47 protein-coding genes (1 of these 47 cut by a window edge) are annotated in these 56,901 nt (G+C 73.5%); 26 read left to right on the top strand and 21 right to left on the bottom strand.

The features are described from left to right. Positions 1–955: the 5' portion of an alpha/beta hydrolase gene (locus OHS33_RS01800; RefSeq protein ID WP_330328594.1), read on the bottom strand. It extends 665 nt beyond the left edge of the window; the window shows 955 of its 1,620 coding nt (coding positions 1–955); the start codon lies at positions 953–955; its stop codon lies off the left edge, out of view. 193 nt (positions 956–1,148) lie between these two features. Here OHS33_RS01800 and OHS33_RS01795 point away from each other — a divergent pair, with 193 nt between their 5' ends. The 5 genes from OHS33_RS01795 (at position 1,149) to OHS33_RS01775 (ending at position 5,774) form a co-directional block, all read left to right on the top strand. Further along, entirely contained in the window at positions 1,149–1,865 is a 717-nt protein-coding gene (locus tag OHS33_RS01795) for a ribonuclease H family protein (RefSeq protein ID WP_330328593.1), read from the top strand. Positions 1,866–2,028: 163 nt separating this feature from the next. Continuing rightward, positions 2,029–2,958: an ABC transporter ATP-binding protein gene (locus OHS33_RS01790; protein WP_330328592.1), complete on the top strand. Its 930-nt coding sequence runs from the start codon at positions 2,029–2,031 to the stop codon at positions 2,956–2,958. Next, on the top strand, positions 2,955–3,788 hold the full coding sequence (locus OHS33_RS01785) for an ABC transporter permease (RefSeq protein WP_330328591.1): 834 nt from the start codon (positions 2,955–2,957) through the stop codon (positions 3,786–3,788). Before OHS33_RS01790 ends, OHS33_RS01785 begins: the two co-directional genes overlap by 4 nt. 47 nt (positions 3,789–3,835) lie before the next feature. Beyond that, entirely contained in the window at positions 3,836–5,104 is a 1,269-nt protein-coding gene (locus OHS33_RS01780; protein WP_330328590.1) for a sensor histidine kinase, read from the top strand. Then, positions 5,094–5,774: a response regulator transcription factor gene (locus OHS33_RS01775; protein WP_330328589.1), complete on the top strand. Its 681-nt coding sequence runs from the start codon at positions 5,094–5,096 to the stop codon at positions 5,772–5,774. Before OHS33_RS01780 ends, OHS33_RS01775 begins: the two co-directional genes overlap by 11 nt. A gap of 115 nt (positions 5,775–5,889) precedes the next feature. On the opposite strand, the gene OHS33_RS01770 is transcribed toward OHS33_RS01775, so the two are convergent. The 5 genes from OHS33_RS01770 to OHS33_RS01750 all read right to left on the bottom strand — a co-directional run bounded on the left by OHS33_RS01770 (position 5,890) and on the right by OHS33_RS01750 (position 9,801). Continuing rightward, the gene (locus OHS33_RS01770; RefSeq protein WP_330328588.1) at positions 5,890–6,486 is read right to left on the bottom strand and encodes a DinB family protein; all 597 of its coding nucleotides are present in this window, start codon (positions 6,484–6,486) and stop codon (positions 5,890–5,892) included. A 74-nt stretch (positions 6,487–6,560) separates the two neighbouring features. Next, complete coding sequence (locus OHS33_RS01765) at positions 6,561–7,679, bottom strand: M20 family metallopeptidase (RefSeq protein WP_443065182.1); 1,119 nt, start codon at positions 7,677–7,679, stop codon at positions 6,561–6,563. A 77-nt stretch (positions 7,680–7,756) separates the two neighbouring features. Beyond that, positions 7,757–8,902 (bottom strand): PP2C family protein-serine/threonine phosphatase, encoded by a 1,146-nt coding sequence (locus OHS33_RS01760; protein WP_330328587.1) that lies wholly within the window; start codon positions 8,900–8,902, stop codon positions 7,757–7,759. Positions 8,903–8,948: 46 nt separating this feature from the next. Continuing rightward, a complete protein-coding gene (locus tag OHS33_RS01755; protein WP_330328586.1) occupies positions 8,949–9,311 on the bottom strand; it encodes a DUF4180 domain-containing protein in 363 nt (120 codons plus the stop codon). Beyond that, the gene (locus OHS33_RS01750; RefSeq protein WP_330328585.1) at positions 9,304–9,801 is read right to left on the bottom strand and encodes a helix-turn-helix domain-containing protein; all 498 of its coding nucleotides are present in this window, start codon (positions 9,799–9,801) and stop codon (positions 9,304–9,306) included. Before OHS33_RS01750 ends, OHS33_RS01755 begins: the two co-directional genes overlap by 8 nt. A gap of 198 nt (positions 9,802–9,999) precedes the next feature. Between OHS33_RS01750 and OHS33_RS01745 the strand changes: the two genes are divergently transcribed. The 4 genes from OHS33_RS01745 to OHS33_RS01730 all read left to right on the top strand — a co-directional run bounded on the left by OHS33_RS01745 (position 10,000) and on the right by OHS33_RS01730 (position 13,754). Continuing rightward, positions 10,000–10,584 carry a helix-turn-helix domain-containing protein gene (locus OHS33_RS01745; RefSeq protein ID WP_330328584.1) on the top strand — a complete coding sequence of 195 codons (585 nt, stop codon included), beginning with the start codon at positions 10,000–10,002 and terminating at the stop codon, positions 10,582–10,584. Positions 10,585–10,726: 142 nt separating this feature from the next. Continuing rightward, positions 10,727–11,299, top strand: a complete 573-nt coding sequence (locus tag OHS33_RS01740) for a toxin-antitoxin system, toxin component (RefSeq protein ID WP_330328583.1) — start codon at positions 10,727–10,729, stop codon at positions 11,297–11,299. Then, entirely contained in the window at positions 11,299–12,534 is a 1,236-nt protein-coding gene (locus OHS33_RS01735) for an MAB_1171c family putative transporter (RefSeq protein ID WP_330328582.1), read from the top strand. The genes OHS33_RS01740 and OHS33_RS01735 overlap by 1 nt, the downstream gene beginning before the upstream one ends. Then, complete coding sequence (locus tag OHS33_RS01730) at positions 12,531–13,754, top strand: MAB_1171c family putative transporter (protein WP_330328581.1); 1,224 nt, start codon at positions 12,531–12,533, stop codon at positions 13,752–13,754. Before OHS33_RS01735 ends, OHS33_RS01730 begins: the two co-directional genes overlap by 4 nt. 289 nt (positions 13,755–14,043) lie before the next feature. On the opposite strand, the gene OHS33_RS01725 is transcribed toward OHS33_RS01730, so the two are convergent. After that, positions 14,044–16,374 (bottom strand): family 20 glycosylhydrolase, encoded by a 2,331-nt coding sequence (locus OHS33_RS01725; RefSeq protein ID WP_330328580.1) that lies wholly within the window; start codon positions 16,372–16,374, stop codon positions 14,044–14,046. Positions 16,375–16,548: 174 nt separating this feature from the next. Between OHS33_RS01725 and OHS33_RS01720 the strand changes: the two genes are divergently transcribed. After that, positions 16,549–17,310: a class I SAM-dependent methyltransferase gene (locus tag OHS33_RS01720; RefSeq protein WP_330328579.1), complete on the top strand. Its 762-nt coding sequence runs from the start codon at positions 16,549–16,551 to the stop codon at positions 17,308–17,310. Between the two features lie 165 nt (positions 17,311–17,475). Next, positions 17,476–18,282, top strand: a complete 807-nt coding sequence (locus OHS33_RS01715; RefSeq protein ID WP_330328578.1) for a DUF6585 family protein — start codon at positions 17,476–17,478, stop codon at positions 18,280–18,282. Between the two features lie 21 nt (positions 18,283–18,303). On the opposite strand, the gene OHS33_RS01710 is transcribed toward OHS33_RS01715, so the two are convergent. Beyond that, on the bottom strand, positions 18,304–18,534 hold the full coding sequence (locus OHS33_RS01710) for a cold shock domain-containing protein (RefSeq protein ID WP_330328577.1): 231 nt from the start codon (positions 18,532–18,534) through the stop codon (positions 18,304–18,306). A gap of 154 nt (positions 18,535–18,688) precedes the next feature. Between OHS33_RS01710 and OHS33_RS01705 the strand changes: the two genes are divergently transcribed. Continuing rightward, positions 18,689–19,492: a HEAT repeat domain-containing protein gene (locus OHS33_RS01705; protein ID WP_330328576.1), complete on the top strand. Its 804-nt coding sequence runs from the start codon at positions 18,689–18,691 to the stop codon at positions 19,490–19,492. A gap of 24 nt (positions 19,493–19,516) precedes the next feature. On the opposite strand, the gene OHS33_RS01700 is transcribed toward OHS33_RS01705, so the two are convergent. After that, positions 19,517–22,273: an AfsR/SARP family transcriptional regulator gene (locus tag OHS33_RS01700; protein WP_330328575.1), complete on the bottom strand. Its 2,757-nt coding sequence runs from the start codon at positions 22,271–22,273 to the stop codon at positions 19,517–19,519. 295 nt (positions 22,274–22,568) lie between these two features. Further along, complete coding sequence (locus tag OHS33_RS01695) at positions 22,569–23,390, bottom strand: helix-turn-helix transcriptional regulator (protein WP_330334860.1); 822 nt, start codon at positions 23,388–23,390, stop codon at positions 22,569–22,571. 140 nt (positions 23,391–23,530) lie between these two features. Here OHS33_RS01695 and OHS33_RS01690 point away from each other — a divergent pair, with 140 nt between their 5' ends. Together OHS33_RS01690 and OHS33_RS01685 are read left to right on the top strand one after the other, a co-directional pair. Next, positions 23,531–24,997, top strand: coding sequence for an MFS transporter (locus OHS33_RS01690; RefSeq protein ID WP_330328574.1), 1,467 nt, complete (start codon positions 23,531–23,533; stop codon positions 24,995–24,997). Positions 24,998–25,138: 141 nt separating this feature from the next. Then, positions 25,139–25,525, top strand: a complete 387-nt coding sequence (locus OHS33_RS01685) for a hypothetical protein (RefSeq protein ID WP_330328573.1) — start codon at positions 25,139–25,141, stop codon at positions 25,523–25,525. 59 nt (positions 25,526–25,584) lie between these two features. On the opposite strand, the gene OHS33_RS01680 is transcribed toward OHS33_RS01685, so the two are convergent. The 3 genes from OHS33_RS01680 to OHS33_RS01670 are packed head-to-tail and all read right to left on the bottom strand — an operon-like array spanning position 25,585 to position 32,734. Then, positions 25,585–26,598, bottom strand: coding sequence for an ABC transporter ATP-binding protein (locus tag OHS33_RS01680; RefSeq protein WP_443065181.1), 1,014 nt, complete (start codon positions 26,596–26,598; stop codon positions 25,585–25,587). Then, positions 26,595–29,348 (bottom strand): hypothetical protein, encoded by a 2,754-nt coding sequence (locus OHS33_RS01675; protein WP_330328572.1) that lies wholly within the window; start codon positions 29,346–29,348, stop codon positions 26,595–26,597. The genes OHS33_RS01680 and OHS33_RS01675 overlap by 4 nt, the downstream gene beginning before the upstream one ends. Beyond that, complete coding sequence (locus tag OHS33_RS01670) at positions 29,345–32,734, bottom strand: FtsX-like permease family protein (protein WP_330328571.1); 3,390 nt, start codon at positions 32,732–32,734, stop codon at positions 29,345–29,347. Before OHS33_RS01670 ends, OHS33_RS01675 begins: the two co-directional genes overlap by 4 nt. Before the next feature lie 146 nt (positions 32,735–32,880). Between OHS33_RS01670 and OHS33_RS01665 the strand changes: the two genes are divergently transcribed. After that, a complete protein-coding gene (locus OHS33_RS01665; protein ID WP_330328570.1) occupies positions 32,881–33,654 on the top strand; it encodes an ABC transporter ATP-binding protein in 774 nt (257 codons plus the stop codon). Positions 33,655–33,766: 112 nt separating this feature from the next. Here OHS33_RS01665 and OHS33_RS01660 read toward each other — a convergent pair whose 3' ends face one another. Next, complete coding sequence (locus OHS33_RS01660) at positions 33,767–35,131, bottom strand: FAD-dependent oxidoreductase (protein WP_330328569.1); 1,365 nt, start codon at positions 35,129–35,131, stop codon at positions 33,767–33,769. A gap of 319 nt (positions 35,132–35,450) precedes the next feature. On the opposite strand from OHS33_RS01660, the gene OHS33_RS01655 reads away from it, so the two are divergent. After that, positions 35,451–36,875, top strand: a complete 1,425-nt coding sequence (locus tag OHS33_RS01655; RefSeq protein ID WP_330328568.1) for an FAD-dependent monooxygenase — start codon at positions 35,451–35,453, stop codon at positions 36,873–36,875. A gap of 230 nt (positions 36,876–37,105) precedes the next feature. Further along, positions 37,106–37,486 carry a peptidase inhibitor family I36 protein gene (locus tag OHS33_RS01650; protein WP_330328567.1) on the top strand — a complete coding sequence of 127 codons (381 nt, stop codon included), beginning with the start codon at positions 37,106–37,108 and terminating at the stop codon, positions 37,484–37,486. A gap of 74 nt (positions 37,487–37,560) precedes the next feature. On the opposite strand, the gene OHS33_RS01645 is transcribed toward OHS33_RS01650, so the two are convergent. Further along, positions 37,561–40,218, bottom strand: coding sequence for a SpoIIE family protein phosphatase (locus OHS33_RS01645; RefSeq protein ID WP_330328566.1), 2,658 nt, complete (start codon positions 40,216–40,218; stop codon positions 37,561–37,563). 474 nt (positions 40,219–40,692) lie between these two features. Between OHS33_RS01645 and fusA the strand changes: the two genes are divergently transcribed. From fusA to OHS33_RS01600, 9 genes are all read left to right on the top strand, one after another. Next, complete coding sequence (gene fusA, locus OHS33_RS01640; RefSeq protein ID WP_330328565.1) at positions 40,693–42,831, top strand: elongation factor G; 2,139 nt, start codon at positions 40,693–40,695, stop codon at positions 42,829–42,831. 137 nt (positions 42,832–42,968) lie between these two features. Beyond that, entirely contained in the window at positions 42,969–44,297 is a 1,329-nt protein-coding gene (locus OHS33_RS01635) for a pyroglutamyl peptidase (RefSeq protein WP_330328564.1), read from the top strand. A gap of 281 nt (positions 44,298–44,578) precedes the next feature. Beyond that, on the top strand, positions 44,579–44,782 hold the full coding sequence (locus tag OHS33_RS01630; RefSeq protein ID WP_053678014.1) for a cold-shock protein: 204 nt from the start codon (positions 44,579–44,581) through the stop codon (positions 44,780–44,782). A gap of 340 nt (positions 44,783–45,122) precedes the next feature. Then, positions 45,123–46,715 carry a DEAD/DEAH box helicase gene (locus tag OHS33_RS01625; protein ID WP_330328563.1) on the top strand — a complete coding sequence of 531 codons (1,593 nt, stop codon included), beginning with the start codon at positions 45,123–45,125 and terminating at the stop codon, positions 46,713–46,715. A gap of 98 nt (positions 46,716–46,813) precedes the next feature. Continuing rightward, the gene (locus tag OHS33_RS01620; RefSeq protein WP_443065403.1) at positions 46,814–47,152 is read left to right on the top strand and encodes a CBS domain-containing protein; all 339 of its coding nucleotides are present in this window, start codon (positions 46,814–46,816) and stop codon (positions 47,150–47,152) included. A 100-nt stretch (positions 47,153–47,252) separates the two neighbouring features. Then, on the top strand, positions 47,253–47,567 hold the full coding sequence (locus OHS33_RS01615; protein ID WP_330328561.1) for an SCO5918 family protein: 315 nt from the start codon (positions 47,253–47,255) through the stop codon (positions 47,565–47,567). A 261-nt stretch (positions 47,568–47,828) separates the two neighbouring features. Next, positions 47,829–48,161 (top strand): helix-turn-helix domain-containing protein, encoded by a 333-nt coding sequence (locus OHS33_RS01610; RefSeq protein WP_443065402.1) that lies wholly within the window; start codon positions 47,829–47,831, stop codon positions 48,159–48,161. Positions 48,162–48,201: 40 nt separating this feature from the next. Beyond that, the gene (locus tag OHS33_RS01605; protein ID WP_330328560.1) at positions 48,202–48,954 is read left to right on the top strand and encodes an SOS response-associated peptidase; all 753 of its coding nucleotides are present in this window, start codon (positions 48,202–48,204) and stop codon (positions 48,952–48,954) included. Positions 48,955–49,015: 61 nt separating this feature from the next. Beyond that, entirely contained in the window at positions 49,016–49,804 is a 789-nt protein-coding gene (locus OHS33_RS01600; protein ID WP_330328559.1) for a TIGR04222 domain-containing membrane protein, read from the top strand. 119 nt (positions 49,805–49,923) lie between these two features. Here OHS33_RS01600 and OHS33_RS01595 read toward each other — a convergent pair whose 3' ends face one another. The 6 genes from OHS33_RS01595 to OHS33_RS01570 form a co-directional block, all read right to left on the bottom strand. Beyond that, entirely contained in the window at positions 49,924–51,492 is a 1,569-nt protein-coding gene (locus tag OHS33_RS01595) for an amidase family protein (RefSeq protein ID WP_330328558.1), read from the bottom strand. Then, on the bottom strand, positions 51,489–52,712 hold the full coding sequence (locus OHS33_RS01590; RefSeq protein WP_330328557.1) for an MAB_1171c family putative transporter: 1,224 nt from the start codon (positions 52,710–52,712) through the stop codon (positions 51,489–51,491). Before OHS33_RS01590 ends, OHS33_RS01595 begins: the two co-directional genes overlap by 4 nt. Before the next feature lie 15 nt (positions 52,713–52,727). Next, the gene (locus OHS33_RS01585; protein ID WP_330328556.1) at positions 52,728–53,270 is read right to left on the bottom strand and encodes a hypothetical protein; all 543 of its coding nucleotides are present in this window, start codon (positions 53,268–53,270) and stop codon (positions 52,728–52,730) included. A 76-nt stretch (positions 53,271–53,346) separates the two neighbouring features. After that, entirely contained in the window at positions 53,347–53,832 is a 486-nt protein-coding gene (locus tag OHS33_RS01580) for a hypothetical protein (RefSeq protein WP_330328555.1), read from the bottom strand. Positions 53,833–54,147: 315 nt separating this feature from the next. After that, positions 54,148–54,696, bottom strand: coding sequence for a hypothetical protein (locus OHS33_RS01575; protein ID WP_443065401.1), 549 nt, complete (start codon positions 54,694–54,696; stop codon positions 54,148–54,150). Positions 54,697–54,866: 170 nt separating this feature from the next. Continuing rightward, positions 54,867–56,726: a M1 family metallopeptidase gene (locus OHS33_RS01570; protein ID WP_330328553.1), complete on the bottom strand. Its 1,860-nt coding sequence runs from the start codon at positions 56,724–56,726 to the stop codon at positions 54,867–54,869. Positions 56,727–56,901: the final 175 nt, after the last annotated feature.

The following is a 56,901-nucleotide window of genomic DNA, read 5'->3' as shown; positions in this document are numbered from 1 at the left end:
GCGCGGCCCGCAGCCGCTCGTAGGAGGCCTGCGCCGCGGCGGGCGTGTTCCCCTGGTGGTAGGTGGCGTCGTTCGCCGCCAGCCACGGCAGGAAGTCCTGCTCGTAGCGGCGCTGGAAGCTCATCGGCTGGCCCAGCTGGAACGACTGCCAGGTGGCGGTGAAGTCGACGTTGCTGTCGAGGACGACCCGCTCCACCCGGCCGGGGAACTCGGTGGCGTAGTACGCCCCGAGCACGGTCGCGTACGAGGCCCCGAAGTAGGAGATCCGGTCCGCGCCCAGCAGCCCCCGGTACAGGTCCATGTCGTGCGCGGCCTGATCGGTGGTGATGTACGGCAGCAGCCCGCCGGAATTGCGCTCGCAGTCCCGTACGAAGTCACGGGCGCGCTCGACGGTACGGGCGAGGGCCCGCGGGGACCGGTCGCGCAGGTCGCCGCTGGAGAAGAGCGCGTCCACCTTGTCCTGGTCGGAACAGACCACCTGGGTACTGGCGCCCACGCCCCGCTGGTCGAAGCTGACGATGTCGTAGGCCGCCGCCAGCTTCGGCCCGTACCCGGCGAGGGTCGCCGCGCGCCCGAGCCCCGAAGCGCCCGGTCCGCCCGCCGCCGTCATCAGGACCCCGCGCCGCGCCGCGGGGTCCGTCGCGAGGTGCCGGGACACCTCGACGCGCAGGTCCGGCCCGGCGTCCGGGTGGTACCAGTCCCGGGGCACGGCCATCGAGGCGCACTCCAGCGGGCCCGAGGCACAGGGGTGCCAGTCGAGCCGCTGGGTGCGGTAGCGCTCCGGTACGGGCGGCGCCGTGACGCGGGATCCGGACGCGGCGGTGGCCGCGCCGGCCGGGCTCGCCGAGGCGGCGGTGGCGGGCAGCGCGGCCGCGGCGAGCAGCCCGCACACGACGGCCGCCGCGGCCCGGCGCGCGGGCTTCCTCGTCCTCGTCCTGTTCCTGAACACGTGCATCTGGTCTCTCCCCGTCGGGCGTTTGTGGGTCGCTCCGATCCTCGCCCGCGGGCCGCCCCCGCTTCGATACCGCTGTCACCAGGATCCGTGGTGGCAGTAGTGCCACCCCCGGTGACGCTTCGGGGCCCCCGCCGCACGCGGTCCGCCGTTCGCCGATGCCCGGATCCCGGGGCGGGTGGGGCATGATCGGGGGATGTCTGATCGCATCATTGCCGCCTGCGACGGGGCGGCGAAGGGGAATCCCGGGCCTGCCGGGTGGGCCTGGGTCATCGCGGATTCCGCGGGCCGCCCGGAGCGCTGGGAGTCCGGCGCGCTCGGCCGCGCCACCAACAACGTGGGTGAACTCACCGCCCTTCAGCGGCTCCTGGAGGCCGTGCTGCCGGGGACGTCCATCGAGGTACGGATGGACTCCCAGTACGCCATGAAGGCCGTGACGCAGTGGCTGCCGGCCTGGAAGCGCAACGGCTGGAAGACGGCGGCCGGAAAGCCGGTGGCCAACCGTGAACTGGTCGAGAGCATCGACGAGCTGCTGACGGACCGGGACGTGGAGTTCCGCTACGTCCCGGCCCACCGCGAGGACGGTGACCACCTCAACGCGATCGCCGACCAGGCCGCGAGCGACGCCGCCGTGACGCAGCAGGCCGCGGGGACGGCCCTCGGGAGCGAGACCATCCCGGTCCCGGCCCCGGCCCGCAGCGCCCCGGCGCGGTCGAAGTCCGCCGCCCCGGCGAAGCGGACGGCGGCCGCCACGGCGGCGCCGGGCCGGGCCTCGCGCGCCATCAAGGCGAAGTTCCCCGGCAGCTGCCCGTGCGGCAAGCCCTATGCGGCCGGTGACATGATCGCCAAGCTCGGCGCGCGCTGGGGCCACGCGGACTGCGCCGCCGCGGCCCCGGCCGACGCCCCGGCATAGAGGCGTCATGAAGGCGCCGTGAAGGCGCCGTCCTGCCCGCCGACCGGCGGGCAGGACACCGCAGCGCGGCGCGGGTCGTACCGCCCGGTCAACCGATCGGTTGATGCGGCGTCGAGCGCGATGGGCGATGTGACGGAGCCCCGCCCGCCGCGATCCTCGACGCATGGCAATCATCGAAGTCAACGAGGTGCGCAAGACCTACGGCCAGGGAGCCGGGCCCGGCCGCGAGCCCGCCGTCGACGGCGTCAGCTTCACGGTCGAGGAAGGGGAGATCTTCGGCATCCTCGGCCCCAACGGCGCCGGCAAGACGACCACCGTCGAGTGCGTCGAAGGGCTCCGGATCCCCGACTCCGGGACGGTCAGGGTCGCCGGATTCGACCCGGTGGCCGACCACGACGAGGTGACCCGCATCCTCGGCGCGCAGCTCCAGGAGAGCGAACTCCCCGCCAAACTCACGGTGCGCGAGGCGCTCGCCCTGTACGCCGCCTGCTACCCGGCCCCCGCCGACTGGCGGCCGCTCGCGGAGCGCCTCGGCCTCACCGGCAGGCTCACCACTCGCTTCGGCGCCCTCTCCGGCGGCCAGAAGCAGCGGCTGTTCATCGCGCTCGCGCTCATCGGCAACCCGCGGGTCGTCGTCCTCGACGAACTCACCACCGGCCTCGACCCGCGGGCCCGCCGCGACACCTGGGAGCTGATCGAGGACATTCGCCGTGGCGGGGTCACGGTCCTCCTCGTCACCCACTTCATGGAGGAGGCGCAGCGCCTCTGCGACCGGATCGCGGTCATCGACAAGGGGCGGATCGCCGCGCTCGACACCCCGTCAGGGCTGATCCGCCGGGCGGCCGGTTCGACCGTCATCTCCTTCACGCCCTCGGTTCCGCTCGCCGACCCGGTGCGCGCCGCCCTCGCCGCGCTGCCCGAGGCCGCCGCCGTGACCGAGCGGCACGGCCGGTTCACCCTCCACGGCACCGACGACACCGTCAACGCGGTGATCACCCTCCTCGCCCGGAACCACATCACCGCCCACCAGCTCCGCGTGTCCGAGGCCACCCTCGACGACGCGTTCCTCGACCTCACGGAGGCCTCGGCATGACCGGCACCAGCGCACTGACCCCGCCCCGCGCCCCTCGTACCCCTGGTACCTCTCGTGCCGCCCGCACACCTCGTGCCGCCCGTACGTCCCGCGGGGCCGCCCTCGCCGTGCTGCGGACCGAGACGATCCTCTTCCGGCGGGAGCCCGCCGCACTCTTCTGGATCATCGGTTTCCCGAGCGTCCTCCTCGGGATCCTCGGCTCGATCCCCGCCTTTCGCGCACCCGACCCGAACCTCGGCGGCATCCGCTTCATCGACGCGTACGTCCCCGTGTCCGTCCTGCTCGCCATGATCCTGGCGGGGCTGCAGGCGATGCCGCCGGTCATCACCGGCTACCGCGAACGCGGGATCCTGCGCCGGATGTCGACCACCCCCGTCCGCCCGTCCGCCCTGCTCGGGGCGCAGATGGGGCTGCACGGCGCGGCCGCCCTGCTCTCCGCGCTGCTCTCCCTCACGGTCGGCCGGGTCGCCTTCGGCGTCGCCCTGCCCGGGCAACTCGTGGGCTACGCCCTCGCGTTGGTGCTCGCGATCCTGGCCGCCCTCGCGCTCGGCGCCCTGGTCGCGGCCGTCTCCCGGACCCAGAAGATCGCCCAGGCGGTCGGCTCCGCCGTCTTCTTCCCGATGATGTTCAGCGCCGGGGTGTGGCTGCCGGTCCAGGCCATGCCGACGGCCCTGGCCCGCATCGTCGAGGTGACCCCCTTCGGCGCCGCCGCCCAGGCCCTGGGCGAAGCCGCGGCGGGCCACTGGCCCGGCTGGACGCACCTCGGCGTCCTCGCGGTGTGGACCGTACTGCTCTCGGCGGGCGCCACCCGCTGGTTCCGCTGGCAGTGAGGCGTGCGGGTTCCGGGGGGCGGCGCGGCGTGTACGAGACTGGGGCCATGAACGACGGGGCGGACACGACGCGGCGCACACCACTGGACGCGCGGTGGGACCTGTTCCACCGCTGGGGACCCGGCGCCCTGCTGGTCATCGGGTCGCTCGTCTCGGCGGCCACCGCGGACCTCCTGATGAGCGCCACCGGCCGCCGGGCCGCCGTCGTCCTCGTCGCCGTCGGCGTCATGCTCCAGCTCGGCTGGGACCGGATCCGCGAGCGCCACCGCGGACCGTCCGCCGCGGGAGCCGTCTACTACTTCCTGCGCTGGGCCGTCGCCTTCGCGCTCACCTGGCTCAACCCGTTCTTCGCCTTCTACGCCGCCATCGGATACTTCGGCGCCGAACGGCTGCTGCCCCGCCGCTGGTTGAAGGCGGGCCTCTTCGCCAGCGCGGTCATCATGTCCGGCTCCCAGTCGGGCGGCCTGCCCCCCAAGGGGCCGGTGGGATGGGTCGTCCTCGGCGCGGTGCTCGTCGTCAACCTCCTGCTGCTCAGCGTGTTCGGCCACTTCGCCGCGCAGGAGGAGGAACAGGCCCGCGTCCAGGCCGAGACCATCGGCGAACTGGAGTCCGCCAATGCCCGCCTGCGCCAGGCCCTCGACGAGAACGCCGCCCTGCACGCCCAACTCCTGCTCCAGGCCCGGGAGGCCGGCGTCGCCGACGAGCGCCGCCGGCTCGCCGCCGAGATCCACGACACCATCGCCCAGGGGCTGGCCGGAATCATCGCCCAGCTCCAGGTGGTCGCCGTCAGCGAGGACCCCGGCCTCGTACGCGAACACCTGCTCCGCGCACAGGACCTGGCCCGCCACAGCCTCGGCGAGGCCCGCCGCTCCGTGCAGAACCTGAGCCCGCTCGACCTCGAACACGACCTGCTCCCCGACGCGTTGAAGCGGACCGTCGAGGAGTGGGGTGCCCGGCACGGAGTCCGCGCCGACTTCACCGTCACCGGCACGCTCCGTCAGCTCCACACCGAGATAGAGGCCACTTTGCTCCGCGTCGCCCAGGAGGCCCTCTCCAACGCGGGCCGTCACGCCGGCGCTTCACGGGTCGGCGTCACCCTCTCCTTCATGGGGGACGAGGTGTCCCTGGACGTCCGCGACGACGGCCGGGGCTTCGACCCCGTCGGCCTCCCGCCCCGCACCGCCACCGCGGGCTTCGGCCTCGACGGGATGCGCGCCCGTACGGAGCGCATCGCGGGCAGTGTGACCGTCGAATCGGAACCCGGTCACGGCACGGCCGTGTCCGCCCGCGTACCGTTGGTCCCCCATGACCGATGACACCACCACCACGACCACCACCACTCCGTCCGCCGCCCGCGCCATCACGCTGCTGATCTGCGACGACCACCCCGTGGTCCGGGACGGCCTGCGCGGGATGTTCGCCGCCGCCGACGGTTTCGAAGTCCTCGCCGAGGCCGCCGACGGCGTCGAGGGAGTCGCCCTGGCCGAGCGGCTCGACCCCGACGTCGTCCTGATGGACCTGCGCATGCCCGGCGGCGGGGGAGTGGCCGCCATCGCGGAACTCACCCGCCGCGGACTGCGCTCCAAGGTGCTCGTCCTGACGACCTACGACACCGATACGGACACCCTCCCCGCGATCGAGGCCGGGGCCACCGGCTACCTCCTCAAGGACGCCCCGCGCGAGGAGCTGTTCACCGCGGTACGGGCCGCCGCCGAGGGCCGCACCGTCCTGTCCCCGGCGGTCGCCTCCCGCCTGGTCACGGCGGTGCGCAGACCGGCCGCCCCGGCCGGTGAACCGCTCTCCGCCCGCGAGCGGGAGGTCATCGAACTCGTGGCCAAGGGCACCTCCAACCGGGAGATCGCCCGGGCCCTGTTCATCAGCGAGGCCACGGTGAAGACCCATCTGACGCACATCTACGGCAAGTTGAGTGCCAAGGACCGCGCGGAGGCGGTCGCGGTGGCCTACGAGCGCAAGATCCTCGGCTAGGGGGTGTCCCCTAGCCCGATGGTCGCGGGGACAGCACGAAGTCCCGGACCCTGGGGGCCGGGACTTCGTACACTTCGCTTGACCTGCCGGGTTCAACGACGCGGCGGCCGTGGGGTTACGGGCTGACCGGAAGGTTCCCGGCCGCGCGGGCGACGCGTTCCAGGCGGTCCCGGTGGTCCGCCCACCAGGCGGCGTCGCCCGGGGCCATGGCCTCGCTCCCGGGCCGCAACCCGGCGGTCCCGTCGATGAGTTCCCGGATGACATCGGCGTGTCCGGCGTGCCGGTCGGTCTCCGCGATCATGTGAACGAGGCTCGAATGGAGCGTCACCTCGCTCCGGTCGCCCCAGGGGATCCGGCCGACCGCGTCGAGGTCCAGTGACTCGATCGTCTTGTCCGAATGTGCCCAGACCTGCCGGTACAGCCCCACGATGTGCTCGCGCGTCTCGTCGGCGGTCGCCCACAGGTCCGCGTTCGCCTCGGCGCTGCCCGTGATCCACAGCGGCGGTCCGTCGAAGGGCCGCCCGAAGGTCTCGCCGAAGTACAGGGCTTCGGCGCCCGCCGTGTGTTTGACCAGACCCAGCAGGTTCGTACCGGACGGTGTCATGGGGCGGCGCACGTCGTATTCCGACAGCCCTTCGAGCTTCCACAACAGGACTTCGCGGGCGTCCTGGAGGTAGACAAGGAGGTCTGCCTTGGGGTCTGTTCGGGTCATGATCCCCATTCTGTCCGGCAGGGGAGCGCTGTCCACCGCATTCCGGCAGGTGGACGCCCCGTCACTCCGCCCTGTCACTCGCCCCGGATCGCCCGCACCAGTCCGGTGACGAGGTCCGCCCGCTCCGTCATGGCGTCGACCACCAGGTACTCGTGGTCGGCGTGCGCGCCGCCGCCGACGGCGCCCAGGCCGTCGAGCGTGGGCACCCCGAGCGCGGCCGTGAAGTTGCCGTCGCTGCCGCCGCCCACCGCCTTGCCCTCCAAGTGGGGCAGCAGCCGCCGCGCCACCGCGAAGAGCGACGCCGACGCCGACTCGGGCATCGGCGGGCGGCCGACGGATCCCTGCACCACGATCCGCGCCTCGTCCAGGTGCGGGGTCAGCGCCGCGAACGCCGACTCGACGCGCTCCTTCTCGTCGGCCGATTCGACGCGGACGTCGACGATCAGAGTGGCCTCCGCCGGAACGACGTTGTCCAGGGTTCCGGCGGACGCGACGGTCGGGGTGACGGTGGTGCCGATGCCGGGCCGGCCGAGCGCCGCGATGTCCAGCACCTGGTGCGAGGCTTCGATGAGGGCGTTCACCCCGGCCTCGGGCTCCAGGCCCGCGTGCGAGGCCCGGCCCGCGATCGACACCTGGAAGGTGCCGCAGCCCTTGCGGCCGGTCTTGAGCGCCCCGCCGTCGGCGGCGCCCTCGAAGACGAGGACGGCGCCGCAGGCGAGGGCGCGTTCCTCGATGAGGGCCCGGGAGGAGTGGGAGCCGACCTCTTCGTCGGCGGTCACCAGGATCTCGACGCCCGACCGGTCGTCGAGGGCCGCGAGGCCGTGCACGGCCTGGACCAGTCCGCCGAGCATGTCGAAGACCCCGGGGCCGGTCGCGTGCCCGTCGGCGACCGTGAACGGGCGGCGCTCCAGGGTGCCGAGCGGGAACACCGTGTCGTGGTGACCGAGGATCAGGACCTTGGGATCGCCGCCGCCGGACCAGTGGACGTGCGGTCCGGCCTCGGTCTCGATCAGGACGGCCTGCCCGCCGAGGCGGCTCTCGATGACGGCGGCGACGACTTTGGCCGATGCGCTCAAGGCGTCGAGATCCCGCGACGGGGATTCGGTCTCGACGAGTGTCCGCAGGTCTTCGAGCATCGCGTCGACACTCACGGGGACGGTCTTGGGGATCGGCATGGGCATCGGCGTCGGCATGCGGCAAGGGTAGCTGGCACGTGTACGCGCTCAGACCGGCAGGCCGGGGCCGCAGTTCCACCGCGGCCCCGGGAAGCTCAGCCGATCCGCTCGATGGCCACCATCGCCGCGTCGTCCCCCAAGTGCCCGCCGGGGGAGTGGGCGAGCAGGTCCGCGCACAGGTGGCGCAACAGGGCTTCCGGGCCGTCGCCGGGCCAGTCGGCGGCCCGCTCCGCCAGCGGGTAGAAGTCCCCCGCCGCGTTCCGCGCCTCGATGACCCCGTCGGTGTACAGGAGGACGACGTCCCCGCGCTCGAAGGGGAACGACTGCGCGGCGAAGCCGCCGTCCGCGAACTCGGTGAGGCCGAGCGGCGGCGCCGGGTGGTCCACCTCCAGCGGGAGGACCCGGCCGCCGCGCAGCAGCAGGGGTGGCGGGTGCCCGCAGCTGACGAGGCGCAGGGTCATGTCCCGGTCCGGTACGTCGAGCACGGCCGCGGTGGTGAACTGCTCGCGGTGCCAGTCGGAGGCGTCGCCCCCGTCGTACGGGGCCACCTCGCCGTTCGCCTCGTACGGGTCGTCCGGGTCCGCCACGACGGCGGCCTCCAGGTGGGCGACCAGCCCCGGCAGATCGGCCTCCTGGTGCGCGGCGGCCCGGAAGGCGCCGAGGACCAGGGCCGCTTCCCCCACGGCCTCCAGCCCCTTGCCCCGGACGTCACCGATGATCAGCCGGGTGCTGTCCGGGGTGCGCGTGGCGGCGTACAGGTCCCCGCCGATCTGCGCCTCGGCCTCGGCGGCCAGGTACACGGACGCCAGGCGCAGCGGACCCATCCGCTCGCGCAGCGGCCGCAGCACGACCTGCTGGGCGGCCTGGGCCACCGAGCGCAGCTGGGTCAGCTGCCGCTCGTGGACCTCGCGCAGATGGGCGAAGAGGGTGACGAACACCGAGATCAGCACCAGCGCGACGATCTGGATGGTGTGGTTCAGGTCGGTGAGGTTGGTCCGTACGACGGCCACCACGGCCTGGGCCAGCACCGCCACCGCGCCGACGAACCCGGTCATCCGGGGCCCGGAGAAGGACGCGGTCAGCGCGGGCGCGGCGACCAGGAACGGGCCGAGATGGACACCCGGCGGCGCCAGTACGTCGACCGTGGTGACCAGGGCGATCAGGGCGAAGGGCACCGGCAGCAGCGCCAGGCGCGGTTCCCGGAACCGGCCCTTCACCGGGTGGCGCAGCCGATGACCCATGGCTCCTGGATACACCGGCGTGCCCGTTCCCGCGCCCCGGACCCGGTTACGCCAGCCGGGCCGCGAGCGCGTCGAGGTCGTCCACGAACCAGGCGTGGCGGCCCCGGTTCGACTCGCGGACGAGGTCCGGGAGGGCCTTGCTCGCCCGCAGGTGGTGCGAGATGTCCCCGACGACGATCAGGTGGATCCCGTAGGTCACGCATTTCTGCAGGATCGCCCCGGCGATCCCGCTGCTGAGGTCGAAGAAGCGGTCGTCGAACCGCTCGGCCGGGACCGCGATCGCCTCCGCCCGGTGGTAGGCCGCGCCGATCAGGTGGTCGAGGGCGTCCTGCTCGGTGGCGATCGGCGGGCCGTCGGCGGCGCAGACCAGGACGGGTACGCCGTGGTGCTCCACGAGGACGTCAGGCACGGGGGGCCTCCTGCCGGGCGCCGGACGGGAACAGGCCGTTCTCCGGTCCGAGCGCGCCGTCGATCAGATGGAGCAGGTCGGCGGTGTCGACGGCACTGCCGAGGACCACGATCTTCATACGGGCTCGCTCCTTGTCGTAGACGGTCTGGACGCGCAGGGCCTGCGGCGTGTCCCGCGGGCCCTGTACGGCGGCCGTGACCAGGGTGCTCAGCCGGCTCGCCGCCTCCGGGCCGATCGGGTCGAGCTGCACGATGCTCGACACCTCCAGATGGCCGCGCTGGGCGGCGGCCGCCGCCGGGGCCGGGTCCCGGCCGGTGAGCGGCCGCCGGGTCAGCGCCTCGAAGTCCTCGTGGCTGATCCGGTACTGCTTGCCGATCCGGACGGCTTTGAGCCGTCCGTCGCGGACGTAGTTCCGGACGGTCCGCACGTGGAGCCCCAGCCGCTCGGCGACCTCGCCGACCGAGTACAGCTCGCGTTCTGGATTCTCCATGGGTACGGACCTTACCTCAAACAACCCTCTTGAGGGAATATGGGGAAGGATGCGGAGTGATGGGGTAGGGAGGGAAGGTGGATTCAACGATCGTTTCGGTTGTAGAACCGATCGCTGATCTGATTCAGTGACGAGGCGGGACGGGCACTGCCCTGTCGGCCGCTACGTACGGGACAAGCAAGCCAGCCAGGAGTGAACGTGAGCGACGAGGAAAGCCCTCATCTGAAGAGCCTGGCGCTTCTGGAGGGACTGATCGAGGAAGCGGAGCTGGACTGGGCCGTGACCCTCGACCCGGAGCCGCTGTCCCGGAGCACCGGCCTGCCCGAATCGGTGGTGGTGGCCGGCCTGCACCGGCGGCCGCTGCCCGAGAGCGACTTCCTCCAGCAGGTCACCCAGCGGCTGGAATTCCTGCGCCGGACCCGGATGGGCCCGGCGGGCAGGCCGTACACGCAGGCCGAGATCGCGCACGGAGCCGGGCTGACCCCGCAGTGGTTCGGCCGCTTCCTGCGCGGCGAGAAGGCGCCCTCGCTGGAGCACGCGGCCCGGATCGAGGACTTCTTCCAGGTGTCGCGGGGCTTCCTGACGGCCACCCCCTCCCAGGCCCTCGACCGGGCCCTGCGGGAGCGGCTGGAAGAGGAGCGCTCGCGGCAGCTGGCCGAACTCCAGGACTTCAAACGCAAGAACCAGCTCAACGGGTTCGCCCTGCGGGGTACGTCGCCCAAGACGCGCGCCGTGATGCAGGCCCTCATCGACTCGATCGAAGAGGACCAGCAGGACGTGTGACGTCGGCACGTGCGAGGTCTGCACGTGAGGTCGGCACGTGTGATGTCGGCACGTGAGAGGTCGGCTCCGCCGCTCGGCGGGAGCACGGGGAGAGGGCACGCACACCGCCCGCGGACGGTGTGCTTCGCGAGGGGTTTTGCGGGTGGGGATCTTCGGTAACAGGCGGCGGCAGCAACAGCTGGAAGAGGAGATGGCGAAGCTGTGCGGCGAGCTGGACGCCGCGCTGCGCGGCCCGGCGCCGGCCGATGTGGACGAGCTGTTCGGCAAGGTGGCCGGCTATCTGACCGAGCTGCGCGGCCGTCCCGTGCGGGTGCTTCGGCGCAACTTCCCGCCCGGCCTGTCCGGGCTGTGGCTGGACCGCGAGCACGAGGACGTGATCGTCGTGGTGCGGAGCACGAGCCCGTTCCACTCCCTGGTCATCCTGGGGCACGAGATCTGGCACATGGTCCGCGGTCACTGCGGCACCCACGAACACGGCTCGCAGGCCGCGACCCGGCTGCTGGTCGACGTCCTCGGCCCGGGGCCGCTCGACCAGGCCATCCTCAGCGTCGCCGCGCGGACGCACGCCGTTCCCGGCGACGAGGCCGAGGCCGAGGCGTTCGGGCGCCGGTTCGGCAGCAGGATGCGCCGCCACGTCGAACACCATCCCGGCCAGCGGCTGCTCAACGGCCCCGGGCAGCGGATCCAGTCGTCCCTCGGAGGCTCGGAGGACTGATGAGCAGTGCGGACTACTACATCCCGGCCGTGGTGCTCGCCCTGGTCTTCCTCGCCAAACTGCCCGCCCTGCCGCGCAGGTGGCGCAACCCCATGGTCCGGGGGGTCGCCGGGCTGATCTTCCTCATCGGTGCGGGCTTCTTCTTTGCCGCGCCCCCCACCATCGGGTACGTCAACCGGACGACCGGTGTCGACAACATCTCGGGCCCGCTCGTCTACTCGATCATCAGCGGGTGCAGCACCCTGGCCATGGTGCTGCTGACCTACTGGCGCAGCGGTTTCGGCGCGGAGGTCCGGCGGCAGGTCCGCGCGTGGCTGTGGGGCGGCGCCCTCGTCATCGTGTCGATCGCGCTGTTCTTCGCCTCCGGGGACGCACCGAGCGAGCGGGTGCGCGACATGGACACCTACTACGCGTCCACCCCGGGCATCCGCGAGATGATCGTCCTCTACCTGCTCTGGCACACCGCGATCTACGCCACGCTCACCCGCATGTGCCGCCGGTGGCTGCGCGAGGCCGAGGGCTGGGTCCGGGCCGGACTGCGCTGCCTCGTCGCCGGTTTCGCGCTCGGCACCTGCTTCGGGCTGGCCAAGGCCGTCGCCCTCGCCGCCCGTTGGTCCGGCGCCGACCTCGACTACCTGAGCAGTGACGTCGCGCCGCCCATGGCGGGTCTCGGATCGCTGCTCTGCGCGGCCGGCTTCCTCATCCCGCAGGGGGAGCGCGTCGGCGTGCTCCTGGGCACCTGGCGGCGGTACCGGGGGATGGGTCCGCTCTGGCGCGACCTGCGGGCCATCGCCCGTGAGCCGGACCTGACGCTGACGCTGCGCAGGCCGTCGCTGGACGACCGCCTGGCCTACCGGGAAACGGACCTCCACGACCAGCTGATCGCCCTCGCCCCGTACTGCGACCCGGACGTCATGACGGAGGCCCACGAGGCGGCCCTGCGCGCCGGGACGGGGCCCGGGGAGGCCCGGTGCGCCGCGGCCGCCACCATGATCGCGGCCGCCGTGGCCACCGCCACCGCCACCGCCACCACCGCCGCCGCCGACCGGGGCGCGGGGCCGGAGCAGCTCGACGGGGCCGCGGCGGCCGCCGGGTTCGAGGCGGTCTCCCTGGTCCTGGGAGGGGGCGGCGACACGCTCGCCCGGGTCGCGCGGCACTATGGGGTGCTCTCCCGCCGGACGGTGACCACCGGGCCCGCCCGGCCCGCCGTACCCGCACGGAAGGTCGCACGATGATGCGCTCGCAAGGCCTCGATTTCTACATACCGGGTGCCTTCCTGGTCGTCATCCTGCTGCTCAGGCTCCCGGCCCTGTGGCGGGACCCGCGCAACGAACTGCTGAGGTCCGTCTGCGCGGTGCTCGGCCTGGCGGTGTGCGTGGACTTCGCCACCGCCGTGCCCTCGCTCAAGGCGATCAACCGCTTCACCGGAGTGCCGAACGCCGCCGCGCCACTGGTGTATTCGCTGCTGACCGCCTTCTGCGGTGCGAGCATCGTGCTGATCATCCGGTGGAACAGCGGGCCGGAGAAGGCCGCGTGGTCGGCCCGGTGGGCGCGTCGCTGCTATCTGGTCACCGCGGCGGTCGTGGGCCTGATCAACGTCCTGTTCGTGCTGGGTGACGCACCGGTGGAGCGGCTCACCGACATGGACACCTACTACGCGACCACGCCCTACATCCGCGAGATGCTCCTGCTCTACCTGCTGGCCCACACGGCGAACGGGATCATCGTGACCGCCCTGTGCTGGGTGTGGGCGCGGCAGGTGCACGGCGCCCTGCGGGCCGGGCTGATCCTCATCTGCGTCGGCCACCTGTTCAACCTGCTCTACGACGGGCTGAAGTTCACCGCGATCGGATTCCGCTGGTTCGGTCACGACCGGGACTACCTCAGCGAGGGGGTGGCCCCCGTCGTCGCCTCGCTGTCGGTGATCCTGATCGGCGGCGGGTTCGTACTGCCGCTCGCCGCACAGCGGTTCACGAGCCACCGGGACCTGTGGCGCCGGTTCCGTCAGCTGCGGCCCCTGTGGAAGGAGCTGAGCGCGGCGACCCAGCACACGCGGGAACTCGCCGAAGGGCCACGGGCCTCCATCGAACTGCGCGTGACCCAGCTGGAGGCCGACATCCACGACGGGATCCTCACCGTGAGCCCGTACCTGGACGCCGCGGTACGGGAACGGGCCCTGGCCAGGGCGCGCGAGACCACCGGCTGCGCCGAGGACGCCGAGGCGACCGCGGACGCGGCCGCGCTCGCCCACGCGGTGGTGGCGTGGGCGTGGCGCGTCCCGCTGCCCGAAGGCGCGGACCCCCTGCGGCAGAACCACCGTTCCGTCCTGGTCTCCCCCGATGACCCCTCCGGACTGGTGCGGATGTCCCGCGCGCTGTCCTCGGACATCGTGCGGTCCTTCCGTGAAGCGGCCGCGCTGCGGCACACCCCCGATATACCGGTGCCGCAACGCTAGCCGTTTCCTGCCCGGGGGAGGACTTCCTCCCCGGGGCCGCGTGGCCACTAGACCAGATCGATGATCGATTGCGCAAGTGAAACGATCCTTGAATGTTTCCTTTCGGAGTCTCCGCGTCCGCCGACGCTGGATTTGGCGTGCGAAAACCCCTGAAACCGCCGCTGGTCAGGCACTTGGCCAGCGGCGGACAGGGTTCGTCCGACCCGGGGGCGGGGTTCTGATGGGTTCATCCAGGGAAACGATCGTTGATGGATTTCGCGGTCAGGTGATCTGCGTCAGCTGATCTGCGTCAGCTGATCTGCCACCGCTGCGCACCGGATCCGCCGGACGGCTGCTGGCTGACCGGGGAGCCGTCCGCCGCGGAGGCCGTGGTCAGCAGGAGCGCGCTCTTCTTGCCGGTCACCGCGTACTCGCCGCCGCCGAGGGCGGTGAAGAGCCAGTGCTGGCTGTCGCCGCCGGTGCAGGTGGCCTGGACGACGGCCGCGCCCGCACCGGTGGAGCCGCCCGCCACGTCCACGCACAGGTGCGAGAGGGCGTTGGCCAGGGTGTAGGTCCCGTCGGTGTTCAGGCTCAGCTGCCATTGCTGGTTGGGGCCGCCGTGCGGGGTCCAGGTGATCAGCTGGGTGCCGGAGGCCGTGGAACTCGCCGGGTCGTCCAGCGCCTTGCCCGCGGCGGTGAGGGTCCGGGTCCCGCTCAGCGGCCCCCCGTACACCTCGAACTCGTACAGGGAGTAGCCGTAGGCCGTGCCGCGCTGGGTCGCGTACAGCCGGATGTAGCGGCCGGAGCCGGAGAGGCCGGTGAGGTCCTGGACCCCGCCGGTCGCGGTGGCGGTCGTGTACGCGGTGCGCCAGGCCGAGCCGTCGTCGGAGAACTGGATCTGGAAGGCCTTGCCGTACGCCGCCTCCCAGCGCAGCACCACCCTGCTGACGGCCTGGGTGGAGCCGAGGTCGACCTGGAGCCACTGCGGGTCGGTGTAGGCGCTCGACCAGCGGGTGGCGGGGTCGCCGTCGGTCGCCGCGGCCGCCGGGAAGCTGGCCGTCTCGGTGCTGGAGGCGGTGGTCGGGCGGTTGCGGGCGAGGTTGCCCGGCTGGGCGAGTCCGGGCCAGGCCGGGTTGTGCCCGACCGCGGTGACGATCGGGGTGAAGGCGGCGTAGGTGCTCACCGGCTTCGGCGACCCCCAGGTCTGCTGGGCGAGGGCCCGTAGCGGGTTCATGATGCCCGCGGCGATCTGTGCCTCCGTCTCGGCGCCCGGGTTGTCGCACCACACGTGGATCAGCGATCCGGGGTTCTTGGCCGGGTCGGTGAGGGTGTTGCCGCCCTCGAACAGATCGGGGGTCCAGGTCTCGTACATCCAGCGGGTGTCGGGCTTCGCGCCGCCGAGCACGTAATAGGTGGGCGTCCAGGACTCGTTGGCGACCTTGTGCCCGGCCGCCGCCAACTGCTGCGGGGTGAGGCCGTAGTTGTACCAGTACTCGACGAGGATGCCCGGGTTCGGGGTGAGGGTGCCGTCCCCGGCCTTGATGCCGTCGTTCCACATCCGGGTGGTCTTGCCGCCCGCCCGGACCAGGTCGTCCGCCCAGTTCACGAACCCGTAGTAGGTGTCCTTGGCGGTCGCGTTCGCGCCGTAGTGGGCGCGGGCGTAGCTGAGCAGCTGCGGGTACTTGGAGTAGTCGGTGACGTATTCGTCGGCGCCGATGTGCCAGTACGCGGCCGGGAACAGCGGCAGGTACTCGGTGACCAGGTCCTTGATCAGGGCGTACGAGGCGGGCAGGGACAGGTCGATGAAGTCGGCGCTGACCGCGCCCGTGCTGCTCTTGAGCTTCAGCTCCGGGTGGGCGGCCAGGATCGGGTTCATGTGCCCCGGGGTGTCGATCTCCGGCACGATCGTGACGTGGTACTTCTGCCCGAGCGCGACCAGGTCGGCGATGTCCTGCTTGGAGTAGTGGTCGGCGGAGACGATCTCGGGGTGCGTGGCGCTCTCCAGCCGGAAGCCGAAGGTGTCCGACAGGTGGAAGTGGAAGTAGTTGAGCTTGAGGTAGGCCAGTTCCTTGATGTGCTGCTTGACCCAGTCGACCGTGAAGAACTTGCGGCCCTGGTCGATCATCAGTCCGCGCTCGGCCTTGGCCGGCCAGTCCACGGCGGTGCCGGCCGGGACGGAGGGGGACTGGTGCAGCAGCTGGAGGACCGAGCGCGTGCCGTAGAAGGCGCCGGTGTCGGTCCCGGCCTGGATGGTGAGCGTCGCCGCGACGGTCATCCGGTAGCCCTCCGCGGGCAGCGTGGCGTCCCCGAGGGCGAGGGCGATGTCACCGGGGGAGGCGCTGCCGGTCACGACGGTCACCGGACGCCCGGCGAGGGCCCCCAGGTCCTCGGCCAGCGTCGCCGCCTCGTCGGAGAGCCGGTCCGCGGACGCGGGGTCGACCACGATCCGGCTGGTGCCCGTGAAGGTGTACGCGCCGGTGCCGGCCGTCCACTGCCGTAGCGCCGGGATGGTCTGGGGTGGTCCGGCGGCGGCCTGCGCGGGCGGCGCGGCCGGGGCGGCGGCCGCGGGTACGGTCAGTGGGGCGAGGGCCAGTGCGGCCACGGCCAGGACGGCGGCGATCAGGAGTCTGAGCAGACGCATGTGAGTCCCCAAGCGGTGGGTGGGAAGGGGAGTGCGTGTGGCGGGCAAAGTGCAGCGCAGTGCCGCGTTCATGTCAATAGGTGCTCGAAGAGGCCTGGTTGCGCGCAGGATCGCGCACGCCCCCGCCGTGTCGCAACGCGCGCACCCGGTGCTCGCGGGCCGATAGTGGGACCTGTGAGCGACAGAGAACGCGCCGCGTGGTCCGGGCCGGAGGGGGCCCGCGCCTTCGCCTCGGTGGTGGCGTCCACCGACTGGCTCCTGGGGTACCCCTTCGTCTTCCGGGCCCTGGCGCGGCGGATCGACAGCGGGCACGTCCTGGTGGACTACGGCTGCGGCCCCGGCGTCGTCGCCGGGCACGCCGCCCGGCTGCTCGGCGCGCGCGTGCTCGGCGTGGACACCTCCCCGGAGATGCTGGAGCTGGCCCGGGCCGCCGGGACGGAGGTCGCCGCGTACCACCTGGTCGAGAACGGCCGGGCCGTCGGCCTCGCGGACGGCTGCGCCGACGCGGTGATGTGCAGCCACGTACTGGCGTCCCTGCCGACCGAGGAGGCCGTGCTCTCGGTGTTCGCCGAGGTCCGCCGACTGCTGCGCCCGGGCGGCCTGTTCGTGCTGCTGGCCACCGACCCCGCGTGCGCGGGCACCGAGTACGCCTCCCTGCGCATCGGGGAACCCGGCGAGGTCTACGGGCCCGGCGACCGGGTGACCGTACGGCTGCTGCTCACGGACGGGACCTGGCAGGAGATGCCCAACCACGCGTGGCTCCCCGCCGTCCTCCCGCCGCTGCTCGCACGCGCCGGGTTCGGCGACGTCGCACAGCACCACCCGACCGTGGACGAGGCGCTCCTGATCGCCGACCCGGACCTCGCCCGCGGCCGCCCGTGGACCGCGGAGCGCGCCGCGCCGCCGCTCGTGGTCACCACCGCCACCGCGCACTGACCGGAAGGGGCTCTGATCCGGCCTCGGGAAGCCTTGCCCGCGCGCTGATCGTGGTGTTGGCTGCTGGGGCCATTCATGCGGTGCTGACGCTGTGTCACCCGGTGAATTCCCTCCCGTCCAGGCGGCCTTGCGGGGTACGCCGTGACCTTGAAGCCGAGGCCGCGCATGACCGTGCCGACGTCGCCGCCGTCCCGCGCAGTGGACGCGCTGGCAGCCCGCCACCGGCTGGGCACCCTGGAGCACACCTTCCGCCCCGAGAGCGAGGTGGGCATAGCGGAGAAGTACCGGACCTGGTTCATCGCCGGCTCCCTGACCGGCATAGCCGCCCTGCTGGGCGGTGGGGTCCTGTTATGGCGCGAAGTGAGCTGGGGGGTCGCGCTGTTCCCCCTGTGGATCGGCGTGCTGGCCGCCGTGGCGGTCGCCAACAGCCCGCTCTTCCGCAAGGGCCTGGCGGGCAGGCGGCTGCACCTGTACGAAGACGGGCTGGTCGTCAACACCACCGGCAAGGAACTGTTCGCGGTGCGCTGGGAGCGGGCGGTGCTCTACCAGGAGACCGTCCAGGAGGTCATCAACTACAAGGGCACGCAGACGCCGGTCGGACGCTCGCACGTCTCCGTGCTGGTCGCGCCGGGCGGGGCGCGGGCACGCGTCACCGACGTCTACGCGAACTCGCCCACCTGGGCCCCGCTGATCGCCGAGGGCGTCGCCCGCGCCCAGGCGGACAAGGTGTGGAAACTGGTGCGGGAGGGCGGGACGGTCGCTTTCGGCCCGCTCAAGCTGTCCCGGGCCGGTGTCACGCACGACCCCCAGGGGATGCTGCCCTGGGGCGAGGTCAGCGAGGTCGCCGCGCGCGGCGGCATGGTCTGCGTCTGGCGCACCGGACAGACCAAGGCCTGGTGCGCGCCCAAGTCGCAGCAGGTGCCCAACCTCCTCGTGTTCCTCACGATCGTGGACACCATCCGCCGCCGGTAGTTCCGTGGCGGGAAGAGCCGCTCAGGGCTGGACGTGCCGGGCCACGAAATGGCCGTCGGCGAATTCGATCGTGAAGGTGACCTGCTGTTCCTCGGACAGGACCCGAGGATCGGCCTCGATGTCGGCGCGTTCGACGTAGACGGTGTCGTGGGCGCCGTACGGGACGAGGAAGCCGTATCCCTTGTCGCGGTTGTAGGACTGGACGAACCCCTTGACCCGGGCCTCGGCCTCGTCCGTGCCCCTGTCGTCCATGCTCCCTCCTTGACGTCGGGGCCGCGGCCACGGCCGCGCGCCCGAGGCGGTGTGTCCGCCCAGTGTGGGCCGTTGCGGCGCGGTCCGCGCGCCGGGGGCCGCCGGCCGGGGGCGAGTACCGGGACTTTGACGACACGATCTACCATCCCGTGGCATGGCGATGTTCGTGCACGTGACCTCGGCGGCGAACGCGCCGCGCATCCGGCGGTCCGGGATCCGGGCGGTCAGCCACGGACAGGGCGGCGCGCGCGGGGTCTACTGCTTCCCGGTGCTGGCCTCGCACACCCTCACCCACCAATGGGTGCGCGAGCTGGCCCGTTCCGGGAGCCGGGGCGGGCTCGTGGCCGTCCATGTGCGGCTGGACGATGCCCAGGACGTGCTGGTCGGGCGGTACTCGGACCGCGCGCGGGACGCCCAGGCCGTGGTCCGCGCGGCGGAGGCGGTGCGGCGGGTGGCCGCGCTGGAGGACCCGCGGGGATGGGAGGTCTTCGTCCCCCGGGCGATCCGGCCGCGTGAAGTGCACCGGGTCCGCAGCGCGCCGCAGGTGGCGGGCTGGCGGTACGTGCCCGACGCGCACGGCGTACGCCCCTGCACCTGCTTCGGGTGCCGGGTGCGCGGCGGGTACGGGGCGCGGCGCCTGCGCGAGCGGCTGCCGCATCCCTTGGACGGCCCGCCGCCACCCACCAGGGTGCTGCTCACCCGGGTCGCGGCGGCCGGTGACCCCGGGGACCCGGCCGCGCTGCGTGAGGCACTGGGGTGGTTCGGGATGCGTCGGCGGGGCCCGCTCCGCGAGCTGGGGCGGCTCGCGGCGCACCCGGACCCCGGGGTTCGGGAGGAACTGGTGTGGGCGGTCGCCCGGTGGTCGACCCCAGGGGTCAGCGAGCTGCTGGACGGCCTCGCCGCAGACCCGGACCCGGACGTCCGGGAGGCGGTGGAGGCCGTGCGCGACGCGGGGTGACCCACGGGCGCGCCGCAGCACCCGTCAGGGCCGGGGGAGCCCGGCCAGGACCGCGCGGGCGGCGATCTCGCCCTCCTCGTACGCGTGCGCCCGGGCCTCCCTGATCGCGTCGTCCAGCTGGCGCACCGCCTCGGGGGTACGGCCCGTCGCGGCGAGCGCCTCCCCGTACAGGGTGCGCAGCACCACGCGCCGGGGCGCCGCCAGCGGGGGCGCGGCGAGGGCCAGCCCACGCGCCGCGTGGCGGGCGGCCTCGGCGGGGGCGCCGACGGCCAGGAGGTGCGCGGTGAGGTGCTGGTGGGCGAGGGTGACCGTCTCGGTACGTCCGGCCTCCTCGGCCAGCGCCAGCGCGCGCACCAGCAGCTCCCGGGTCCGCTCGGGGGTGCCGCGCCGGGTGAGCGCGACGGCCAGGTTGATCCGGGCCACGGCCTCCCCGGCGGGGTCGCCCGCCAGGGCGGAGAGGCCGGGGGCGCGTTCCAGGTGGCCGAGGGCCTCCTCGGACCGGCCCTCCTCGGCGAGCACCCAGCCCAGCAGGGCGCGGGCCCGTGACTGGGCGCCGGGATCGCCGTCGCGCTCGGCGCAGGCCAGGCCCTGTTCGAGGAGCGGCACCCAGCCGTCCCGGACCTGCCACAGGATCAGCGGCCACTGGAGGAGGACCAGCCGCCAGGCACGGCCGTGCAGCCCCGCCGCGACGGCGGCGTCGACGGCCCCGCGCAGGGTGTCCCGCTCGGCGGAGTACCAGGCGAGCGCGCTCGTACGGTCCGCGAACCCGCGGATCGCGGCGGACGGCCGGGCACCGGCGGGCAGGGCGCAGCAGGGTTCGCTGCCGGGCTCCGCGGCGGCGCTCGCCGCGAGGAGCGTGCTCAGCCAGTGGTCGAGCAGCCGGATCAGCCCGGCGGGGTCGTGCCCGGGGGCCAGGCTGCGGGCGTAGAGGCGGACCAGGTCGTGCAGTACGTACGTCCGCGGCCCGGCCTCGACGACCAGCTGGGCGGCGGCCAGCTGGTCCAGCGCGACGGCGGCCCGGTCCGGCGGGCAGTCGGCGAGCGCGGCGGCCGTACAGGTGTCGAGGGTCGCGCCGGTGTGCGGACCGAGCCGGTGGAACATCCGCCGCGCCGGTTCGGGCAGTTGCCGCACCGTGAGGCCGAGGGCGGCGCCGACACCGGTGTCTTCGAGGTTCAGCAGGTCCAGTCTGCGGTGTTCGTCGGAGAGTTCGCGCACGAAGGCGGCCAGCCCGCGGTGCGGATCGGTGGCGAGCCGGGCGGCGGCGACCCGCAGGGCGAGCGGCAGGCCCTCGCACAGCGCGGCGAGCCGCGCGGCGGCCTCCGGTTCGGCGGCGACCAGCTCCGGGCCCAGGTCCGGGCCCAGCGCGGCCGCGAGCAGCTCGGTGGACCGGGCGGCGGGGAGCTGGGCGAGCGGGACCGGACGGGCGGCGTCCGAGGCCACGAGGCCGCCGAGCCGGTCCCGGCCGGTGACCACGGTGACGCAGTGCTCCCCGCCCGGCAGCAGCGGACGGACCTGCCCGGAGTCGCGGGCGTTGTCCAGGACGATCAGCATCCGCCGTGCGGCGGTCAGTTCGCGGTAGCGGGCGCCCAGCGCCTCGGCGGAGCCGGGCATCTGCTCGGCGGGCAGGCCCAGGGCGAGCAGGAACGCGCGGAGCACGGCGGTGGGGCTGCGCGCCGGGACGGTGCTGTACCCGTGGAGGTCGACGAAGAGCCGGCCGTCGGGGAAGTCCGCGCCGCGCCGGTGCGCCCAGTGCACGGCGAGCGCGGTCTTCCCGACGCCGGGGCTGCCGGTGATCAGGGCGACGGCGCCGGGGGCGGCGGTCACGGCCCGGTCGAGCGCGGCCAGTTCGTCCTCGCGCCCGGTGAAGGCCCGGGGACGGCGGGGGAGGAGCTGCGGAAACGGGGCGGCCGGGGCGGCCGGAACCACGGCCGTGGGCGTCGGGGCCGGTATCGGCGTCGAGGCCGTGGCGGGGGCCTGTGCGGGGGCCGGTACAGGCAGCGCGCCCCGGATCGGGGCCGCGGCGGCGGGAGCCGCTGCGGAGCCGGTCCGCAGTAGAGCGGTGTACGCGTCGGTGAGCACCGCTCCGGGATCCACGCCGAGCTGATCGGCCAGCAGCCGTCGGGTGCGGTGGAACCAGTCCAGGGCGTCCGCCTGCCGCCCCGCCCCGTCCAGGGCCCGCATCAGCGCGGCGATCAGCGGCTCCCGCAGCGGGTGCGCGACGGCCTCGGCGCGCAGCACCGCCGCCGCCGTGCCGTGCTCGCCGAGGAGCGCGTGCGCCCCGGCCAGTTCCTCCACGGCCGTCAGCCGCAGCTCCTCCAGCGCGTGCGCGGCGTGCTCCAGCAGCGGGCTGTCCACCGTCCCGGCGAGCGCGGGCCCCCGCCACAGCGCGAGCGCCTCCCGGAGCACGGGCAGGGCCGCGCGCGGTGCGCCCGCGGCCCGGGCGGCCCGGAGCAGTTCCTCGAAGCGGTGCGCGTCCACCCGGGTTTCGGGCACCCGCAGGAGGTACGCCGCTCCGTGCGTGCGCAGTTCGACGCCGTGGGCGGGCGCCCCGTGCGCGGCCAGCAGAGCCCGTAGCTGCGAGACGTGCCCCTGCACCACGGTGCGCGAGTGCCGGGGCGGCTCCCCCCGCCACAGCGCCTCGGTCAGCCGGTCGACGGCGACGGCCGCGTTGGGGCACCGCACCAGCATGGCCAGCAGACCGCGCCGCTTGGCCGGGCCCAGGGGCAGCGGCTCCCCCCGCTCCGACACCACGGCCACGGGTCCGAGCACGCGGAACTCCATGCGACAACCACCTTGCTCAACGCGTCACGGCCCCCCGGCCGAGGGTACGGCGGCCCATTTCGACACATGAGGGGGTCTCCGGCCATTTATCCCCGCGGGCCCGGCCACCGGATCCGCGGGGGAGCCGGACGGTCGGCCGGTGCTCCGTTAGCGGGGCGTTAGGCCGACGTTGGGCGGGGGTGGGACCCTCCTGCGGGCCGGGTGTTCCGTGTCGGGCGGTCCTGCTCCCCCGCAGGGGATGGGAGCATGGCTGCCCGCGCCCGCGCCCGGACCCGCTTCCGGGGCCCGCCCGTCCTCAGCCCGCGATCGGGTACATGGACCCGCGACGCCCCTCCGGCGACGCCAGCCACTCCAGCTTCTCGGCCGTGTCGGTGCCCGGCAGGGGAGTGTGCAGGACGATGGACAGGTCGGGGCGGGCCGGTACGCGCAGCTGGGTCGACTCGACGAACAGTGCGCCCACCACGGGGTGTTCGAACTCCTTCTGCAGCTGACCGCCCGGCTCGATGTCGCGCCGTTCCCACAGGTCCGAGAACACCGGGCTGACCTCCCTCGCCTCCTCGACGACCGCGCGGAACCCGTCGTCGTTCGGCGTCTCCGAGCACGCCGCCCGGAACTGGGCGACCACGTGGGAGGCGATCTCCTCCCAGCGCTTGGTGCGCGACCGGTAGAGGGGGTCGGTGAAGAACGCGATCAGGCAGTTCTGCACGATCTCGGGACGCATGCCGAGCACCATCGAGGCCGCGTCGTTGTACATCACGGTGTTCCAGTAGACGTCCATGATGTGCGCGGGGAACGGCATCCACGCGTCGATCAGCCGCTGCAGCCCGTCACACATGTTCTGCGCGGACGGCGCGACCTGCGGGGCGGGCGGGTTGAGACCCGCCAGCACGTACAGGTGCCGCTGCTCGGCGCTGGTCAGCTTCAGGACCCGGCCCACCGCGTCGAGCACCTGGGGGGACACCGTGATGTCGCGGCCCTGCTCCAGCCACTGGTACCAGGAGACCCCGACCCCGGCGAGCACCGCGACCTCTTCCCTGCGCAGGCCCGGGGTGCGGCGGCGGGCCCCGCCGTCCGGCAGTCCGGCCTCCGTCGGGGTGATCCGCGCCCGTCTGCTCATGAGGAACTCGCGGAGTTCGGAGCGCCGGTGCTTGTCGATCGGTGTGGCCACGAAAATCCCCCTACTGGCTGCCTGGTGGTGCCACCACCAGCATAAGTTCCCACTCTGCACGGGCATTCCCGGGCGGCGAAGGTGGGGCCATGACCACCGACACACAGACCTCCCGCACCACGGCCGCGCCCCCCGCGGCCACCGCCGCACCAGCCGCGGCCACCCCCGCACCGGCCCCGGCCCCCGGCGGCGACCGGCTCACCGGCCGGGCGAAGCTGGTCCTCTTCGTGCTGTGCGCCGCCCAGTTCATGGTGGCCCTGGACTTCTCCGTGCTGAACGTGGCCCTGCCGGTGCTCGGGAAGGACCTGGGCCTCGGCCGGTCCCAGCTCCAGTGGGCGGTCACGGCCTTCTCGCTGCCCTCCGGCGGCTTCCTGCTCCTCTTCGGCCGGATCGCCGACCTCTACGGACGCAAGAAGCTGTTCCTGACCGGGCTCGTCCTCTTCGGCGTCGCCTCGCTGCTGGCCACCCTCGCCTGGAACCCGGCGTCCTTCCTGGCCGGGCGCGCCCTCCAGGGCCTCGGCGCGGCACTCATCGTGCCCACCGGCATGTCCCTGCTGACCACCACGTTCCCGGAAGGCCCGCTGCGCGCCAAGGCCCTCGGCATCTCCGGCACCCTGCTGTCCCTCGGCTTCACCGTCGGCATGGTGCTCGGCGGCGTCATGACCGACACGCTGGGCTGGCGCTCCACGATGGGACTCCTCACGGCCACCGCGCTGATCGTGCTGGTCCTGGCCCCCCGGCTGCTGCCCGAGTCGCGCAACCCCGAGCGCCCCCGGCTGGACGTACCGGGCGCCGTCACCGTCACCGGCGGTCTGCTCGCGCTGATCTACTCCCTGTCCACGGCGGCCCAGGACGGTTTCGGCCGGGCCGACGTCTGGGGCACGCTGGCCGCCGGGATCGTGCTGCTCGCCGTGTTCGCCGTGGTGGAGACGAAGTCCCCGGCCCCGCTGGTCTCCCTGCCCATGCTGCGGCGGCGCACGGTGGCCTGGGGCAACATCGGCGGCCTGGTGACCTTCTCGATGATGTCGACGGTCGTCTTCGTGCTCACCCTCTACCTCCAGGAGACCCTGGAACTGTCGTCCTTCCGGACGGGTCTGGTCTTCGGCGTCCAGGGGGTCATGTCGGCCGTCGCCGGCACCTACGCCTCCCGGGTGATCGGCCGGATCGGCGCACGCCGCACGCTGGTGGTCTCGCTCTTCGGCCAGGCCGCGTTCACCGCGGTGCTGCTCGCCGTGGGCGCCGGATCGGGTGCGCTGCTGGCGACCGTCGCGGTGTCGGCGGCCAGCATGTGCCACCTCGGCGCGATCATCTCGTACGGGGTCACGGTGACCAGCGGCGTGCCGGACGGGGAACAGGGCCTGGCGACCGGCCTGGTGACCACCACCCAGCAGGTCGGTCTCACCATCGGCATCCCGCTGCTCGGTGTCCTGGCGACGACCCAGGACTCGCTCTTCGACGGGGTGCGCACGGTCCTGGCACTCGACGTGGCGGTCCTGCTCGTGGCGGGCGTCCTGATCGGCCTCGGGCTGCGCGACCGGACGAAGAACCGCGCCTGACCGGAGTCTGACGGGCCCTCACTTCCTGGCCCAAGGGTGAATACGTATCCATCATGACAGGTCAGAGGGTGTTTTCGTAGGACCAAGGGCACAGCCGATTGCCCTTGTTCGACCCCCTGTGCGGCTTTCAGAATCTCCCTCATGACGTTCTCGGCGCACATCAGTCACGACGCGGTCCTACGAGCAAGAGTGGCCCTCCTGGGGTCGGGGAAGCCCCTCCTCGCGGAGCGGGTCGCCGCCTACCGGATCCTCGCCCGGGTGAGCCCGCTCGCCTACCTGCCGCTGCTGGCGGGCGCGCTGCGGAAGTACGGGGCGCGGGAGTTCGCGCACGAGCCCGCGATCCAGCTCGCCCTGCTGGCCGAATCCGTCGCCGCGGCACGGGAGATGTACGCGAGGGAGCCCGGGCGGGCCGGTCTCCTGATCGATGCCCTGCGGGCGTACGGGGGTCAACTGGCCCGGATGGAACGGCGGGCGGAGGCCCGGGCGGCCGACGAGGAGATCACCCGCCTCGTGGCCGGGGAGGGATAGCCGGAAGCCCCGGGGCACGCGCCCCGGGGCTCCGCGGTTCCACCCACCGGATCGAGCGGCTATCCGGCCGAGTCCGGCCGGAGTTCGATGTGGTCGGAGCCGAGGTCGACCGCCACCCGGTGTTCCATCCCGAGCGCCTCCAGGAAGGTGCGCGGCAGCTGGACCCGGCCGCTGCGGTCCAGCATCACGTACTCGCGCTCGCTGACCGACTCCGCGCCGTGCTCGTCGGTGACCGTGCGCCGCAGCACCTCGCTGCTGGTACGGCCGTCACGGATGGCCACCGTGCGCCGCACCTCGCCCGCGACCATCGGGTCGTGGGTGACGACGACCACCGTGGCCCCCAGCTCCCGGTTGACCGTCCGGAAGGCCTCGAAGACGGCCGCGCCGGTCTCGGAGTCCAGCTCGCCGGTGGGTTCGTCGGCGAGGAGGACCTTCGGGGCGCCCGCCATCGCCACGGCCACGGCCACCCGCTGCTGCTGCCCGCCGGAGAGTTCGGCCGGGCGGCGGCCCGCGAGCGGGCCGAGGTCCAGGGCGTCGATCAGTTCCGCCGTGCGGGCCGCGTGCCGCTTCGCCGCTCCCCGCCCGCCACCCGTCAACTGCATCGGCAGGGCTATGTTCTGAGTGGTCGTCAGGAACGGCAGCAGGTTGCGCGCCGTCTGCTGCCAGACGAAGCCGACCGCCTCGCGCCGGTAGCGCAGCCGGTCCCGCGACGACATCTCCAGCAGGTCGTAACCGGCCACCCGGGCGGTGCCCGCCGTGGGCCGGTCCTGGCCCGCCAGGATGTTCAGCAGCGTCGACTTGCCGCTGCCCGAGGCGCCGACCAGGGCGACCAGATCACCCTGGGCCACCGTCAACTCCAGCCCCTGGAGGGCCTGTACCTCGATGCCGTCGGCGCTGAACACCCGTACCAGGCGGTCGCACACGATGGCCGTGCCCGCCTCGGGCGGCGGGGGCTCGGTGGCCGCCACCGCGCGCCGGCGCAGTTCCTCGTAGCTGGGCCCGCCGTTCACGGCCGCCTCCGCCCGGCCGTCCGGCCCGTGGCCGTCCGCGCCGTCTGTCCGCTCGCCGCTCATCGCTGGTCTCCCGCTCTCAACTCGGTGGTGATCTGGCGTCGTCCCGACACCGCGGCTTCGGCCAGTACGGCCACCGCCACCAGGGCGGCCAGGCCCAGTGCCTGGACCAGTACGGGCCGCGCGCTGAACGTCAGTCCGCCCGGTACGGGCTGCCCGACCAGGGTGGACAGGTCCACGGCCGGTCCCAGCAGGAGCACCGCCGCGGTCGCGGTCAGTGCCCCGCCGAGCGCCGCCGCGAAGGCCTGCGGCAGCGATTCGGCCAGCATCAGCAGGATGCCCTGCCGGGGCCGCAGCCCCATCGTGCGCATCCGGGCCAGCAGCGCGGCCCGCTCGGGGGCCGCCCGTACCAGGGCCAGCAGGACGGCCAGCAGGGCGAAGCCCGCCGCCCCGATGACGGAAGCCCGGAACAGCCGGACCGCCGCCGCCTGGAGCGGGTCGGAGCCCACTTCGTCCGCCATTCCGGCGCTGGTCTGCACGCGGAACTCGGCGGCGGAGGCGGCCGGGGCGAGCGAGCGCACCAGCACCTTCAGCCGGTCCTCGGGCGGATTGCCGAGCGCGTACCAGCGGTTGGGCTGCCGGGTGAGCTTGATGGCCTGCGTGGCCGTGCCCGCGGGCACGATGACCGTGGCCCCGTCGGCGCCGGGCCGTACGGGCGTCCCGTCGACCACGCCGCGCGAGGTCACCTGGAGCTGGCCGTCGCCGAACCGGAGCCGGAAGGTGCCGCTGGGCGCCAGTTTGGCCAGCCCGGTGCTGAACAGCACGGGCAGCGGGGAGTCTTGCGTACCGGTGGCCTTCCCGCCGAGCAGGGCCGGGTCGAAGGGGCCGGTCCGGACGGCCTTGGACAGGGCGGCGTAGGCCTTCGGTTCGACGACGACCACACTGACCTGGGTGGTGAACTGCGCCGCCGGAGCGTCCAGGAACGCGTCGTCCTCGGTCCACAGGCTGACGGAGGACCGTACGCCCTCCACCGAGCCCAGGGCCTTGACCAGGTCGGGCGGCAGGGTCTGGGTCGGTGGCGCGGCGACCAGCGCGTCGGCCACGACGCTCACCCGGGTCGCGGCGAGCCGGGCGTCCTCCGCCGCGTTCAGCACGGTGGTCCAGAAGCCGCCCGTGGTGACGGCCAGCAGCAGGGCGATCAGCGGCAGCACCGGTGTGCGGCCGCGGCCCCCGTTGCCGCGCGCGGCGCGCGTCAGCCCCAGGAAACCGATCACCCCGGAGCCCCGCGCGGCCATCCGGGCCGGCAGGGCGACCAGCAGCGGCAGGATCCGCGCAAGCAGCAGCCCGCCGCACAGCGCGAGCAGCAGGGGCGCGGCGACCAGCAGCGGATCGACGTCCGCTCCGGCCTGTGCGATCCCCCGTCCCCGCACCTCGGAGAGGGCGGCGCCGGTCACCAGGACCACCAGCAGCTCCGCCACCGGGCGGTGCCACCGGTTGCGCGGCCGCGGCGGCGCCAGCATGACCAGCGCCCGTACCGGGAAGGCCAGCCAGGCCAGCAGCGTCGCGGCCAGCGCCGCCGACAGCGAGGGCAGCAGCCGGGGCGTCGGCAGCCAGACGAACGCGATCACCGCGGCGAGCAGGGCCGCGGGGAGCGCGGTGACCGCGCCCTCGGCGAGCAGTCTGCGGGCGATCCCGCCGCGCGAGGCACCGCGGGCGTGCAGCAGCCGCAGTTCGGACTCGCGCCGCTCTCCGCCGAGCGCGGCGGCCAGGCACAGGACGACGAAGACGACTCCGGCGACCCCGGCCGGACCGCTCACCCCGATCGGGGCGGCGGCCTGCTGCCGGGCCAGGGCCTCGGAGAGCACGCCGCTCAGCGGGGAGGTGATCGCCAGGTCCAGCCGTCCGGAGGCGTCGAGGAGCTCGGCCGCGGTGGAGCCGGACACGTAGTCGGCGAGCTGTCGGCGGGTCTCGGGCAGCCGGTCGGCGCGCAGCCGGGTGGCGTCGATGGGCAGCCGCCAGAAGTCGGTGCCCCCCTCGCCCCAGGTCGCGACCCGCGGCAGGTCCTCGACGCCGACCAGGGCCCCCGCGTTCCAGTAGGCCTTCGGTTCCATCCCGAGGGTGTAGCCGGTGCAGGCGTGGCTGAGGCAGGGCAGGCCGGTCCAGACGGGATCGGCCTCGTCGTTCGCGGCGTACAGGCCGACGACCTCGGCCCGGCCGGTCTCCGGGGCCCACGGGCCGGTCGGGTTGGTCTCCAGCACCGTGCCCAGCGGTGCGTTGAGGGCCTCCGACGCCCGCTGCGAGAGGGCGACCGGTACGGGCTTCCCCTCGGGGGTGGCGCCGCTCGGCCAGTGGCCCGCCACCATCCGGATGTGCCCGCTCGCTTCGCGCAGGTGCAGCAGGTGCAGCAGGGGGTCCACGCCCTCGGGCCGGGACAGACCGGGGTTGTTGAGGGCGCGCGGCTTGTTGCCCTGGGTGCCGTGCACCGGGCCGCTCGGGGCCAGGACGAGCTCCCCGCCGGTCCGGGCGGTCAGCAGGCCCAGGATCCGGTCCAGGTCCCCGCCGACCCCCGGCCCGTTCTTGGAGTCGCCGTACACCTGCACGCTCGTCGGGCCCGGCCCCTTGCCGCCCACGAAGGTCCGCAGGGCCTGGTCGGCGCCCCGGTCCAGGGCGCGGGGCAGGGCCGCGCTCAGGAACACGGCGGCGAAGGCGAGTACGGCGGCCAGGACGGCGGCCGTTGGCATGGCGCGCAGCCGGGTACGCACCCAGGACGCGGGACGTGCGGCGCGTGAGGCCGTACGGGCAGTGCGGATCATGACTCCTCCACCTGCCGCAGCCGCGCGGCCGTGTTCCGGTTGCGGCGGCCACCGAGGGTGGCCGCGAACAGGGGGACGACGGCGATCGCGACGGTCAGCAGCAGTGTCCGGCCACCCGGCAGGTCGACCAGTAGTTCGGGGAACGGGCGGCTGCCCGCGGGTGTCCGCACCATCAGCGGCACCACGAGATGGACGAGGGCGGCGCCGATGCCCACCCCGGCGGCGCTGCCGATCCCGGCGAGGACCGCGCCCTCGGCAGCGGCCGTACGGGCCAGCGTGCGCCGGGGCGCGCCGAGGGCCAGCAGCACCGCGGACTCCCGGGACCGCTCCCGCGCGCCCGCCGCGGCGGACGCGGCGAAACCGATCGCGGCCAGCACCGCGCAGGCCACCGCCAGGACGGCCAGCGCGCGCTGCGGGGCGGTGCTCAGCGGATCGTCGAGCAGTGCGGCGGCCACGTCCTCGCGCAGCAGCACGTCCTGGGCCCCCGCTCCGGGCCCGGTCCGCAACGCGGCGGCGGCGCTCGCCGGCACGGGGTCGTCGTCGGAGGTGGCGGGCAGCCACCACTCGGTGGGCGGGGGCAGGGCGCGCGCGCCGTCCGCGGCCGGAACCCGCCCGAAGGAGGCCAGATCGACGGCCAGCGCGGTGTCACCGACGACGGGCAGCGCATCGACCACGCGGGTGATCCGCACCCGGACGGCCGACTGGGCGAAGGTGACCGGAACCACGGCGCCGGCCTTCGCGCCGATGGCGTCGAGGTAGCCGCGGGTGGCGACCCCGGGGAGTTCCACGAGGGGATCCGGGGAGCCCGCGGTCAGCACCAAGGGGGTCTCCTGGCCGTGCGGCGCGCCGGAGTAGCGCATCCGCAGCAGCGCGGGCCCGCCCGGGCCGCCCGGTGCCGCGTCCGCGAAGACGCTGGCGGTCACGGACTTGGGCGGCTCGGCCAGGTCCCAGCCGGGGGAGCCCGGGGCCCCTACCGGCGGCTGGACGGGGACGGCGGGGCCGCCCGCCGCGTCCGTGACCGCGAGGCGGTGGACCGTCAGCTCGCCGGCCACCAGGGGCACCGGATCGTCCGTCGGGCGCTGGGCGCCGTACGAGACGACCACCGACAGCAGCGTCAGCGGCCCCGAGGGCTTGCCGGCCGGGGCGTCGGCCAGCGCGGCCAGGTCCACCGGGACGGTGACCCGCCCGCCCGCCTGGGGCAGTGAGAGGACCGGGGTCCGGTAGGTCAGGCCGAACCGGTCGCGCAGCAGCAGCTTCAGGTTGGGCGAGCCGGTCGGCGGTCCGAGGGTGCGCAGGGTCAGATCGAGGTCGAGCCGCTGCGGCTGCCCGGGCAGCGGGATCCCGGCCGGAGGCGTGCCCGCGGAGCCGGGCTTGGCGGCCGGTACGAGGGAGGAGAACACCGTGCCCATCGGCTGACCGTCGCGCAGGTCGGCGCGGAGCGGAACCCGGTCGCCCGCGGCCGCCGCGTCCAGCGCGAGGAGCTGCGCGGTGCGCCCGTCGGGGAGCGTCTGCTCGCCGCGGATCACGGGCAGCACCCGCTCACCGCCCGGCAGCGAGGTGTAGCGGCCGCCCTGGCCGGGGGCGGCCAGCTGGCTCGCGGTGATCCGCAGCCCCCCGGCAGTGCGGTAGGCGGCCTGGTCGTACTGGGAGGACGTCCACGCGGTGTACTGGCCGAGGGCCAGCACGCCGCTGGAGACGGCGAGGACGAGCAGCACCACCGGACCGGTGGCGCGCTGCGGCCGGCGGGCCAGCTGCCAGCCGACCAGCGCCGGACCGAGCCCGGATCCGCTCGCGGCCAGCCGCCCGCCGAGGCGCGCGGCGAAGGGCAGCACCCGCAGCACGAGCACCGCACCCGCGCACAGCGCCAGCGTCGGCGCCGCGACGAGCACCAGGTCGACACCGGACGCACCGCCACCGGCGGCCGTGCGCGAGGCGCCGTCGTACCGGTCGAGCTGCTGGTAGGCGAGGGCGGCCAGCGCCAGCAGCGCGAGGTCGGCGCCCGAACGCGCGGCCCCGGCCACCAGCTCCTGCCGCTTGCCGCGTTGCACGACGGCGGAGGCGCCCCGCACCACGGAGGGCAGCGTGCTCAGCACCACACAGCCGAGGGCGCACACCGCCGCCACCGGCCACAGAGTCCAACCGGTGCCCCAGAGACCGGAGTTCCCGGCGACCGAGGTCCCGTGCGCACGGGCCCCCGCGCCGTCGAGGAAGCGCAGCAGCAGCGGGGCGAGCAGGGGCGCGAGCAGCGCGGCGGGCAGCGCGAGCAGCAGCGACTCCACCCCGGTCAGCAGGCTCAGCCTGCGCCGGGAGGCGCCGCGCGCCAGCAGCAGCGTGCGTTCGCCCTCCTGATGCTTCATCAGGGTGTGGCCGACGATCAGCAGGGTCGCCGCGGTGAGCACGACGAGCTGGAGTTCACCGATCAGCAGCGTGGACCAGGCGACCGTCCGCGCGGAGCGCAACTCGGCCATGACCTTGGGCAGTTCGGTCCTCGCGTTGAGGCCCGTGGAGTTCTTGAGCGCCTCCGACAGGGCGGCGGTCCGGTTGCCGATCGCCTCCGCCTCGCCGCTGTGGACGCCGGTGAAATCGGGGGTGAGGAGGGTGACACGGCTGTCCTGCGCCAAGCCGCCGGCGGTGAAGGCGGAGTCGTCGACGAGCAACGGGCCGTAGGTGGTGAAGCTGCTGATCTGGAACCCGCGGCCACCGACCGGGTCCAGCTGCCAGTACGGCGCGGTGGGGTCCGCCGCCCGGTACACACCGGTGATCAGCACGGTGAGCTGCGGCCCGCCGAACCGGTCGTCCAGGCGCACCTCGGCGGGCAGCCCCGCCGCGGTCAGCCCGAGGCGGCGCAGCGCCGCCTCCGGCACGGCCACCGGGACGCGGGAGGCGGCGGCGCCGCCGCCCGTGGCCTGCGGCCACTGCCCGGCGATCAGCCGGGTGCGGTTGCGGTCGAAGGCGGCGAGCAGCGTCAGGTCCGCCTCCGGTACGGACGCCGCGGGCGCGGTGGTCTCCGTACCGGTACCGGTGCCCGTCGTCGGCGCGGGCGAGGGCGCCGACGCGCCGGAGCCGCCGCTCCCGGGCAGGCCGTAGGCGTGGCTGCGCGCCACGCTGTCGACGGTGACCGGCAGTTCGCCGAACAGCCCGCGGGCGAAGCCCCGTAGGGCCTCGTCGTCTTTGGTCCGGCCGGCCACCTGGTGGTAGCCGGTGACCAGGACGGTGGACCGCGCGTGGTCCCGCCCCTGCAGTGACTGGCGCAGCCCTGCCTCGCCCACTCCACGGGTGAACGCGAACAGGGCTGTGAGTACGGTCGTAGTGATCAGGACGGTGAACAACACGGCGGCAGCGAGGGGCACACGCCCGCGCTGACGACGCATGACGAAGCCGAGCATGCGTGGCAATCCTCCCCTATCCGGACCATAGGGTCCGGATAGCGGAGGATCTTGTCAGATTCGAACGTGCAGTGGAAGGGCTTGTGCCCGGGAGAAAGGGATGAGCAAATGCGGATATCGACAACCACCTTGGGGGACCCATGGGCATGACCACGACCGCGCAGGACCAGAGCGATGCGACTCCGATGGTGGTGGTCGACGACGTGCACCGCAGCTTCGGCACCGGGGAGCAGGCCGTACAGGCCCTGCGCGGAGTCTCCTTCACCCTGCGCCGGGGTGAACTCACCGCGCTGAAGGGACGTTCCGGTTCCGGTAAGACGACCCTGCTGAACCTGGTCGGCGGTCTCGACGCCCCGACCTCCGGCACGATCCGCCTCGACGGCACCGACCTGACCGGCCTCGACGAGCGCGGCCTGCTCGCGCTGCGCCGCGAGCGCATCGGCTTCGTGTTCCAGTCCTTCGGCCTGATACCGGTGCTGACCGCGGCCGAGAACGTCGGGGTGCCGATGCGGCTGCGCAAGGTCCCGGCCGCACAGCGGGAGGAGCGTGTACGCACCCTGCTCGCGCTGGTCGGCCTCGCGGACCACGCGGCGCAGCGGCCGGGCGAACTCTCCGGCGGACAGCAGCAACGCGTCGCTGTGGCCAGGGCGTTGGCCAACGACCCCGACCTGATCATCGCCGACGAGCCGACCGGGCAGCTCGACTCCGAGACCGGCCACGCGATCATGGAGCTGCTGCGCGCCGTGGTGCGCAGCGAAGGGGTGACGGTGCTGGTCGCCACCCACGACCCGGCCCTGATGGACCTCGCGGACCGGGTCGTGGAGATGCGCGACGGCCGGGTGATGGAGGCCGGTGAGGAGGCGCGGGAGGAGGCACTCGCGGGCGGCGGCTCGGCGGCGGGCGCGGCCGCGCACGCCTGAGCGGCCGGGCGTCCGTCCGCTCCGCCCCCGGGTCACCGTCGCCGGTCACCATCCGCCGTCGCGCCGGCCGTCCGCGCCCGCCCCGGGATTCCGGTTGTCGCGTTGGCGCGGATCAGGCGCCGCTGTGGCGGAGCATGTCGTCGCGCTCGACGACCTTGACGCGCTCGCGGCCCTCCGCCGCGCCCAGCGCCCGCTCGTGCGCGTCGAGCCGGTGCCAGCCGTCCCACGTCGTGTAGCGGACGCCGCGCTCCTCCAGGAAGGACGTCACCGCGTCCGGCTCCGGGTCGGCCGCGCCGGGGAGGCGGCCCGCGGCGTGGTCGTCGAGGAGGCAGGCGACGGTCTCGTTGGCGTCGCCCTTGGTGTGGCCGATGAGCCCCACCGGGCCGCGCTTGATCCAGCCGGTGACGTAGACGGCGCTCTGGTGGGTGCCGTCGGCGTCCAGCACGCGGCCCGCCTCGTGCGGGACGGTGCCCGACAGCGGGTCGAAGGGCAGCTTGGGCAGCTCGTCCGAGTAGTAGCCGATCGCCCGGTAGACGGCCTGGACGTCCCAGTCGGTGAACCGCCCGGTGCCGCGGACGTTCCCGGTGCCGTCGAGTTCGGTGCGCTCGGTGCGCAGCCCGGCCACGCGCCCGTCCGCGCCGAGGATCTCCTCGGGGGACTCGAAGAAGTGCAGGAAGAGCTTGTGGGGCCGGGTGCCGGGGTCGCGGATCGCCCAGTTCTCCAGGGTGGAGGCGACCATGTTGGCCTGCTTGTTGGCGCGGCGGGTGGCGATCGAGCCCTCGTCGTAGTCGATGTCCTCGGGGTTGACGATGACCTCGATGGTGGGGGAGTGGTCCAGCTCCCGCAGCTCCATGGGGCTGAACTTGGCCTGCGCGGGGCCGCGGCGGCCGAAGACGTGGACCTCGACGGCCTTGTTCCGGCCCAGCCCGGCGTGCACGTTCGGCGGGATCTCGGTGGGCAGCAGCTCGTCGGCGGTCTTCGCCAGGATCCGGGCGACGTCCAGGGCCACGTTGCCCACCCCGAGGACGGCGACCTTCTCGGCCTCCAGCGGCCAGGTGCGCGGGACGTCCGGGTGGCCGTCGTACCAGGAGACGAAGTCCGCGGCGCCGTAGGACCCGTCCAGCTCGGTGCCGGGCAGGTCCAGGGCCCGGTCCGCCGTCGCGCCGGTGGCGAAGACCACGGCGTCGTAGAACCGGTGCAGCTCGTCCAGGCCGAAGTCGCCCGGGTAGTCCACATTGCCGAACAGGCGTATCTGGGGCTTGTCGAGCACCTGGTGCAGTGCGGTCACGATGCCCTTGATCCGCGGGTGGTCCGGCGCCACGCCGTAGCGGATGAGCCCGAACGGGGCGGGCATCCGCTCGAACAGGTCGATGGAGACCCCCGGGGCCTGGGCCGCGTCGGACTTCAGGAGGGCGTCGGCGGCGTAGATGCCGGCCGGACCGGCGCCGACGATCGCTACACGGATGGGGCGGGACATACGAGACGTTCCTCCAGGCAACGGGGGCGGATGGTTCGAGACAAGCTCGCTCGACGGGTCCCCGGTAGCCGGTGGCGATCTATGGGTCCATAACTCGCGCTTATGACCCGCCGCCAAAATCCAAACAAGAATGTCAGACATAAGCAAATGGCAGTAAGTGACACAATCTCCGCGCGACGTGTACGAGCTCACGGGCAAGGGCATCGCGTGACGAAGGAGTGACGGCGCAACGGGGTGCGGGCGCGCTCCCCGGCCCCCCGCCCGTGCGGGTTACCCGGTGTAGCCGTCGGGTAACAAGCCGACGGAGAGGGAGGCGATCATGGGGAAACGCACGCGCACGCGAGGCGCCCGGTGGGGTACGGCAGTGGTGGTCGGCGGGGGGCACGCGGGGCTGGTGACGGCCCGCGTACTGGCGGATCACTTCCGCGAGGTCGTGATCCTGGAGCGGGACGCGGTGGACGGGGACACCGGCACCCATCCGCACGCGCCGCAGGGCTACCACGCCCACGCCGTGCTGGCCAAGGGCTCGCAGGTCCTGGAGACGCTCTTCCCGGGGCTGCGCGCCGAGATGGAGGAACTCGGCGCGCCCGTCTTCGACTACGGGGAGCGCATCGACTTCCTGCTGCCCGCCGGGCTCGCCCCGCGCTGCCGGACGGGGGTCAGGGTCCAGTCGTTCACCCGGGCCGAACTCGAACGCCGCCTGCGGCGGCGGGTGCTGGCCCTGCCCGGGGTGCGGCTGGTGCCCTCCGCCCGGTGCGAGAGCCTGGTGATGGGCCGCCCCGGCGCCGTAAGCCGCGTCACGTACCGGATCGCGGACGGGGCCGCGGACGGGACGGTCGACGGAGCCGCCGACGGGGCGGCCGAAGCGGCCGGGGAGGCGCCGGGGGAGAGCGTCGCGCTGGACGCGGACCTGGTGGTCGACGCCTCGGGCCGCTCCGGCGGACTGGACCGCCGGCTCGCCGAACTGGGCGTGGCCGTCCCCGAGAAGCGCGTGGTGAAGGCGAAGATCACCTACACCTCGATGAGCTTCGACCGGCCGGAGAAGAACCCGCCCGACTTCGACATCGCCTACCAGATGATGTTCGCCCCCGGCGTCTCCCGCGGCGGGGTCATCCTCGCCGTCGAGAACGAGCGCTGGATGTGCTCCCTGTTCGGGTACGGCGAGGAGGCACCGCCCACCGATGACGAGGGATACCTCGGCTTCGCCCGCACCCTGGGCAATCCCCACCTCGCCGGGCAGATCGAACAGCGCGACCGCCCCGAATCCGTCCACCGCTACGTCAATGTCAACAACCAGTGGAACCTGTACCACCAGAGCAAGGCCTGGCCCGAACGCCTGCTCGCGGTGGGCGACTCGGTCTGCGTGTTCAACCCGGTCTACGGCCAGGGGCTGACCGTGGCCGCGATGGAGGCCGAACTGCTCCAGGGGATGCTGAGCGAACTGCGGGTCAAGGGTCGCGGACTGGACGGACTGAGCCGGAGGTACCAGGGGCGGGTCGCCCGCCTGCTGGTCGCTCCGTGGACCCTGTCGAGCAATTCCGACCTGATGTGGAACCGCGACGGCCAGCCGCTCCCGGCCCGGATCGCCCACTGGTACAACAAGCACCTCTTCGCGGTGTCCGCCCGCGACCCGCGGGTCTGGACCCGGTTCGTCGGGGTCGTCAACATGGTGGCCTCGCCCGCCACGCTCTTCCACCCGGCCGTGTTCCGCAAGGTCGTCGCCCAGGCGCTGACCCGGGGCTGACCCGGATGGCGGATAGGTTTTTGGACGGAACGGGAATCCCCGGACCCGCCTGAGCGGCAGGTCCGGGGGTTTTCCGCTGGATACGGGGTCGGCGCGAATGCGACGCTTTCCCGAAAGGGGCCCTGGGCACACAGCCGCGAGCGCCCGCATGATGCAGGAGATCCGCGGAGCATTCCGCGGGACATTCCCTGGAACATTCCCCACGAAATGGAAGAGGGATCATTCTCATCATGCGCATCGCCCGTCCCCTCGTCATGGCGTCCCTGGCCCTCGTGGCGGCCCTCGGCACGGCCCCCGCCGCCGTCGCGGCCCCCGCTGCGCCGCCCGCCCCGACCGCGTACAACTGTTCCACCGGCTGGTTCTGCATCTACAGCGGCTGGGACGGCACCGGGACGCGCTGCCAGTGGCAGAGCGCCCAGCGCGCCAACACCGCCGACGACTGCAGCTTCATCCGCAGCGGTTCGAACGTCAAGTCCGTCGCCAACAGCACCGGGCAGCGGAAGCAGTACTACACCGGAACCAATTACAACAACCGCGTCGGATCGACACCCTCCGGGGGCAGCGGAAATCTCCAGGGGAGTTATCAGATCCGGTCCTTCAAGCCGCAATGACCCATGACGACCGTTCGGTAATTCGGTATTGAATGACAAAATATGCGGCCGGGTCCCGGTGAGGGGCCCGGCCGTCAGCCGTCCTGCGCGGGACCGGGCAGCGGCTGCTCCGACCAGATGACCTTGCCCTCGGGCGTGTACCGCGCACCCCAGCGGCGGCTCAGCTGGGCGACCAGGAACAGCCCGCGGCCGCCCTCGTCCGTCGTGGTGGCGTAGTGCAGCCGGGGCGAGCTGCTGCTGGCGTCGAACACCTCGCAGGTCAGCACCCGGTCGAACAGCAGCCGTACCCGGACCGGCTCCGCGCCGTGCCGGATGGCGTTGGTGATCAGCTCGCTCAGCACCAGTTCCGTGCCGAAGGACAGCTCGGACAGGCCCCAGTCCGCCAGCTGCGCCACGGCGAGGGCCCGCATGGAGGCCACCGCGCTCGCGTGGAACGGCACCTCCCACTCGGCGATGCGGTCCGCGGCCAGCGCCGACGTCCGGGCGACCAGCAGGGCCACGTCATCGCGGGGCCGCGCCGGCAGCAGCGCCTTGAGGACCGCCCGGCAGGTGTCCTGCGGCCGCGACTGCGGATCGGCATGGGACAGGGCCGCCCGGAGCAGGTCGAGCCCCTGGTCGATGTCCCGGGCGCGGTCCTCGATCAGGCCGTCGGTGTACAGCACCAGCTGGGTGCCCTCGCTCAGCTGCAGCTCCGTCGCCTCGAAGGGGAACCCGCCCAGCCCCAGCGGCGCGCCCGCGGGCAGCTCCGGGATCTCCACGGTGCCGTCGGGGTGCACCAGCACCGGCGGCATGTGCCCCGCCCGCGCCACCGTGCAGCGCTGGTTCACCGCGTCGTACACCGCGTACAGGCAGGTCGCCCCGAGCAGCCCGGTGTCGGCTCCGCCCTCACCGCCCTGGCCGATGTACTGCACAAGGTCGTCGAGCCGGGACAGCAGCTCGTCGGGAGGCAGGTCGAGGGAGGAGAAGTTGAGTACGGCCGTACGCAGCCGGCCCATGGCCGCCGCGGCGTGCAGCCCGTGGCCGACGACGTCACCGACCACCAGCGCCACCCGGCTGCCGGGCAGCGGGATCACGTCGAACCAGTCGCCGCCCACACCGGACTGCGCGGGCAGGTAGAAGTGGGCCACCTCGACGGCGTTCTGCTCGGGCAGCTCCCGCGGCAGCAGACTGCGCTGGAGGGTCACGGCCAGGGCGTGTTCACGGGTGTAGCGGCGCGCGTTGTCGACGGTGATCCCGGCCCGGGCCACGAGTTCCTCCGCCAGCGACAGGTCCTCCTCGTCGAAGGGGTCGGGCTTCTCCGAGCGCCAGAAGTTGACCAGGCCGAGGACCACGCCACGGGCCTTGAGCGGCGCCGTGATCAGGGAGTGGACCCCGTAGTCGAGGATGGCCTGCGCCCGCGCCGGGTCCTGCGCGTACCAGCCGGACGCGTCGGCGAGGTGCGGGATCAGCTCGGCCCGCCCGGTGGTCAGGCCCCGGGCCTGTGGTGTGGTCGCGGCGAAGTCGATCAGCTTGCCGCGCGGGTAGAGCGGGACGTCGTCCCGGATCCCGCTGAACCCGGTGCGCCGCAGGTCCGGCGTCGCGTAAGCGGGCTCGTCCCCGTGCAGCACCGCCTCCGCGAGCTCCACGGTCGCGAAGTCGGCGAAGCGGGGTACGGCGACATCGGCCAGCTCCTGGGCGGTCTGCTCCACGTCCAGGGTGGTGCCGACGCCCACGCCGGCGTCGTACAGCAGTTTCAGCCGCCTGCGCACGGCCTCGGCGCGGGTGCTCAGGACCTGCATCTCGGTGGAGTCGCGGATGGTGACCGCCGCGCCCTCGGGGCCGCCCCCGGGGCGCGTCGGCCGCTGGTTGATCACCAGCAGCCGCTCCCCGGCCTCGTGCACCTCGTCGGTGGCGACCCGGCCGGACAGCAGGAGGGCGGCCAGCGGACCGTCGAGCGGAAGCTGCCCGACGAGCTGCCCCTCGGCATCGGGCGGCAGCCGCAGCAGCCGTTTCGCCTCGTCGTTCGCGAGCAGCAGCCGGCCGCCGCCGTCGGTGATCAGGACGCCTTCGCGCACCGCGTGCAGCACGGCGTCGTGGTGCTCGTACATGCGCGTCATTTCGAGCGGGCCCAGCCCGTGGGTCTGCCGTCGCAGGCGCCTGCTGATCAGCGCCGCCCCGGCGGTGGCCAGGGCGAGGCCCGCCGCGCTCGCGCCGAGGATCACGGGGAGCTGCCGGTCGAAGACGCCGGTGACGTTGTTGACCGTGAGCCCGGCCGACACCAGGCCCACGACCGGGCCGCTGTCGCCGTCGGCGAGGACCGGCACCACGGCCTGGATCTCCTTGCCCAGGGGCCCCTGGACACTCTCGGTGTGCACCCGGCCCGCCAGGGAGGGCTCGATCGTGCCGACGAACCGTTTCCCGATCCGGTCGGGGAGGGGGTGGGTGTAGCGGATCCCGTGGGTGTCCATCACGACGATGAAGTCCACCCCCGCCTCCCGGCGGGTGACCTCGGTGAGGGGCTGGAGGATCTTCGAGGGGTCGGCGGAGCGCAGCGCCTCGCGCAGTCCGGGCGCGTGGGCGAAGGTCTGGGCGACCGCCACCGAGCGGTTGCGGGCCTCGCGGTCGACATCGCGCCGGGACTGGAGCAGCAGGGCCAGCACCGCGCCCGCCGCGAGCAGCACCACGATCGCCACCTGGAGGACGAATACCTGTCGGGCGACGCTGCGCGGGCGGTTCCGGGTCAGTGACCGCACCGACGTCCCCGGTACGGGTTGCAAGGATGGGCCACCAACCCTTTGTAGCACTGCCGGGGCCCCGGGGTACGGCTGACGGCCGATCCGGCGCGGCCATGTGCGCGCCCGGTGCGCGCCGGGCGCGTCCCGGCGGGCGGAAATTGCGGTGCCGTGCCCGGGCGGGCTCCCTACACTCGCCACTGTGCCGCCACGAGATCGCGGTGCGCGTTTCGTCGATCCACCGAACGAGGGGAGCCGGGCCATGTGTGAGCACACCACTGTCCTCGCTCCCCGGTCGCGGTACGACGTGATCTTGGTGTCCTCGGTTTCCCGGTGACGGCTGCGCGGCCGTCACCGGAGGTCCGGGCGACGGGTGCAGGTTTCCTCCCCGCCAGCCGGTGATCCGGTCCCGCGGTGTGCCCGCGGGCCGATTCCGACGCCGTGCCCGGCATTCGCGCAGCCCCCTTGCCGTACACCCAGGAAAGGCCTCGGGCCATGCGCACCGAACCCACCACCACGACCACCACCGGCACGACCACCACCGGCACGACCACCACCGCGACCACCGCCACGATCCGCAACCTCGGCATCCTGGCCCACGTCGACGCCGGAAAGACCACCCTCACGGAACGGGTCCTCTACGCCACCGGCGCCACCCACAAACGGGGCGAGGTCCATGACGGCACGACCGTCACCGACTTCGACCCGCAGGAACGCGACCGCGGGATCACCATCTTCGCGGCGGCGGTCAGCTGCACCTGGAACGGCCACCGGATCAACCTCATCGACACACCGGGACACGTCGACTTCTCCGACGAGGTGGAACGCTCCCTGCGCGTGCTCGACGGGGCGGTCGCGGTCTTCGACGCCGTCGCGGGCGTCGAACCGCAGAGCGAGTCCGTGTGGCGCCAGGCCGACCGCCACCGGGTTCCGCGCCTCGCGTTCGTCAACAAGATGGACCGCGTCGGCGCCGACCTCGACGCGGCCGTCGCGTCGCTGCGCGAGCGGCTCCACGTCGTCCCGCTGGTCGTCCAGCTGCCCATCGGGCGGGAGAGCGCCTTCACGGGCGTCGTGGACCTCGTACGGATGCGCGCGCTGATCTGGAGCGGCGGCGCCGGACCGCGGCCGTTCGAGGACGTCGCCGTGCCCGACGGCCTGCGCGAGGAGGCGCTGCGGCGCCGCCGCCTGCTGGAGGAGCAGGTGGCGGAGCTGCACCCGGCCGCCCTGGAGGAGTACTGCGCCACCTCGGCGCTCACCCCGGCCACGCTGGCCGGCGCACTGCGCGAGCTGACCCACGCGGGCGCGGGCGTGGTCGTGCTGTGCGGATCGGCGTACCGCGACCGCGCCGTCGAGCCGCTGCTCGACGCCGTACTGGCCTACCTGCCCTCACCGGCGGACGTACCGCCCGTGCGGGGCACGCTCGACGGAGCGGTGGAGGAACGCGCCGCCGACCCGGCGGCGCCGTTCGCCGCGCTGGCCTTCAAGGTGAACGCGACGGCGACCGGGCGGCTGACCTGCCTGCGCGTCTACTCGGGAACGATGAGGAAGGGGGACACCGTGCTGGACACGACGGCGGGCCGGACCGAACGCATCGGCCGGATCCTGCGCGTGCAGGCCGACCGGCACGCCGAGGTCGACACGGCCGTGGCCGGGGACATCGTGGCCGTCGTCGGGCTCAAGACCGCCCGCGCCGGTGCCACCCTGTGCGCTCCGGGCGCACCGCTCGTCCTCGAACCGCCGACGGTCGCCGCACCGGTGGTGTCGGTGGCGGTCGAGGCGCGCGGCGCCGCGGACACCGGGCGGCTGTCGGCGGCGCTCGGCCGGCTGGTCGAGGAGGATCCCTCGCTGGCGGTGCGGACGGACCGGGAGACCGGCCAGACGCTGCTGTCGGGTCTGGGGGAGCTGCACCTGGAGGTGGCGGTGGAGAAGCTCCGGCGCGCCCACGGCCTGCTCGTCGATGTCGGCAGGCCCCGCGTGGCCTACCGGGAGACGGTGGCCGAAGGGGTGTCCGGGCTGGTCCACCGGCACGTCAAACAGGACGGCGGCGCGGGTCAGTTCGCCCATGTGGTGATCGATGTCGAGCCGCTGGACGAGGCGGACCGTGACCACAGTGACGGCGACGCCGGGCTCGTCTTCCGCTCGGCGGTCGTCGGCGGCCGGGTGCCGCAGGAGTACGTCCGCGCGGTGGAGGCCGGGTGCCGGGACGCGCTCGCCGAGGGTCCCCTCGGCGGCCATCCGGTGACCGGGCTGCGGGTGACGCTGACCGACGGGGCGACGCACCCCAAGGACTCCTCGGAACTCGCGTTCCGGGCGGCGGGCCGGTTCGCGCTGCGCGAGGCGCTGCGGGCCGCCGTGATGGAACTGCTGGAACCGGTGGCCGAGGTCGTGGTCACGGTTCCCGAGGACGCGCTCGGCAGCGTGCTCGGTGACCTGGCGGCGCGGCGCGGCCGGGTCTCCGGCTCGGTCACGCGGACCGGGACCGCGACCGTCACGGCCGGGGTGCCGCTGGCCGAACTCTTCGGCTACGCGTCACGGCTGCGCGGCCGGACCCAGGGCCGGGGCACCTTCACCTCCCGGCCCACGGGGTACGCCCCGGTGCCCGCGGCGGTGCGCGACCAGGTGCTGTCCGCTTAGCGATCCATCCGTTCCCCCGCCCGCCCCGACGGGCGGGGGAACGGGGGGCGTCCCGGGTCGGGCGCGGGGTCCGGGTCCCGCGAATGCCCCGAATTCGCCTGCCCTCCGGACTCGCTCTCTATGTAATGTCACATGGCATGATGATCTTACGCCGGGCGGCCCTCGCCGCCGTCTTCCTCGGCATCACCGCGGTCCTCCCCCCGGCCGCCGCGCACGCCGCGGCCCCGGACGCCTGCGGCGCCTCCCCGTCCGGCTGCACCTCCTCCCCGGCCGCCGCCCCCGCGTGCTCCGCCGCCGCTTCCGTCCCCGCTTCCGTCCCCGACCCGGAGCAGGCCCGACTCGCCGACCCGCGGACCACCGCCCTCGTGGAGCGGGCCGCGTTCGGTGACTTCGTACGCCGCTTCCCGGCCGCCCTCTGCGGTGCGCGTGACGCCGCCGAGGCGGGCCGGCTCCTCGACGCCTGGGGCGAGGCGCTGTGGCAGGCCGCCGTGAACCGGGCCCAGGGGCGGCGCCCCGGCGGGGACCTGGCCGCCGGGGACGACCGCCCGCTGTACTGGACCCGGCTGCGGATGACCGTCGAGCTGGCCGACTGGAACCCGGGGTTCCCGGTCGACCACCAGGCCCTGCGCACCCGCTTCGAGGACGCCTCGCGCGGTCTGACCGCCAACGAGTTCCGCGGCACCCCAGGCGTACGGCGCCTGTTCGTCAGCGGATTCGACCCCTTCGGCCTCGATACCGAGCCGCGTCGCGCCAACCCCTCCGGCTCCGCGGTCCTGCGCCTCAACGGGCGCCGCGTGACCCTCGCCGACGGAACCCCGGCGGAGATCCGGGCCGTCGTCCTGCCCGTCCGCTACGCCGACTTCGACGCCGGGATCGTGGAGCGCGCGTACGGCCCCCGGCTCAGGTCCGGCCCGCGCGCCGCCGACATGATCACCAGCATCAGCCAGGGCTACCCCGGGATCTTCACGCTGGAGGCCTGGGCGGGCCGTGCCCGGTCGGCGGACCCCTACCCGGACAACGCCGACGCCCTCTCGGGCGGTACGTACGACCACCCCGTGACGGCGCCGGGCATGGGCCCGGGAGCCGAATTCCTGCGGACCACCCTCCCCACCGACACCATGACGGCGGTCCAGAGCCCCTACCCGGTGCGGCTGAACACCGAGGTCACCGAGATCCCCGCCGGCCAGGAAGCACCCGTGGACCGGGAGGACGGGCCGACCCCCGGCTCCCGCGCGGTCGCGGGCGGAGGCGGCGGCTACCTCTCCAACGAGGTCGCCTACCGCTCGAACCGGCTCCGCACGGAACTGCGCCCCGGGCTGCCAGGCGGCCACCTGCACACCCCCGTGCTCACCGGACTGCCCGCCGAACCGGACCGGCTGACCGACGCCGCCTTCGACCGGAACGAGAGCGACATCGCCGCCGAGGTGCTGGCGGTCCTGCGGAACTCGACCCCCGGCGGTTCCTGAAACCTGTACTGGCAAACACAGAATTCAATGAAAGGCGGGGTGAGGATTTCTGGACGGGTGACCAGGGTCGCATTATTCTCCCCGCCACTCCGGTTCTGGCGTGCTACATTGATTCCAGTTGCAGTTGTGGTTCCCAAAATTTTGAGCCTCACCGGCCTGCTCTTCGTGAGCGGCTGTGAGTGTTTCTGTTTCACCGGCGTTTTCCGGTAGGGGCGATCATCGCGGCGACTCGAGATCCGCACAGTGCGGATCTCTGGGCTGTGCCCCGAAGGAGATTCAACATGGCTAACGGTACCGTGAAGTGGTTCAACGCTGAAAAGGGCTTCGGCTTCATCGAGCAGGAGGGTGGCGGTCCTGACGTGTTCGCCCACTACTCGAACATTGCCTCGCAGGGCTTCCGCGAGCTGCAGGAAGGCCAGAAGGTCAGCTTCGACATCGCGCAGGGCCAGAAGGGCCCGACCGCCGAGAACATCGTCACCGCCTGACGCTGACGCGTACTACGCAGCTGGGGCCCGCACCTTGGGGTGCGGGCCCCAGCTCGCTGCATTTCCACCGCTCCGCCGGCCGTGACGGCCCGCGTGAGCGACGAGACAGCATCGCTGTCGCACACCGGCCGGACGGGACCTCTCCCCCGGCCCACCCGCCCGCACGCGCTCCCCGTTTTCGGTGGTTCGCGGCGTGGCGCACTTTTCATGGCAAGCGGTCCGCTCTTCGCGCCGGCCGCGCCATATTCGCTTTTGCCCGGCTCGTTCTTGTGAATCCTTGTGCGGCTCGATTTCCGCTGCCGGGAATTCCTCGATGCGCGCCGTATCGAGGAGGTTTCGCATGAACCGCGACCGCACCAGCCGTGGAAACGACCGTTCCGACCGCTCTTCCCGGTCCCGCTCCGAGGGCTACGGCGGCTACGCCGGGTCCCGCTCCGGTTCCGGCAGTGGAGGCGGCAGCCGCTTCGGCTCGTCGTCCGGCGGCCGCTCCGGCGCCCCCAGCCGTTCCGGTGGCCAGGGCCGTCCCGGCGGTTACGGCGGCCGCCGTTCCTCCGCCGTCCAGGGCGAGTTCGCCCTGCCGGTGACCCTGACCCCCGCGCTGCCCGCCGTCGAGGCCTTCGCGGACCTCGACATGCCGGCCCAGCTGCTGGCCGCCCTCGGCGCCGAGGGCATGAGCGTGCCGTTCCCCATCCAGGCCGCGACCCTGCCCAACACGCTGGCGGGCCGCGACGTCCTGGGCCGTGGCCGCACCGGCTCCGGCAAGACCCTCGCCTTCGGCCTGGCCCTGCTCGCCCGTACGGCGGGCCAGCGCGCCGAGCCCGGGCAGCCGCTCGCCCTGGTCCTCGTACCGACGCGCGAGCTGGCCCAGCAGGTCACCGCGGCCCTCACCCCGTACTCCAGGGTCCTGAAGCTGCGCCTGGCCACCGTCGTGGGCGGCATGCCGATCCACCGCCAGGCCGGAGCGCTGCGCGCCGGGGCCGAGGTCGTCATCGCGACCCCGGGCCGCCTCAAGGACCTCATCCAGCGCGGCGACTGCCGGCTCAACCAGGTCGGCATCACCGTCCTGGACGAGGCCGATCAGATGGCCGACATGGGCTTCATGCCCCAGGTCACCGCGCTGCTCGACCAGGTCCGCCCCGAAGGCCAGCGGATGCTGTTCTCCGCCACCCTCGACCGCAACGTCGACCTGCTGGTGCGCCGCTACCTCACCGACCCGGTCGTGCACTCCGTCGACCCCTCCGCCGGTGCGGTCACGACCATGGAGCACCACGTGCTCCACGTGCACAGCGCCGACAAGCACGCGACGACCACGGAGATCGCGGCCCGCGACGGCCGCGTGATCATGTTCCTGGACACCAAGCACGCGGTCGACCGGCTGACCGAGCACCTGCTGTACAGCGGTGTCCGCGCCGCGGCCCTGCACGGTGGTAAATCACAGCCGCAGCGCACCCGGACCCTGGCCCAGTTCAAGACCGGGCACGTGACCGTCCTCGTGGCGACGAACGTCGCGGCCCGCGGCATCCACGTGGACAACCTGGACCTGGTCGTCAACGTCGACCCGCCCACCGACCACAAGGACTACCTGCACCGCGGTGGCCGCACCGCCCGCGCGGGTGAGTCCGGCAGCGTCGTCACCCTGGTCACCCCGAACCAGCGCCGCGACATGACGCGGCTCATGGCCGCCGCCGGGATCACCCCGCGCACCGCCACGGTCCGCCCCGGCGACGCCGAACTGATCCGCGTCACGGGCGCCCAGGCCCCCTCCGGCGTGCCGGTGACCATCACCGCACCCGTCGCGGAGCGCCCCAAGCGCAGCCCCGGCTCCTCCCGGGGGCGTCGCAGCCGCCCGGCCCAGGACCGCCGTGGCGGCGGCCGGACGAGCACCCCGTCCACCGGGTCGCAGCGCCCGCCGCGCCTCGCCAGCGCCGCGTAGTACGGGCCAGGTACTTGACTCAGATCCCGGCGCTCACCCCGGTCCTCACCCCGACGCAGCCCCACCGGGCGGACCGCGTCACGACGACCGACGAGGCCATGCTTCCGTGCGGCCCGCAGGTCTGCGACGACATGACGGTCGAGGTCGCCCTCTCCGTCATGACCAGCACCCAGGCCGGGTACCTGGTCCTGTGCGACGAGGACGGCCTCTGCGCGGGCCTGGTCACCCGGGCCCAGCTGGGCGCCTTCCGGGCCGAGGCCGCCTACACCGACCGGGTCCGGCTGCGCGACCTGGTCCGGGACGGCGGCCCGTTCGTCACGCCCGGCACCCCGGCGCGTGACGCCGAACGGGTCCTGCGCGAGCGGGGCCTCGCGGCCCTGCCGGTCGTCGACGCCGACGGCCACGCGCTGGGCGTCCTGGTCCCACCGCCAGCCTGAATTCGCCGGCCTGAATTCCCCCGCCCGCGTTCCCTTGCCCTTCGCGCTGAATCCGGCCCCGTCCCGCGGCGGACCGTTCTCTCCTACCTGTGAGGCACCCATGCGCTGTGTCATCGCCCGCTTCCCGTTCGAGCTGACCAAGAGCGGGGTGCTGGCCTCGATGAAGGGCGTCAAGCCCGAACCGGTCACGGGCGAGTCCGCGATCATCGGCCGCCGTACGTACCCGGTCAAGCAGGTGGGCGCCGTCATCACCCGCCAGGACCGCAGGGACTTCAGCGCAGCCGAGGTGACCCGGGCGCTGAGCGCGCTCGGCTTCACCTGCCGGGCCGCGGCCGCCCCGGCCGAGGCGGCCGTTCCGGGACTGACCCAGGTGGAGCGTGCCTCCGTACTGCTGGGAGCCACGGCCGGGGTGTAAGGCCGGGAACAGGTGTGACGGACAGTGCCGGGGGCCCCGGCGGCAGCAGCCGCCGGGGCCCCCGTGCGTGGTCAGCGGGCCGGGATAGCGAGAGCCGACGGCGGCGGAGTTCGGCAGATGGTGTTGTATTTCCCTCGGGGCCCCGGTGCCGTACGGCGCGAGGGGCCCTCGACGCGTCATCCGCGTTACCTACACGAGGTGAAAGTGACACCAGAGAACCCAGTCGGTCGTCTCGATGACGACGACTACCCCGCCTACACCATGGGCAGGGCCGCGGAGATGCTCGGCACCACGCCGAGCTTCCTCCGTGCGATCGGCGAGGCCCGTCTCATCACGCCGCTGCGCTCCGAGGGCGGGCACCGCCGCTACTCGCGCTACCAGCTGCGCGTCGCCGCCCGTGCCCGGGAGCTCGTGGACGGGGGCATGGCCGTCGACGCCGCCTGCCGCATCGTCATCCTTGAGGACCAGCTCGAAGAGGCCCAGCGCATCAACGCCGAGTACCGGCGCGCGGCGGCCACGGAAGCCGGGAACCAGGACGGGGACGCGGGCGGGGGCGCGGACGAGGGCGGGGGCGGGGCGCAAGACACCCCCTAAGCCGGGCGGCCGGGGGCGCCGGGGTGGCAGAGTGGACACCATGTGTGGCCGTTATGCCTCGACCCGCGCCCCGGCCGACCTCGCCGGGCTCTTCGAAGCCCGCTGGAACGCCGCGGAGGCGCTCGCCGCGAGCTGGAACGTGGCGCCCACCGATCCCGTGTGGGCCGTACTCGAACACGCGGACCGGGACAGCGGCGAGGTGGAGCGGCGGCTCCGGGCGATGCGCTGGGGCCTGGTCCCCTCGTGGGCCAAGGACCCGGGCGTCGGATCCCGGATGATCAACGCGCGGGTGGAGACCGTCCACGAGAAACCGGCGTACCGCAAGGCGTTCACGAAACGCCGGTGCCTGCTGCCCGCTGACGGCTTCTACGAATGGGAGGCCGTACCCGCCTCCGGCCGGGCCAAGGCCTACAAGCAGCCGTACTTCATCGCGCCCGAGGACGGTGCGCCGATGGCGATGGCGGGGCTGTACGAGTTCTGGCGCGACCCGGCCGTCCCGGACGCCGATGATCCGGCCGCATGGCTGACCACCTGCACGATCATCACCACCGAGGCCACCGACGCGGCCGGCCGGGTGCACCCGCGCATGCCCCTGGCCCTGCACCCGGGCGATTACGGGGCCTGGCTCGACCCCGCCCACCACGACACCCACGCACTGCGCGCCCTGCTGCACACCCCGGCCGACGGGCGCCTGGCGGTGCGGCCGGTGTCCACCGAGGTCAACAGCGTCCGCAACAACGGCCCCCACCTCCTCGACCCGGTCGCCGGGGCGGACGCCACGGCCCCGGAGTAGCCTCGGCGACAGGCCGGTCGAACGGCCATGTCGGCCGAACGGTGGGGGAGTTGGTCGCGTCGTGATCGCCGAAGTGTGCGTGGGGGCGGCCTGGCCGTTCCTGCTGGCCGCCGCCGTGCTGAGGCTGCGTCCAGTGGCGGGGCCGGTGCGCGGCCCGGCCCGGGAGCGGCCCCTGACGCCCGTCGGGATCGGCCTGCTGCGCGGCGGCGGCCGGGGAGCCGCGCAGACGGCGCTCGTGGAGCTGCACCTGGCGGGCTCGGTCGAGGGGGCCTGGGCAGGGATGGTCCGCCGCGACGACACCAGGCCGCCGCCCCCGGGCGCCTCCGGGCTCGCCCGGGCGCAGTACAGCGTCCTCTTCGGGAAGCTGCACCCGAGCCGCCTGCAGCGGATCGGGCGGGTGGAGCGGGCCCTCGCGGCGGAGGCCCGCGCGGTGGAGCGGGCCGGGCTGCTGCTGTCCGGCCGACGCGTCGCCGCGGTACGGATCCTGCTGCTGCCGGTCCTGTGCGCGGCGCCCGTCGCGGCGGTCGCGGGGCGGCTGACCGCGCCGTGGCTGCTGCTCGCCCTGCTCGCGGACGGCGCCGCCCTGGCGCTGGGAGCGCTGCCCCGGCGCACCCGCGGGGGCGCGGCACTCCTGGCGCGGCTGCGGCGCGAACACGCCGGAGTCCGGCGGGCGTCCATGCGTGAACCGGACCAACTGCTGCTGAGCGTCGCCCTGTTCGGAGCCCCGGCGCTGCGCGAGCAGCTGCCCCGGTTCACCGGGGAGAGCGGCCTGCTGACCCGGCCGCCCAGGGAACCCATGGACCGGGGCGGAAGCGGCTCCGGCGAGCCCTTCGCGCCCTGCGGCGGGTAGGACCCACCGCCGCGGGGCGCCGAAAAGGGCCCCGGCGACACCGGGGCCCTCTTCGTAGTGCGGGGCCGTCCCGTCTGCACCCCCGTGTCAGGCGAGACGGCCCCGGTTCAAGGGGCCCGTCAGGCGGCGAGCGCCGGGGCCTCGGGCCGCGCGGGCAGCACCCGCGCGAGCAGCTTCGCCACCGCGATCACCGTCCGGTCCGCCAGATAGGGGCCGATGACCTGGACGGACAGCGGCAGCCCGGCCTCGTTCGTCCCCGCGGGCAGGACGAGCGAGGGCAGCCCGGCCGGACCGGCCAGATTGATCCAGCCCGTCTGGTCGAAGTACGGCCGCTTCGCGCCGTCGACCGTGATGAACCGCTGCGGCACCGGCACGGAGGTCTGGTCGGGGACGGCGGCCGTCGGGGTGGCCGGGGTGATCAGCACGTCGTGCCGGGTGAAGTACGCGGCCCACGCGGCGCGCAGCTGCTGCCGGGCCTCGTCGGCGACGCACCAGTCCCGGTGCCGCATGGTCCGCGCGTGCAGGTACAGGCCGCTGGGGTCACCGGCGGGGATCTTCTCCGCCGCCTCGACCTCGGCGGCGAATGCCGCGTCCGTCGCACTGGCGGCGGAGGTCGCGTACAGCAGCCGCTGGAAGAGCCGGTCGCTCGCGGCGAAGTCCACCGGGCGGTCGGCTTCGTCCACCTGGGCGCCGGAGCGGCGCACCAGGCCCGTCACCCGGCCGAGCAGCGCGCGGGTGTCGGCGTCCACGTGGCAGTAGGGGTCATCGGCCCAGATGCCGACGCGGTACTGGCCCAGGCGGGTCTTCGTCGGGGCCGGGAGGTCGATCCGCCAGGCGGCGCCGTCGGCCGGGGCCGGTGCGGCGAGCACGTCCAGGAGGAGGTCGAGGTCCTCGGGCGTACGGGCGACCGGACCCAGGGTGAGCATGTCGCCGCTGGTGGCCCAGTCCGGGGGGCGCGGGATGTGGCCGCGGGTCGGCACGACCGGGCTCGCGCCGCGGGAGGTGCGCAGCGCGTACACCCCGCAGTAGGCGGCGGGCAGCCGGAGCGAACCCGCCAGGTCGGACCCGACCTCCAGGGCGCTCAGGCCGGCGGCGACCGCCGCGGCCGGGCCGCCGGAGGAGCCGCCCGCCGTACGGTCGTCGGCGAAGGGGTTCTTCGTCGTCCCGAAGAGGGGGTTGGAGGTCTGGATGTCCTGGCACATGACCGGCACGTTGGTCTTGCCGAAGACGACGGCCCCGGCGGCGCGCAGGAGGGCCACCGCGTCCGCGTCGCGGGCGGGCACGTGGTCGGCGAGGTCCGGCGATCCGCAGGTGGTGCGCAGGCCCTTGGTCTCCAGGGCGTCCTTCACCGTCATGGGCAGGCCGTGGAGGGGGCCCAGCGGCTTCCCGGTCCGCGCGAGGTGCTGGTCGGCCCGGTCGGCGGCGCGCGCGGCCTCGGCGTCGAGGGTGACCACCGCGCCGATCCCGGGGTTCACCTTGTCGTGGTGGTCCAGGTACTGCTGGAGGAGCGCGCGGCTGGTGATGTCCCCGCGGCGCAGCGCGGCGAGCTGCTCGTGGGCGGGGGCCAGGTGCAGCGGCGTGCGCGGGGGCTTGGCGGAGGTGCGCGGCCGGGCGTCGGCGGACGCGGTCATGGCGGCCGCCGCGGCGACGACGGTCGTGGCGATGAGCAGGGTGCGGCGGAAGATCACGTGCGGACTCCTGACGGGGCGCTGTGCGGGTCGCGGGGGGCGGAGGCCCGTGACGGCAGCGGGGTGAAGTGGGCGGCGACCCGCTGGAGGTGCAGCAGTTCGTCCTCCGGGGTGGCGAGCGGCAGTTCCGCGTCCGCGTAGTCGGCCGGAGCGGCGACCGGCTCGACGGCGTGGTGCCGGACGAGGGCCGCGCGTATCTGGTCGGCGGTGACGGCCGCGGCGAGCCCGGCCCCCGTCAGACCCGCCGCGCCGTGCCGGGCCTCGGACTCGGCCCGGACGGCCGGGTCCAGGTAGCGGCGCAGCAGCGTCTGGCCGCCGCGGATCTCCACCCGCCGCCGCAGCAGCGGGAAGTGGGCGCTGCGGCCCCGCAGGAGTTCGTCGCGCTGGCGGGCCGGGCGGCGCAGGGCGATCCCCGGGTCGGCCTGGTCCATGGCGGACCACAGGTGGCGCAGCCGCCGGTAGCGCAGGTGCGCCGTGCACCAGGCGCGCACCGCGGTGATCCGCTTGACCAGGGTGGGCAGGAAGTAGCCGACCTGGGTGAGGGCGGCCCCGATGTCGCCGCACAGCCAGGCGTACGGGTCCAGGCCCTTCACGCTGAAGCCGAAGACCGCTCCGAGCACCGCCCCGATCCGGATGGCGCTGTACCCCAGGGTGATGACGGCGCCGATGCTGATCAGCCGCAGGCCGCGGGCGATCGACGGGTTCGAGGCGGTACGGGCGTACTTCCAGCAGGACCGGGCGAGGTAGGCCTCGGCGACGGTGTAGGTGGCGATGTACAGCGTCAGGTAGGCCTGGAAGAACGGGTCGTGCGCGTAGTAGAGCGAGAAGTCGGTGGGGCGCTGGGTCGCGGGCGTGAGGAGGACGAACAGGACGCCCATGCAGAGGATGACGGCGGCGGCCGCGGTGAGCAGGAGCCGGCCTCGGCGGCGGGCCTCGGCGAGCGGCTTCGACCAGTGGGCCAGCACCGTGGCCTGCAGCGCGAAGACCAGGACCACACAGCTCTGGGCGAGCGGTACGGCGATGTTGGTGACGCCGAGCGTGCTGTCGATGCGCACCCACACCCAGGTGAGGGAGATGGCGTAACTGAGGCCGGAGAAGCCGTAGGTGAACGCCAGGGCGACCAGCGCGGGGTCGCGGCGGCTCTTGCCGAGGTCGCGCAGGAGGAAGAGGAATCCCGTCCCGGCGATCATCAGGCACAAGGGGTGCAGTATGTCTTTCACGGGCTCGTATTCGGGTCAGCGCAGCAGCGTACGGGATATGGGGTCGGTGTCCTGCGGGCCGCGGCGGGGCGTGCTCACGTGCTCCTGCAGCAGCGAACCGAGCATCTCGGCCTCGAACTCTTCCGGGTTGTCGTAGCGGGTCCGGCCGAGGACGAGCTGAACGGTGCCGGGGTCGATGTCGGTGATCAGTCCGCCCAGGGTTCCCGTGGAGAACGACGCTTTGCCGCGGTGCTGTCTGAGCATGTGCGCGAACTCGTGGGCGACGATGATCTCGGCGTGCGGCTTGCTGATCCCGGTGTCGTAGAAGACGTAGTCCGTGGACTCGGTGGCGAGCCAGAGCCCGCACGGCGCCGACGCGTCGAGGGCGTCCGGGTCCGAGGAGTCGGGGGTGAAGGGCATGAGGCGGATCGAGCGGTCGAGCCGCTCCTCCATGAACGGCACCAGGTCCAGCACGCTGGCCACGGCGGGGAGCCGCAACTCGTCGAGGAACGCCCGGCTGCGCCGTTCGACCGCGACGGCTCCGATGTCGGGTTGACGGGTGCGACGGCGGCGCCACATGCGGTTTCCTCTCGGTGTCGGCGGACGGGCGGGCGTTCGGGTGGGGTGGGGGGCCGGGTGGGGGTCCGGCCTCGGGTCACGGCAGGTCCTTCGCGCCGGGCGGGGGCAGGCCTTCCTGCTCCCGGACGACCTCGATCGCTTCCAGGACCTTCCCGAGGCTCTTCGCCGACAGGCCGATCGACCGCAGGGCGATCTCCTTCACACCCGCTTCGCTGAGTTTGCGCAGGAGTTCGAACTGGTCGGTGACCTTCCGGGTGACCTCGTCCTCCACGAAGTAGCCCGCTTCCACGCCGAAGAACCGGGCGAAGAGGGGCACGAGCGTGATGGTCGGGGTGCGTTCGCCCTTGCGGAGCATGCCGACGTAGGCACCGGTGCAGCTTTCCTTGCCGTACGACGAGATGGTCCGGGCCACGTGGGCGTTGCTGAACTCCTTCGCGCCAGGGGGACGCACGCGGTCGAACAGGTAGTTCAGCCGGTCACTGAACGGCGCCCCTGGACCCGGAACGGGTGCGGGGGACCTCTCCGGGGTCCCGGTGTCCGGTTGCTCATCTGCTGGGGCCACGTGCGCTGCTTCCTCTCGACCGGCCTAAACTATAGTTGAAGGCCCGGAGAGGGAAGCCCCGGTCGGCCTCCGGTGGCCCGGCGCGGGGGATCAGGCCAACAGCTGGCCGAAAGCAGCACGGTTGACGGGCCGGCCGGAGCGTCTCGACGGCCCTGACCCCGTGACGGGGCACGACGAGAGCCCGGATACCGACGGGGGTGCGGTATCCGAGCTCTCGCGACCAGCTTAGTCGGGTCGCGGGCGGTTATCTCCCTCTCCCCCCGCGAAGGCCGGGAATTGACCGGCCGCGCGCACGGGTTCGCGCGGAGCCCGGGGTCAGTGCGGCAGCCGCTCGCCGCAGCGCGAGCAGTACCGGGCGTCCCGTTCACCGGCGAGCCGGCCGCAGTCCGGGCAGACCCGGTCCAGCAGGCACGCCGCTTCCCCGCCCTCCTGTGCCGCCCCGGTGCCCGCCACGGCGGGCACGGGGGCGATGGCGAGGCCCGGCCGCCGGACGTGCACGGTCACGTGGAGCATCCCCGCCGGGCCCGCGCGCAACGAGCGCCGCGCGTGCCGCGGGAGCCAGAGCGCCGTACGGGGGGCCAGCGCGGTGCGGCCTTCGGGCGCGTCGAGGAAGCCGCCGCCCTCCAGGACGATCAGCAGCACGTCGAGGACGGTGTCGGTGTGTTCCGCGATCACCGCGCCCGGCCGGAGCCGGACGAGGTTGGCGTCCAGACCGCGGGGGTTTTCGGCCAGCCGCCACAGCACCCCGGCCGCCTCCGGGCCCGCGGCCGCGGCCACCGCGTCCAGGTCGGCGAGGACCCTGGCGGGCCCGCCCCGCGCGCCCGGCGGCGCGGTGGGGTCGTGCGGCGGAGGTGGCGTCGGCATCGCCATGGCGGTCTGTCTCCCCGGTGCGTCGGACGGTGATTTCCCAGACTGGGTCCGGGGGCAGTTTGCACCCTCCCCGCGGGTCCGCGCCGCCGCCCGCCGGAACCGTTTCACCGAAGTACCCCGCCTGCTGGTGGCAGGCGGGGTACGGGTGGGGTGAGCGCGGCCGGTCAGCCCTCGATGCGGTGCTGGGTCCAGAACGAGGTCAGGTCGGTGGTCGTGGCGGCCTGGGCGGCCGCCTTGAACTCGGCGGTGGTCGAGACGCCGTACCAGTGCGCCGCGGCGTAGTCCTTGAGCAGCTTCGCCATGACGGTGTCGCCCAGGACGCGGCGCAGGTCGTGCAGGGCGCACTTGCCGTAGCCGTAGACGACGGTGGAGTAGCGGGAGGAGTGGGCGTCCCAGTAGCCCATCGAGTTGGTGATCTTCTCAGCCGTCCCGGCCCACGAGACGCTGTTCCAGCAGCTCGCGCCGGTCTTGTTCTGCGCGAGGTCGGTGGCGTAGTCGGTGAACGCCTCGTCGAGCCAGGGGCTGGTGTACTCGTCGTCGCCGACGATCCCGTACCACCACTGGTGGGCGATCTCGTGGGTCAGCGCGGTGGTGCTGACCAGGTCGAGGACGAAGCCGGGGTACTCCATGCCGCCGAACCAGTAGTTGTTGTCGATCACCGCGTCCAGTTCGCCGTACGGATAGGCGCCGAACCGGGCGGAGTGGGCGTCCACGGCGGACTTGGCGGTGGTGAGCATCGACTGCGCGTCGGACGAGCTGATGCCCGAGACGGAGTAGATGTTGACCGGGGTCCCGGCCGCCGAGGTGCCGGAGATCTTGCTGAACGGACCGGCCGCCCAGGCGAACTCGCGGACCTTGGTGGCGGTGGCGGTGGTGACCGTACGGCCGCTGGTGCCCGGGGCGTCGACGGACGCGCCGGTGGCCGGTACGAGCAGGCTCGTCGGGTGGTCGAGGGTCACGCGGAAGTCGGAGGCCAGCGCGTAGAAGGACTCGCCGTTGTTGGTGTACGGGTCGAGGTGCCAGCCCGCCCCGTCCCTGACCGCGAGCACCGGCAGGGCGTTGCCGACCATGCTGAAGGCCCCGTCGTAACCGAACCGGTCGGCGCCGCTGGGGACCGTGATGCCGAGGTCGAATCCGATCGTCGCGCTCTGCCCCTGGGTCAGCGGCGTCGGCAGGGTGATCTGCAGGGCCGTGCAGCCGACCGAGAGCGCGCCCGCCGTGCCACCGGTGACGTTGGTGACCGAGATGGGCATGGCGGAGCAGGTGCCGTGGTAGTTGTCCCAGAGCCGCAGGTACACCTCGCTGAGCGCGGTGGCCGAGGCGTTGGTGAAGGTCGCGCTCTCGTGGCCGGTCCAGCCGGTGCCGCTGGTGTTGCTGGTCAGGCTGACCGTGTAGGAGGGCGCGGACGGCGTACGGGTGGAGTCCCCGGGCGGGGTCGTGCCGCCGGAGGTGTCCAGGGCCACGTCGTCGACGACGAAGCTGGTCTGGAGGCTGGAGTCCTCGGTTCCGGTGAAGGAGAGGCTCACGGTCTGGCCCGCGAAGGCCGACACGTCCAGCGACTTCTGTACGTAGCCGGTGTTCTTGTCCAGGTTCGAGTACGTCGCCAGCGTCGTGGTGCCGATCTTCGCCGTCAGCTTGTCGTACTTCGTGGACGTGGTCGTCTCGGCCGTGTCGATGTGCAGCCAGAAGGTGAGCGTGGCGGTGCTGCATCCGGACGGGATCGTGACGCTCTGGGAGAGGGTGTCGGTGTGCGTGCTGCCGACGCCGTTCAGCCAGCCGAACTGAGTGCCGCCGTGGGCGCTCTGACCGGAGCGGTTGGTGATGATGCCGGTCTGCGACTGGGTCCAGGGCGAAGTGCCGCTCTCGAAGCCGCCGTTGGCGACGACCTGGGCCGGGGTGCAGGCGGCGGCCACGGGGGCCGTCCGCGGTGTGGCCGCCGCCGGGGTCCCGGACAGGGTGGCGGCGGTCAGCGCCGCGACGGCGAGTGCGGTCGCGGCGAGGGTCTTGTGGGGGGTCGGTCTCACACGGAACTCCTTTGAGACGGCCGGGATGACGGCCTGCTCGGTGGCCGCCCGGCCGGCTTGGGTGGGCCGGTGGGCAGCCGCGGGCTGCGCGCATCGCTCGCGCGATCGCTGGGGTGGGGGGTGGCTGGTGGATTTCCGTGGGGAAGGAGCGGCGTTCGGTGCGTGCTCTCGGTGT

This window comes from Streptomyces sp. NBC_00536, from assembly GCF_036346295.1.
Lineage (GTDB): Bacteria > Actinomycetota > Actinomycetes > Streptomycetales > Streptomycetaceae > Streptomyces.
Note: the sequence above shows the minus strand (reverse complement) of the source record. Positions and strands in the feature narration are given on the sequence as shown.

Excerpts from the sequence above, each read along its gene's own strand:
- OHS33_RS01700 (WP_330328575.1), bottom strand. The coding sequence starts at position 22,273 with ATGGAGTTCCGCGTGCTCGGACCCGTGGCCGTGGTGTCGGAGCGGGGG.
- OHS33_RS01785 (WP_330328591.1), top strand. The coding sequence starts at position 2,955 with ATGACCGGCACCAGCGCACTGACCCCGCCCCGCGCCCCTCGTACCCCT.
- OHS33_RS01710 (WP_330328577.1), bottom strand. The coding sequence starts at position 18,534 with ATGGACGACAGGGGCACGGACGAGGCCGAGGCCCGGGTCAAGGGGTTC.
- OHS33_RS01730 (WP_330328581.1), top strand. The coding sequence starts at position 12,531 with ATGATGCGCTCGCAAGGCCTCGATTTCTACATACCGGGTGCCTTCCTG.
- OHS33_RS01695 (WP_330334860.1), bottom strand. The coding sequence starts at position 23,390 with ATGAGCAGACGGGCGCGGATCACCCCGACGGAGGCCGGACTGCCGGAC.
- OHS33_RS01620 (WP_443065403.1), top strand. The coding sequence starts at position 46,814 with ATGCTTCCGTGCGGCCCGCAGGTCTGCGACGACATGACGGTCGAGGTC.
- OHS33_RS01665 (WP_330328570.1), top strand. The coding sequence starts at position 32,881 with ATGACCACGACCGCGCAGGACCAGAGCGATGCGACTCCGATGGTGGTG.
- OHS33_RS01705 (WP_330328576.1), top strand. The coding sequence starts at position 18,689 with ATGGCGATGTTCGTGCACGTGACCTCGGCGGCGAACGCGCCGCGCATC.
- OHS33_RS01655 (WP_330328568.1), top strand. The coding sequence starts at position 35,451 with ATGGGGAAACGCACGCGCACGCGAGGCGCCCGGTGGGGTACGGCAGTG.
- OHS33_RS01690 (WP_330328574.1), top strand. The coding sequence starts at position 23,531 with ATGACCACCGACACACAGACCTCCCGCACCACGGCCGCGCCCCCCGCG.
- OHS33_RS01650 (WP_330328567.1), top strand. The coding sequence starts at position 37,106 with ATGCGCATCGCCCGTCCCCTCGTCATGGCGTCCCTGGCCCTCGTGGCG.
- OHS33_RS01635 (WP_330328564.1), top strand. The coding sequence starts at position 42,969 with ATGATGATCTTACGCCGGGCGGCCCTCGCCGCCGTCTTCCTCGGCATC.
- OHS33_RS01775 (WP_330328589.1), top strand. The coding sequence starts at position 5,094 with ATGACCGATGACACCACCACCACGACCACCACCACTCCGTCCGCCGCC.
- OHS33_RS01790 (WP_330328592.1), top strand. The coding sequence starts at position 2,029 with ATGGCAATCATCGAAGTCAACGAGGTGCGCAAGACCTACGGCCAGGGA.
- OHS33_RS01770 (WP_330328588.1), bottom strand. The coding sequence starts at position 6,486 with ATGACCCGAACAGACCCCAAGGCAGACCTCCTTGTCTACCTCCAGGAC.
- OHS33_RS01725 (WP_330328580.1), bottom strand. The coding sequence starts at position 16,374 with ATGCGTCTGCTCAGACTCCTGATCGCCGCCGTCCTGGCCGTGGCCGCA.
- OHS33_RS01795 (WP_330328593.1), top strand. The coding sequence starts at position 1,149 with ATGTCTGATCGCATCATTGCCGCCTGCGACGGGGCGGCGAAGGGGAAT.
- OHS33_RS01585 (WP_330328556.1), bottom strand. The coding sequence starts at position 53,270 with ATGTGGCGCCGCCGTCGCACCCGTCAACCCGACATCGGAGCCGTCGCG.
- OHS33_RS01615 (WP_330328561.1), top strand. The coding sequence starts at position 47,253 with ATGCGCTGTGTCATCGCCCGCTTCCCGTTCGAGCTGACCAAGAGCGGG.
- OHS33_RS01735 (WP_330328582.1), top strand. The coding sequence starts at position 11,299 with ATGAGCAGTGCGGACTACTACATCCCGGCCGTGGTGCTCGCCCTGGTC.
- OHS33_RS01685 (WP_330328573.1), top strand. The coding sequence starts at position 25,139 with ATGACGTTCTCGGCGCACATCAGTCACGACGCGGTCCTACGAGCAAGA.
- OHS33_RS01750 (WP_330328585.1), bottom strand. The coding sequence starts at position 9,801 with ATGGAGAATCCAGAACGCGAGCTGTACTCGGTCGGCGAGGTCGCCGAG.
- OHS33_RS01760 (WP_330328587.1), bottom strand. The coding sequence starts at position 8,902 with ATGGGTCATCGGCTGCGCCACCCGGTGAAGGGCCGGTTCCGGGAACCG.
- OHS33_RS01670 (WP_330328571.1), bottom strand. The coding sequence starts at position 32,734 with ATGCTCGGCTTCGTCATGCGTCGTCAGCGCGGGCGTGTGCCCCTCGCT.
- OHS33_RS01575 (WP_443065401.1), bottom strand. The coding sequence starts at position 54,696 with ATGCCGACGCCACCTCCGCCGCACGACCCCACCGCGCCGCCGGGCGCG.
- OHS33_RS01765 (WP_443065182.1), bottom strand. The coding sequence starts at position 7,679 with ATGCCGACGCCGATGCCCATGCCGATCCCCAAGACCGTCCCCGTGAGT.
- OHS33_RS01660 (WP_330328569.1), bottom strand. The coding sequence starts at position 35,131 with ATGTCCCGCCCCATCCGTGTAGCGATCGTCGGCGCCGGTCCGGCCGGC.
- fusA (WP_330328565.1), top strand. The coding sequence starts at position 40,693 with ATGCGCACCGAACCCACCACCACGACCACCACCGGCACGACCACCACC.
- OHS33_RS01715 (WP_330328578.1), top strand. The coding sequence starts at position 17,476 with ATGACCGTGCCGACGTCGCCGCCGTCCCGCGCAGTGGACGCGCTGGCA.
- OHS33_RS01610 (WP_443065402.1), top strand. The coding sequence starts at position 47,829 with ATGGGCAGGGCCGCGGAGATGCTCGGCACCACGCCGAGCTTCCTCCGT.
- OHS33_RS01630 (WP_053678014.1), top strand. The coding sequence starts at position 44,579 with ATGGCTAACGGTACCGTGAAGTGGTTCAACGCTGAAAAGGGCTTCGGC.
- OHS33_RS01680 (WP_443065181.1), bottom strand. The coding sequence starts at position 26,598 with ATGAGCGGCGAGCGGACAGACGGCGCGGACGGCCACGGGCCGGACGGC.
- OHS33_RS01675 (WP_330328572.1), bottom strand. The coding sequence starts at position 29,348 with ATGATCCGCACTGCCCGTACGGCCTCACGCGCCGCACGTCCCGCGTCC.
- OHS33_RS01780 (WP_330328590.1), top strand. The coding sequence starts at position 3,836 with ATGAACGACGGGGCGGACACGACGCGGCGCACACCACTGGACGCGCGG.
- OHS33_RS01605 (WP_330328560.1), top strand. The coding sequence starts at position 48,202 with ATGTGTGGCCGTTATGCCTCGACCCGCGCCCCGGCCGACCTCGCCGGG.
- OHS33_RS01625 (WP_330328563.1), top strand. The coding sequence starts at position 45,123 with ATGAACCGCGACCGCACCAGCCGTGGAAACGACCGTTCCGACCGCTCT.